We start from the raw sequence: 54359 nt of genomic DNA on the forward strand, positions 1-54359 counted from the left end.
GTCGTCGCCGAACATGGTGTCGTTGCCGGCCGAACCGAACATCACGTCGACATTGGTGCCGCCGAGCAGCAGGTCGTTGCCGTTCTCGCCGTCGATGTAGTCGCAGCCGGTGCCGCCATCGATGCAGTCGTCGCCATCCTGCGTGGTGTTCGTACCGTCGCCGCCGAAGAGCCAGTCGTTGCCCTCGTCGCCGGTGATGATGTCGCGGCCGAGGCGGCCCTCGATGTAGTCGTGGCCCTCGTCGCCCTGAAGCCGGTTGCCGTTCTCGTTGCCGTAAAGCGCGTCGTCGCCGTGACGGCCGCGGGCGTTGTCGGCCGCCTGGTGGTCGTTCAGGTCGATGACGTTGCCGCCGTTGTCGGACGCTTCCCAGATACCGTCGTTGAAGTTCGGGGCGTCGCGATCATGGTCCTGGTAAACGATGTCGCAGGTCGGGTCACAGACCTCCCACGGCTCGTTGAAGCTGATCTCGGGCATTGTCTTCCTCCAAATCAAACAGGACAGCCAGCCACAGCGGCCCACTCGTCCCGGGTTCGCATGGCCCGCCGATCACGTCCGGCAGGCCGACAAGGCGATCTCCGCCTGTGCTTTACTCAAGCTCGGAGGCCGTTTCGGAACTGCCCCCATTTGGGGACAAAATCGCCATAATTTTGCCTTGAACCGGCGTCGCGGCGACGGCCGCCGCCTGCGCCCCGTCGCGGATCGGCTGGTGCAGGGCGGCGCCCAGCGCCACCCCCAAGCCGAGCAGGACCGCGACGCGAAGCGTGGCGCGCACCGGGCGTCGTTTCGGCCGGTTCTGTTCGGCGACCACATCGCGCAACGCGGCCCGCAGCACCGGTTCGAACTCGATCCTCAGCGCGCCTTCCATGCGGTTGACCGCGTCTTCCATCACCTCGAGGCGTTCGGTGATCGCCGCGCGATCGTCCGCCGCCTTGCGGGCCTGCGCCTCGCCCAGCCCCTCGTTCAGCGTCTCGAAGAGCTTCACGAAGCGGTTGTGCAATTCGACCAGATCGCCGCGCCGCGCCAGCGGCGCGTTGCTGTCGGACACGAGCGCGCGATAGAGCAGTTCCGCATCCGCCCTGGTCAGGCGGGCCGTTTCGGCCTGCGCCGCGTCGGCCCCGGCCTGCCCGGCGGGGTTGGGCTGCCCCGGCGCGAGCGGCGCCGGCGGGCCCGTCGAGGCGCCAGCCCCCTCGGCGGGTCGGACCACGCCCTGACCGGACGGGCCGCGGGCTTCGGACGCCGCCTCGTATGTCTTTTGCGAATACGTGGTCATCAGGCTCTCCCCATCCCGGCCTGCCATGTGAGCATGTGGGCCATCTCGGCCCGGCTGCTCATGTTGAGCTTCGCCAGAACGCGCTTGGCATATGTATTGAACGTCTGCTCCTTGACCCCGGCGATGTAAGCCGCCTGCCGGTTCGGGATGCCGAGCTGCATGAGCGCGGCGACCCGGGCCTCGACAGGGGTCAGCCCCATCTTCTGCGCGATCATCTCGACACGCTTCGGGTCGGGCTCCCGGGCAATGAGCGCCACGACGAGATCCTCGCCGGGGTAGCTCGACAACGAGACCGGCAGCCGGCCACAGTCCCCGTCACGCTCGAGGAACAGGATCATCTCGGTGTCCGCGCCTTGTGTCAGACACTCCTTCAAGGCATGGCGCAGCGCGCGGGTCTCGTTCGGCGTCGGGCAGTGCAGCCCGTCGGCCGCCTCGCGCAGAAGCCGCCCCTCGCGCAGGATCTCTGCGCCCGCGGCGTTGGCGCGGACGACCCGCCCGCGCTCGTCCAGCACGAGCACGCCGGCCTGAATCCTCTTCGAAATCATCCAGAGCAGGGCATCGGCGGCCGCGGCCTCCTTCCGGCCCGACAATTCCTCGAGGCAGTCCTCGCGGAGCATTGGCCAGATCGCCGCGATGATGCCGTCGCAATGAGGGTCGTGGGCGCCGCCCTCGAGCCGCAGCGCGATGGCATCCACGCCTCCCGACGCGAATCGGATTTCGTAAGCGGCCCATGCCGCGTCAGCAACGTCGGCACCGTGAAACCAGCCCCGCAAACGCGAGGGCCGGACGCGCGCGACGTCCACGACGGTACCCGGCGAGATGTCCGAACGTTCCACGAGGCATGGCGCGCGGGGGCGCGATACATCGGCGAATTGCTCGTCGGAACTGATGCAGACGCCGCCCCTGACGTCGAGCCTTGCGAATGCTGTGCCGGAAAGTGCGGAAATCCCTCGCCTGAACACCTTGGAATAATGGTAAAGACCCGCCTGAACGGCAGGGAACTCAGACAACCACATACGATCTTCCCCCCGGTCGTACCGTTACGTGAGGTAAGGTTAACACGAGACGGCCCGCGCTAGAGGACGCGCAAGAGTATTAACACTTTCGTAGGGAAGTCTTGCGTCAGCGGAAGTTCGCGACGGGAGATGGCGAAGGCTTACCCCTAAAGGTCAGCGCGGTCACCACACGACACAACCTTAAACTGAATCCACTTGCCTGGCACTATCTTTTCGCGCACTTTCCGTAACGGAAACACAGTGTTTCAGCGCGAAAGGACGCGTCAGCACGGCCCAACAGCATCGAAAAATAGGGAAGATTGCACCTGTTTACAATTCATTAACCGAGAACTGCCGCGACAACAGCTCGGCTTGGCGCGGAATTGAGATTCTCCAGAACGTTCGAAGAATCTATCGTGAAAGGACGATCTACCGCCATATTGAATACAGGTTTCTGTATTTACTTTTTCGCCAGGCCCCGCGCCGGCCGGCCACGCTTCGGAGCGACGGCCACCCCGGCGCACAGCCCAGGTTAGATCGGGACGTGTCCGCATGAAGGTTTACGTCGTTTGCAGGGAAAAACTCGTCGCGAGCTTGCTACGCGGCTGTCTCGAGCAGGCCGGCCTCGGGCCGATAGAGATTCGCGAGAGCCTGACCGAGTTTGCCGATGACAGGGCCGATGCGACAGTGGTGGTGCACGACAACCAGCCGGGCGACGCTCTTATCGAAGACTTGCACGCCCACACCACCCGCGCCCCGCAACACCGGCTCATCCTGGTCACATGCGAACCGCTTCCTGATGATACCGCCTCCCGCCTTGCGAACATGTTAAGCGCGATGCTGACGAACGATTGCACATCGGAAGCCCTGCTGGGCGCGGTCTCGGTAGTCCGAGCAGGCTTCAGCGTCAGCCGCGGGATGCATCCTGCCGCTGCTGCTTCCTCCCCGCTCCGGGAACGGCCCGGCATGGCGGACGGTCCTCCGGTGCCCGATCTCGAAAACAGGATGGCACCGGCCACGCTGCGGCTGTCCGTACGCGAACTCGCGATCCTGCGGAAACTCACGGGTGGGGTATCGAACAAGGATATCGCCAAGGACCTCGGGATCTGCGAATCCACGGTCAAGGTGCATCTGCGGACCTGCTATCGAAAGATCGGCGCGCGCAATCGCACGCAGGCCGCGATGTGGGCGTCCGAGCATCTCAAGGACAGCCCCTGCTGAGCCTGCGAGCGAAAAAGATCAGGAGTCGAGGGGCGTTTGCGCCGGGGGAACCATCGCAGCCGGGGCGTTGCGCGACAGCCAGTCGTTGGTTTTCGGATAGGCGTTGAGATACCAGTAATTTCCCGGCTCCATACGCACCGCCACGACGCGGTCTGAATCGTCGGTCAGCTTTTTCAGAGTTTCGACGACCTGGCGCGGATTCTCGGTATTCAGGTTCACCATGCAGGCGCCTTCCAGCACGCGGTGGGCGCCGAGCCTTGAGAGTTCGGCCCAGAACGCGTGGTAATACTCATGGCCGGCCTCGTTCCTGAGATCGTAGGAGAGCAGAAAAACCGCCATGTCGTCCCTCCGATAAAACCCGGACTTCATGACGGTAGTCCACGCTCGAACGCATGTAAACGCGCAATGGCCACGGTCCGGAAAAGCGGCATGGCACCGGCCGCCACGTATCATCGGGAACGAACTCGACCGGCTGAACCCGGAAATTCTCGAATCGTCCGCGAGGGCCACCGGCGACCGGGGCGACGGGTCCGGGTCGAATTCGGCCGCGACACCCGACAAGCGGGATTGCAGGTGTCATGTGGCGCAGTCTACCCTATCGACATCGGGACGAATGCCGCCTTGGGGTTGTGTTCCCAACGGGAGGTGCCAATGTCGGCCACACACGGCGAAGCAGGGGGCATGACGGGGTGAAAACCGCTTTCATCACAGGGATCACCGGTCAGGACGGAGCGTATCTGGCCCGGCTGCTGCTGGAAAAGGGATACAGGGTGCATGGCGGCGTGCGCCGGATCTCGCACCCCGAAACCCAACGCCTCGAACAGCTCGGCATTCTTGGCGACCTCACGCTTCACGAGTTCGATCTCGCGGAGATGAACAACATCTATCGCACGATCCGCGACGTCCCGGTGGACGAATTCTACAATCTCGCCGCCCAGAGCTTCGTGGGAGCATCCTGGGATCTGCCGATCTATTCCTCCGACACGAATGCCATGGGCGTCGTTCGTGTCCTGGACACGCTGCGGACGATGCAGCCGGAGACGCGCTTCTACCAGGCCTCGGCCTCGGAGATGTTCGGGCTCGTTCAGGAGGTGCCGCAAAGCGAGACGACGCGGTTCCATCCGCGCTCGCCCTATGGCGTGGCCAAGGTCTACGGCCACTACATCACCGTGAATTACCGCGAATCCTTCGGGATGCACGCCTCGAGCGGCATCCTCTTCAATCACGAAAGCCCCCTGCGCGGACTGGAATTCGTGACCCGCAAGATCACCCGGGGCCTTGCCACGATCGCGCGGGGCGGGAAGGGCCCGGTCGTCCTCGGCAATCTCGAGGCGCAGCGCGACTGGGGCTTCGCCGGCGACTACGTCGAAGGCATGTGGCGCATGCTCCAGCAGGACGCGGCCGACGATTACGTGCTCGCCACCGGGGCGACCACGAAGATCCGGGATTTCGTGACCTACGCGGCCGAGGCGCTGGGGGGGGACCTCGACTGGCAGGGCACGGGCGTCCAGGAGACAGCCACGGACCGCAAGACCGGCGCGCGCATCGTCGAGGTCAGCGAGAAGTTCTTCCGCCCGGCGGAGGTGGACCTGCTGATCGGCGACGCGAGCAAGGCGCGGGAAAAGCTCGGCTGGACGCCGCGGGTGGGCATCCGGGAGCTCGCGGAGATGATGGCGAAGGCGGACTACGATGCCCTGGGCTGAGGACGACAGGGGCCTCGCGGGCGTCCCGTTCGAAGGCCATGTGGACGGGCTCGCCGGCGACAGGCTGAACGGCTGGGTCGTGCGCGCCGACACGCGCGAGGGTGGCCTGCGCGTCGGGCTATACGCGGGCGACCGCCCGCTCGCCACCACCGTGGCCGATCTGTACCGGGCCGACGTCGAGAAGGCCGGCATGGGCGACGGAAAGTCGGGATTCGCCTTCGCGATCACCGAGCGCATGCGGCGAACGCTCGGCAATCGGGGAGAAACGCTCGAGATCCGCCCGGTCGGATCGGAGGCCGTGATCGGCCGCTACGAGTTTCCGGGCGAAGACGCGCTTCGTCTGGTGCTAACCGAAGTTCAGGAAGAACGGATGCGCGGTTGGCTGGCAGATCCGCTCTATCTGTTGGAAACAATTCTTTACGGACTTCATAAAGGCATGAGCGAGCCGGAGCCTTTGAAACTCACTTTCAGAAACACGCTTTGCCGACCACCAAAGAACATTCCAAAGACGTCCGACAATTCACTGTCAGCATATCTAACGTTTTGCAAGTACCGCCACAGAGTAGAGAAAGAATACGATACCGAATTTTCCCCTCCGGACCGCGATCACTACCTGGATTGGTATATTCGCAGCTATGGCGCAGCGCGTGCGCCACAGCGAGTTCCGCTTGGGAAAGCGGAGATTGAATACCTCAATGCGCCAATTGTCATGGGCGGACAGCGGCGCACACTTACACGCGCAATGTGGTGGGCGGTTTCGAACGACCCAAAGCTTCTACAAGCTGCGCATCCCTCCACTGACGACGGTTATTTGGAGCTCATCTATTGGTGGGCGTGCCAAGTTGCGCCCGCTATGAAAGTGGAAGATTGTCTTGTTACAGACCGTCTAGCCAACATTCTTCGGTCAGTGCATGTTACACGCAAAGACCAAGTAGTTCCGGTATCAGCCTTCATGGACCGGCTGCATCGTGATAAAGAGATTTATCACTGTTTTGATATGAGTCTGGAAACAGAGCGAACAGCTTTCACGCTTGCCCTTCTCGTGAGCGCCGTTGAAGAACCACATATCCTTCGCTACATCCCGCACCGCTCGCTCAGCGCCCTGCTCGCGCCCCGCGACGGCGCGCCCTCGCTCTTGCACGAGTTCTGCGTGACCCTCGGCATGCCCGAGCCCGAGGCCCCGCTCGATGCCGAACGCTACGCGGCCGTGCTCCGGCTGCAGGGCTACGACCTGCCCAGCCACAGCTTTCTCACCCGCACCGAGGCGGGCGACCGGCTGCACGCCGCCGCGCTGCCCCGGCCGAAGGGCGAGCCGGTGGACGTGCAGGTGATCGGCCCCTTCGCCAAGGCCTCCGGGCTCGGCCAGGCCACCCGGCTCTCCGCCCGCATCCTCGAGCACACCGGCCTCTCGCTCAACTGCGTGGATTTCGGCCTCGACACCCCCGCGCCCGAGGGCTTCTCCTCGGCGAGCGCGGTCGCCGATTACCGCCCGGCCCGGGGGAACCTCAGCCACCTCAACGCCGAATCGATCCCGCTCGTCTACGCCTACGGGCCGGACGTGTTCTCGGGCGCCTACAACATCGGCTACTTCTTCTGGGAGCTCGACAGCCCGGCGCTCTGCCACTACCTCGCGCTCGATCTGCTGGACGAGATCTGGGTCTCCACCGAGTACGGCGTCTCGATCTACCAGCCCGAGACCGAGAAGCCCGTTCGCAACGTCCGCATGTGCTACGAGGAGCTGGGCGAGATCGACCGGGCGGCGGCGCGCCGCTTCATCGACCGCCGCTTCCGCTTCCGCGGCGACGAGTTCGTCGTCCTCGTGACCTTCGACAGCTTCTCCTTCGTGCAGCGCAAGAACCCGGTGGGCGTGTTGGAGGCCTTCCGCCGCGCCTTCCCCGACGACCCGGACGTGCGGCTGATCGTCAAGACGCAGAACCGCGACTTCATGGCATATTTTCCAAACGAGGCTCGGATCTGGAAGCGGGTGGACGCGATCCTGGCCGAGGATCCGCGGATCCTGCTGATGAACGAGACCCTCCCCTACGACCAGCTTCTCGAGCTCAAGGCGGGCTCGGACGCCTATGTCTCGCTCCACCGCTCCGAGGGCTGGGGCTTCGGCATGATCGAGGCGATGAACCTGAAGGTGCCCGTGCTCTGCACGGGCTATTCGGGGAACATGGAGTTCTGCTCGGAAGAGACCGCCTGGCTCGTGGACCACGAGGAGGTGACGCTGGCGCCCGACGACTACATCTTCGTGCGCCCGGGCCAGAAATGGGCCGAGCCCGACATCGCCGACGCCGCCGCCAAGCTCCGCGCTCTGCGTGACGACCCCGCCGCGCGCGAACAAAAAGCCGAGGCCGCCTTCCGCAACGTGCGCGAGACCTTCTCCGCCGAGGCCGTCGCCCAACGCTACGGCGCGCGGCTGCGGGAGATTTTGGGAAGCGATTGACCCATGGCCACGATCCCAAAAGGCGAAAACTTGTCTGAATCATTGTCTATATTTTTCCGGACCTTTTTCGCGCAAACTGCACGTATCGCTCAAGCCTCCACGCGAAGGTTGATAAATGACGGTTCCAACTGAGATAGTTGATCGCGCTTACCGCTACTTTCTTGGACGAGGCGCCCGCAAAGATCAGCCTCCAAAATTCCAAAACTATGGCGAGCTTGTCGAAACACTCCTGGGTTCCGCGGAGTTCAAGGCATCTCCCCGGTCCAAAAAATTTGCCCATGGCTGGCCGATCGCCCAAGTCTTCTTAAGCAAAGATGCGCGGGTCATCTATTGCCCAATTGGTAAGAACGCATGCACCTTTCTCAAGCGTCAGATAGCCCGTATCTCCAGTGTTGAGTTCCAAGATTTCCTGCTTCCGGATATCCATCGACTTACAGACCGCACAAACACCGGACTGCAGCTAAGCGATTATCCCCGTGAAGAGATTGAATCTCTCATCAGAGATCCACAGTATTTCCGCTTTGCAGTCCTCCGCCACCCGGAAGACCGATTATTAAGCGCCTACACGGATAAATTCATCAAGAACCGCGAAAACCCGGCTCACATCCAGCACACACGGTCGGTCGTGAAGCCTGTCCAGCTAAGCGAAGGTTTACCTGAGCCAGACTACCGGCGAGGCATCACGTTCCGGGCGTTCATCGAATTTATCACGTCTCAAGACCCCGGCACACTCGATCCGCACTGGAAGCCGCAAAAACTTTATCTCACGGGTATCTCCTGGGACTATCTTTACATGATGGACGAGATCAACGCGTTAGTCTCGGATTTAGAGCGACGCACCGGCAAAAAGTTGCCACGTCGATCTGAAAACACGACTGCCAGTGGTCACGGCGATGCCCATCCGGGAGCGATGGATCTACTGCCGACGGAGATTGAGGCGCTACCGGCCATTGGCAAAGCCTCCTTTTGGGATGATCACCTGCAAGGCCTTGTCCGAGAGTTCTTTGCAGAGGATTATTCGCTGTGCGCTCGGACATCGGGAGGTTCCACCCCATGATCACTCCCATCCTCCTCTGCGGCGGGTCCGGGACGCGGCTCTGGCCGCTCTCGCGCAAGAGCTATCCCAAGCAGTTCGCCGACATCCTGGGCGAGGAAAGCCTCTTCCAGGCCTCCGCCCGGCGCTTCACGGGCGCGGGTTTCGGCGATCCGGTGGTGATCACCGGCGAGCCCTTCCGCTTCATCGTGGGCGAGCAGCTCGCCGAGGTGGGCGTCGCGCCGGCCGCCGTGGTGATCGAGCCCGAGGGGCGCAACACCGCCCCCGCCGCCGCCGCCGCCGCGCTCATCGCCCATCGCGCCGATCCGGAGGCCGTGATCCTGCTCGTTCCCTCCGACCACGCCGTGGCCGATCCGGAGGCGTTCCGCGCGGCGGTGGCGCGCGGCCTGCCGGCGGCCGAGGCGGGGCGGATCGTCACCTTCGGCATCGCCCCCACCCGGCCCGAGACGGGCTATGGCTGGCTGGAGATCGGCGCCGAGGAGACCCATCCGGGCGTCGCCGCCCTCGCCCGCTTCGTGGAAAAGCCCGACGCCGCCACCGCCGCGGGTCTCTTGGCGGACGGGCGGCATCTCTGGAACGCCGGCGTCTTCCTCGCCCGCGCCGACGCCCTCATCGAGGGGTTCCGCGCCCATGCCTCCGAGATCCTCGCCGCCGTGGAGCCCGCCCTCGACGCGGCCGAGCGCGACCTCGGCTTCACCCGCATCGACGCCGCGCTCTGGGCCGGCGTGCCCGAGCAGTCCATCGACTACGCGGTGATGGAGAAGGCCGCGAACATGAGCGTCGTGCGCTTCGACGGGCACTGGAGCGATCTGGGAAGCTGGGAGTCGGTCTGGCAGGAAAGCGGGCGGGACGGGTCCGGCAACGCGCTCTCCGGGCCGGCCACCGCGCTCGACTGCGAGAACACGCTCCTGCGCTCCGAGAGCGCCGACATCGAGGTGGTGGGCATCGGCCTGCGCGACGTGGTGGCCGTGGCCATGCGCGACGCGGTGATGGTGGCCGACATGTCCCGCGTGCAGGACGTGAAGGCGGCCGTGGGCCGGCTCAAGGCGCGCGGCGCGGCGCAGGCCGTGCAGCTGCCCGTGGACTACCGCCCCTGGGGCTGGTTCGAGACGCTGGTGCGCGGCGACCGCTTCCAGGTGAAGCGCATCCACGTGAACCCCGGCGCAACGCTATCGCTGCAGAGCCACGTGCACCGCTCCGAACACTGGATCGTGGTGCAGGGCACCGCCAGGGTCACCGTGAACGGCGAGGAGCGGCTGCTTGGCGAGAACCAGTCCGTCTATGTGCCGCTCGGGGCCGTGCACAGGATGGAAAATCCCGGCAAGGTGCCGATGGTGCTCATCGAGGTGCAGACCGGAAGCTATCTCGGCGAGGACGATATCGTCCGCTACGAGGACGCCTACGCGCGAAAGTAGAGAGTCGGCCGCGGGCCGGCGTTGGCGTGTCGGCGCGCAGACCCGAGCCACGCCCTCGGGCGCGGGACGGTCTTCGCATGAAGCGGGCGGTGTCGTCATCTCCGGTCCGGGAACACGGACCTGCGGCAGGCGATGCCCGCGAAAAGGCCGAAAGGGTTCGGGCGCCGGAAGCGCGGGCTGGCCTCAGCGGTTCCTGAGCGCGATCCCCGTGCCCGCCTGCACCGGCCTTTCGAGCCCGGCGTGGGCGGCCGAGACGGCGCCGAGCCTGCGGGCGACAACGGGCCGCCAGCTTCCGGCCCGTCGCGCGTCGAGGTCGAAGGCCAGGCATTTCACCTCGTTCGTCGCGGCGCGCGTCCCGCTCGTGCTCTTCCATACCTCGTGGAAAAGCAGGAAACGCCGCGCATCGTGCGCGAGAAGCCGGGTGGTGACGTGGATCGGCGTGTCCAGCGCAAGCTCGTCGAGGTAATGCACATGGGTCTCGACGATCACGTATTCCTGGCCGCCGCGCGCCTCGATCGTGGCCTCGGGGGCATTGATCCAGTTCCAGAAGGCCCAGTTCGCATGGTCGCAGATCGTGACGTAATGGGCGGTGTTGACGTGGTCGTACTCGTCCAGCCACTCGGGCCGGACGCGCGTCCGGAACAAAGTGAGCGGCGCGGCGATCTCGCCCGTCCAGGGCAGCGGCGGGTCGTAGGTCTCGGCCACTGTCAGCGTCCCTTCCAGACGGGCGCGCGCTTCTCGGCGAAGGCGGCCATGCCTTCGGCGGCGTCCTCGCTCGCGTAGAGGCCGCGATAGGCCGGCAGATCCGCGTCGCGCATGATCCCGAACGCCGCGCGTTCGGTGGCGCCTTCGGTGGCGCGCACGATCTGCTTGATCGCCCGAAGCGAAAGCGGTGCGGCCGCGGCCACCCGGTCCGCCAACGCGTGCGCGGCCGCCATGAGATCCGCGCCGGGAACGACCTCGTTGACGAGGCCCCATCGCGCGAGTTCCGGTGCGCCGACGCGCCGGCCGGTCATCATCATCTCCATGGCCACGGCGCGGGGAAGGCGCCGGGGCAGCCGGATCGCGCCGCCGGAGTCCGCCACGATCCCGAGCGCGGCTTCCGTCAGCGCGACCTCCGCGTGCTCCGCCGCCACGATCATGTCGGCCGCGAGCGCCAGTTCGAAACCGCCTCCCAGCGCGAGCCCGTTCAGCGCCGCGATCACCGGCTTGTCGAGATCCCAGTATTCGGTCAGCCCCGCGAAGCCGCCCACGCCCTGATCGGCGTCGGCCGCCTCCCCCGCCGCCGCGGCCTTGAGGTCCCATCCGGCCGAAAAGAACCGCTCTCCCGCGCCGGTCACGATTCCGACCGACAATGCATCATTCTCGGCCAGCTCGCGGAACGCCTCGCCCAGGGCGCGGCTCGTGGCGGCATCTATGGCGTTGGCCTTCGGCCGGTCCAGCGTGACCTCCAGCACCCGGCCCCGCCGTTCGGTCCTGACCCCTGTCATCCTCGATCTCCCTCCCGTCGGATCGTCATGGCCGGGATGATAAGGCGGGGAGCACCGGTTTTCCCAGCCCCGTGCGATGCTTGTCCTCGCGAGGCGGAGCGCGCAAGCAGGGGGCCGCGCGCCTCGTCCAAAGAGAGGGAGGGTCATCCGCAAGTCTTGAAACGCTCGCCTCGGCGCCAAGGGCCATGCGGCAACGGGCAAAGGCGCGGAAAGTCCGCCTTTGCGCGGATTACTCCACGGTGATGGTGATCGGCTCGGACATGACCGGCGGGTCATGGGGCATGTGGAACGCATCGCCCAGAAGGATCCAGACCTCGTGCGTGCCGGCGGGCAGGTCCTTGGTCACCTCCGTCTGGCCGCCGCCGAAATGGACGTGCCGGTCATCGGCCGGAACGGGCTGGCTGAAGTCGTAACTCGCCGGATCGACGTTGATGAGAAGATGGTGATGCCCGGCTCCCTCCACCTCGGTTCCGGCCGGCGCGACGCCCACCCCGTCGAGGCCGAACCGGATCGTGACCGGGTTTGACACCGTCGCGCCGTCGCCGGGCGAGATGATGTAGGCGCGCGCGTCCTCCGGCGCGGGCGTGCGGTCCTGCGCGAGCGCCGGAACCGCCAGAATGAACACCGCCGCGAGGCCGCGGCCGACAGATGCAAGAAACATGGTCTCCTCCCTGTTCTTTCTTACGTAGGGTAAGGTAGACTGAGGAACCGTGCGTTCAACGTGCCCGGAAGGTTTAGTCCGCGTGACACAGATCCGCGGCCGTTCCGCCCCGCAGGCGCGCGACGCACGCCGCGATCTCGGGTGCGATGGCAAGCACCTCGAGGCCGGCCGTTTTGCGCAGCCCGTAATCCAGCGGCGCCGCGGTATCGGTCACCACCACCTCCCGCGCGCCTTCCGCGATCAGCCCGTCCAGGGTTTCGGCATCGAAAAGCGCATGCGTCGCGGCGAGGCGCACCTCGGACGCGCCGGCCTCGAGGCTCGCGCGGATCGCCCGGCGCATCGTGCCCCCGCCCACGATCATGTCGTCGAGAATCCAGACCGGGCGGTCCCTGACGTCGCCCGCGAAGAACCCGCCTGACACCACGCCCCCGGACCGGCGTTTCTCGCAAAGCCCCAGCGACAGGCGCGCGCGCTCCGCCTCGTCGAAGCTCTCGGCCAGAAGCTGCACGCGCTTGAACCCGCCGATGTCGGGAGAGACGAGCGCGAAGGGCGCATCGCCCGCGCGGGCCCGGACATGGCGCATGAAAAGCCGCCGCGCGTCGAGGTGCAGGGCGGGGATACGGAACGCGTTGTCGAACGCCGCGGGGTTGTGGGCCTCCACGGTGACGACGGCGCTCGTGCCCACCGCTTCCAGCAGCTGGGCGACGTAGCGCGCGCCGAGCGGATCGTGGGGCTTGGTCCGCCGGTCCTTCCGCGCGTAAGGCAGAAGCGGGCAGATCGCCGTCACCGAAGCGGCGCCGTGATCGCGGCACGCGCCGATGAAGAAGAGCGTCCGGATCAGCCGGTCGTTGGTCGATAACGCTCCGCTCCCGCGCAGCCCGGCCAGCACGAACACGTCCTCGCCCTGCACGTCGACCAGCGGGCGGCCCTTGTGCTCGCCCTCCTCGAAATCGCGGATTTCATGGGGATCGATGGCAAAGCCGCCCGCATCCGCCACGGCCTGTGCAAGGCTGTCTTCCGTGTCGAGGGCGAAGAATCGCATGGCGAGAGCCAACCGCGCCCGTGGAGGGCACGCATTGACCCCGGTCAATGTCCGTGCCACCGCCGCCCCGCAAGGTCCCGCGCGAACGGAGGCAGGCGCGATGAGGCGAACCGGAGACCCGACACCTTGCGCGCACGTCACGGCGCGCAGCCCGGCGTGAGCGCGGGCGCGCTGATGCCAGATCAGGCCCGGGCGCTCCACGACCTGACGCGGGCCGCGCTGGAGCGCGAGCTGGCCCCGGAACGGGTGGTCGAGACCCATGCCGCCCTCGTGTTCCTGACCGCCGACCGCGCGTTCAAGCTGAAAAAGCCGGTCACCCGCAGCCACCTGGACTTCTCGACCGCGCCGCGGCGGCTCGTGGCCTGCCTGTCGGAACTGCGGCTCAACCGCCCCCTCGCGGCAGAGACCTATCTGGGCGTCGCGCCGGTGCGCCGGGCGCCGTCCGGTCGGATCGGGCTCGACACCCCCGGAGAGGTGATCGACAGGGTGGTCGTCATGCGCCGCCTGCCCGAGGCGCGAAATCTCGAGACCATCCTGAAATCCGGGCGCCCCTGCCCGCCCCTGTGGCGCGATGCGCTGGGCGAGCGCATCGCGCAATTCCTTCGCGCGGCGCCGCCCCTTCCGCCGGGACGGGCCGCGCGGCACTGGTCCTTCATGTTCGCCGAGGCGCGGCGCAGCCGCGACGCGCTCGCCCGGTGGGGCGCCGATCTCGGCCCCGAGGCGGCGGAGGTGGGCCGCGGCGCCGTCGCCGCGCTTGCCTATCGCCGGCGCGAGGTGATGGGGCGCGTCGCCGATCGCCTCGTCGTGGAGGGTCACGGCGATCTCAGGCCAGAGCATGTGTGCTTCACCGATCCGGTCACCGTTTTCGACCGCGTGGAATTCTGCATAGACCTGCGCATCGTCGATCCCTTCGACGAGGCCGCCTATCTCGGCCTCGAAAGCGAGATCCTCGGCGACGCGGATCTCGGACCGGCGCTGACCGCGCGTCTCGAGAAGGAGGGCATCGCCCCGCCATCGCCGGGCCTGGCCGCGCTTTACCGCGTGCTGCGCTGCCTGACGCGGGCGCGGCTTTCGATGGACCATCTGCTCGACCCGGACCCGCGCACGCCCGGAAAATGGGCGCCGGCGGCGCGCCGGTACCTCGCCCTGGCCCGGCAGGCGCTGCGCGCAGCCGAGGATTGACGGGCGTCATTGCGGCCCCGGCGCGGGACGCCACAGTGGCGGCATGACCGGCCCTCGCGATATCGAACTGGACATCCCCGTCTCGTCCGGCCGCGGCCGCCTGGAGGGCGACCTCGCCCTGCCCGATGCGCCGCGCGGGCTTGTCGTCTTCGCCCATGGCAGCGGCAGCAGCCGGTTCAGCCCGCGCAACCGTGCGGTGGCGGAGTGGCTCGGAGGGCGGGGCTACGCCACGCTCCTCTTCGACCTTCTGACCCCCGGCGAGGCGCGGGATCGCTCCCACGTCTTCGACATTCCCCTGCTCGCGGGCCGGGTGGGCGACGCGCTTTCCTGCCTCGGCCAGGAACCTGCCGTGCGCGGATTGAGGATCGGTCTCTTCGGCGCGAGCACCGGGGCCGCCGCGGCGCTGGTGGCGGCGGCGGAGCGGCCGGAGGCCGTATCGGCCGTGGTCTCGCGCGGGGGGCGGCCCGACCTGGCCGGGGCGTCGCTTCAGCGCGTGCATGCGCCCACTCTGCTGGTCGTCGGCGGGCGCGACACGGATGTCATCGCGTTGAACGAGGAGGCGCTGACCGAACTGCCCTGCGAAAAGCGGCTCGCGATCGTGCCGGGCGCCACGCATCTCTTCGAGGAGCCGGGCACGCTTCGGACCGTGATGGAAAAGACCGCGTCGTGGTTCGACCGTCACCTCGCCGGGTCGCCCGCCTCGCCGCATGGGTGAGCCCGAAACGGCCGCGGCATCGACACGCGCGCCCCCGCCGGCAAAGTTGACGCAGGTTATTGCCCATGCGGCACCGCCGCGCGAGACTTCCCGGCAGCAAAATCTTTCCCGTAAGAAAGGAGCCCGACCGATGACGCCGGCAGACCGCGAAACGCCCCCGCCGCAGAGCCCGGGAGAGGACATCGAGATTTCGGTCCCGCTCGATACCGTCTGTTTCATCGTGGCGAAACTGCACGAGCGGCGGGCGAAGCAGGGATCGACCGACCCGTCCGCCTCACGGCTCGACGACGACGATATCGAAGCCGCGGTGCTCGAGGACCGGCCTTCCGACCCGGTGGAGCAGGAGCTTACATCGATCCTGTCCGATCTTCCGTTCGAACAGCAGGTCGACATCGTGACGCTGATGTGGTTCGGCCGCGACGGCGGCGACTGGGCGGACTTGCGCCGCACGGCCGTCACGGAGCACACGGACGAGACGCCGGGCTACATCTGCGGCACGCCGCTCGCCGCGGATTATCTCGTGGCGGGGTTGGACGCGCTCGGACTCGATTGCAAGGAGTTCCTGCGCGGGCACGGCTGACGCAGCGCATGTGCCCGCCCCCGGGTACGGCACGCCATATGGTGACGGACCCCGCCCGACAGGCGGGCCCGCCCGGTCGCCGAGGGCGGGCGTTCAGGGCGCACAAGTTTCGTCGCGCACGACGTCCCCACCGCGCGGATGCGGGATGCCATGGGCGCGCGGTGAGTGTATCCGTACTACCCCGGGGCTGTCCGGCTCAGAAGTCGAACAGCTCTTCCAGGAAGCCGCCGCGCCGTTTCTTGCGGCCTTTCGCCCGGTCGTAATCGTCTTCGTCGAAACCGCGGTCCCGGTCACCGGCGCCCATCGGCGCGGCGGCGGGCGCGCTGCGCTCGACGATCTTGTCGAGTTCGCCACGGTCGAGCCAGACGCCGCGGCATTGCGGGCAGTAGTCTATCTCGACGCCGGCGCGTTCGGTCATCACGAGCTGGGTTCCATCGATCGGGCATTGCATGGTCGGGCACCTCCTGTTGCTTCCGGCAGGAGATGGGGCGCCGCAGGATGCGGCGCAAGCCCGATCCCGGCGCCTCAGCTCTCGCCGCCTGCGACCGTCAGTCCCAGCAGACGCCATGTCTGCATCCCGCCGCGGTAGTAGTGGATCCGCTCGGCCGGGAAGCCCGCCTCGATCATTCGCCGGATCGCCGCGGGCGACTGTCCGCACCACAGCCCGTTGCAGAAGAGCGCCACGGGCTGCGCCTCTTCGCAGTTCCAGCCATCGAAATCGATCTCGCAGCCCAGTTCGCCCAGCCGATCGACGGCCTCGGTGTAGGGGATGTTCACCGCGCCCGGGATCGTGCCGCCGGCATACCAGTCGGGCGTCCGGCTATCGACGACGATGACCTCGGGATCCTGCAGCAGATCCAGAAGCTCAAGCTCGCCGATGGTGGTCACGCCGGGGGCGGGCTGGTTCGGCTGGATGCAGAATTCCGGGCAGGGCCGCGAGGTGCGCGCCCAGTCGCCCTCGAGCTTGTTCTGCGGATCCTGGGCGCGCCGGATCTCTACCGGGCCCGAACGCGTCTCAACCGTCACGGACCCCATCTCCGGCGTGATGTTCACGGGGGCCTCCTCGCCAAGGGCCGTGGTCGCGGCCAGCGCCGCAGCAAGTGCGAATGCGTATCTCATGTCGTTTCCTCCCTATATGGCCCGGTTCATCGTATCACGTGAACCGAGCATTTCGCATGGCGCACCACCTGCGTGGCGGTGCTTCCGAGAAGCATGTCCTGCATCCCCGGCCGGTGCGATGCGATGACGATGCAATCGACATCGTTCTCCTCCGCCCAGTCGAGGATCGTCCGCCCGGCATGACCCTCCACGACCATGGCCCCGGCGCCGGGCAGGTCTTCGGCCATGTTCGCCAGTTCCTCCTCGATCGCCGCGCGCGCCGAGGCGACGTAGTCCTGCGGCAGGTAATTGATGGCATAGGATGGCACGCGCTCCATCACGTGGAAGAGCGTGACCTTGCTTTCCGCGCCCGCGAGCACGCGGGCGACGTGCACCGCCCCCGCGGCGTCGCGGTCTTCGTCAAAGGAGATGGGCACGAGGATATGGGAATACATGTCTGGCAGTTCCTGTCCGTTTTTCGTGTTTCGCTCGGGCACTTTCCGACATCCTGCGCCGGCCCGTCATTGACCGGGGTCAGTCGAAGGTCGCCGCCACCTCGTACATCACCGGCTCGAAGCTGCGGCAGAGATCGTTGATCTTGCGGTTGCGCGCGCGCATCTCGTCCGAGCGGAGCATGGCGAGGAAATCCTCGCGCCGCTCCCATTGCGAGTAGTTGGCGATCCGTGTCTGCGCGTCATTGACGTGAAGCCCGGCCGCGATGAAGCCCGGCTGCTTCGAAATGAAGCTGCGGTAGGCGTCGGTCAGCGCGTCCAGCACGTCCTGGCAGGTTCCGGGCGTCGTTTCGAACGTGGTGATGACCGTCTGCCCGGGCGCATCGCTCGCGATGGTGAGCATAAGCTCTCCCTCCCTTGTGTCCGCGGGACTATCGCACGAACCCGGCACCGGACCCAAGCCCCGTCGCTCAGACGTTCGGTTCACCCTCCAGCCCGAGGAGGCGGCGCACGGCCGTCCACTCGCCCGGAAGGCGCGGCGGCCGCGCGAGGCCTTCGGCGATCTCGTCGGCCCAGCGCGGCATGGCGCGCGGCGCGAAGCGCCGGCCCCAGTCCAGGATGGCCTCCGCATCCGCGGGGCGCAGCCGGCAGGCCGAGCCCACGAGCCCGACCAGCGTCTCGGCGGGCGAATACCACTCGTCCTGGATCGCCGTGATGCGGCGCTGCACGAGCGGCCCGGCCCAGCGCATCAGGCGGCTTTCCGAGAACTGGAGAAGCAGCCTGCCCATCTCCTCGCGCGAGCAGTGGATCAGCGGGGGAAAGGTGTCGAAGAAGACGGCCTCGCCGTCGCGCGCCGCGAAATTGCGGATCGACGGGTGAAAGCCGATCCGCGTGTCGAACCGGTCCGCCGCGTTCCAGAACCGCGCGATCACCGCGCCGGCCGACTCCAGCAGCGCGAGCGCCTCCTCGCGCGGGACGTCCCGGAGCTTCGGGCGCATCATGGTTTCGGCCGGCAGCGCCTCCTGCACGATGACGGGCCGAAGCGCCGCGCCCGTCCGCACGAGGCGGAACTCCGTCTCCGGCAGCGGCACGCCGGTTGCCGTCAGCGCCGCAACGTAGGCGTCATGCGCCGCCGCCAGCCGGTCGAGCGCGGCGTTATCGGAGAGCGCGCGGTAGACCTTGATGACGCGATCGGCGTAGGGGCCGCTTTCGGGACGGAAGGGTGCGCAGAAATAGCCGAGCCGCGAGACGGTCTGCCCGCGGCGCGCGCCGTCGGCGCGCAGGAGGTCGGCAAGCGGGTCGGCAGTGGTCATCGCGGGATCCTCATCCATCGTCACCGCGTCTACCGCGCTTGTCCGCTCCGCGCCACCGCCATGCGACGGATCAGAGCAGCCGATCGACCTCCGCGGCGAGGCGCTCCAGCTCGTCGCGGGCGGCCGAGCGCCCGGCCTCCGCCGCGCCGAGGCCCTGGCCCAGGGTCTGCGCGTAAACGACCCGGTTCGCGATCGGCGTTTCGGCCAGCGTCGCCTCGAGCGCCGCCGCGGCCTCGGCGACCTCGGCGCCGCGGCGCGTGTTGGCCCGGGCCCGCGTCATCACCACGAGCGCCGGGCGATCCTCGCGCCGGGCCAGATCGAGGACACCCTCGGTCGCCCAGAGATCGACATGGCTCGATGCGACCGGCACCAGCACGAGGTCTGCCGCGCGCAGGCTGGGGCGCAGGTCGCTGTCGGCCTTGGGCGGCGTGTCGACGATGACGATGTCATGGCTGTCGGCGTATTTCCGGCACTCGTAGCCCACGCCCCAGGCCGAGGCGGTGGCGAATTCCAGCCCCGGAGGATCCAACCGTTCCAGCCGCGTCATGAACCAGCGCCCGAGGCTGCCTTGCGGATCGGTGTCGATCAGCGCCACGCGCCGCCCGGCGCGCGCCCAGGTCACGGCGAGATTGGCCGCTAGCGTGGTCTTGCCCGCGCCGCCCTTCTGCTGCGCGACGGTGATGATGCGGCCCCTTGCCATGCGTCCCCCTTGCCCCTCGATCATGCTGCACCGCAGCATACCACGTCCCGGCCACGGGATACCATGCCCTTGCGGCAAGCCGGGGCTGCTGCGTCACGTAATTGATACATGCTCGACGCGCGGATCCCTCGAAAATCGTTCGGCAGGGCGGACCTTCCGGCGCGTTTCGCTACCCCGGGCGCGGCGTCGAAGCTATACCGGGGCCATGACCGATCCGTTCCGCCCCGCCGACGACGAGGCCCGCGCGCTCGCGCGGCACCTTGTCGATACCGCGCAACACGGTTCGCTCGGCGTCGTCGATCCCGAAACCGGCGCGCCGATGGTCAGCCGCGTGGCGGTCGCCACCGACGCGAGCGGCCGTCCGGTAAGCCTCGTCTCCGACCTCTCGCACCACACGCGCGCCCTTGCCGCGAACCCGGCCTGTTCGCTGCTTCTGGGCGAACCCGGGCCGAAGGGCGACCCGCTCACGCATCCGCGGATCACCCTGATCGCGCAGGCGCGGTTCCTGCGCCACGGCGAAGCCGGGCACCCGGAGATGGCCCAGCGATATCTGGAGCTGCGCCCGAAGGCGCAACTCTACATCGGCTTCGCCGACTTCTCGTTCCTTCTTTACGAGATCACCGCCGCGCATCTGAACGGCGGCTTCGGAAAAGCCTTCCTGCTCCGCCCCGAAGACCTGGCCCGGGGCTGAAACCGCTCAGGTTTCGTTGTCCATCCGCATCAGGAGCGTGACCGCCCCCTGCACCGGCTCCGGCCAGCCAAGGCGAACCTGATCGCGACTCGGCCCCTCCTCCACCTCGACATGCGGCAGGGCGAAGACCTCGCCGCCCAATGCGTTCGTGATGGAACCGCGCGGGATCACGGACTCCACGGCACGCGCCCAGCCGCCGAAGGGCAGGCGCGGCGCGCCGTCGATTGTCCAGGTGTCCGAGGCGCTGTTCTCCGCATGGGTAAGGCGCAGCGGATTCTCGATCGCCACGTCCACGTTGTTGAAGGCATTGGCGGCCACGGTGACGTTACGCATCCGCCCCATGTCCATCTCCGCGAAACTCGTGTCGATCCGGTCCACCCGATCGATCCGCCCGTTGAGCGAGCGGAAGAGGTTGCCGGTGACGTTGAGACCATGGACGAAGTGCCCCGGCCCGTGCGGCCGGAGCACCAGGTAGGAAAACCAGGGCGCCACGTCTCCCGACAAGAAGATGTTGTTAGTGACGCTGAGCGCGGAGAAGCCGAAGCCCCCAGTGAAGGCGGGCTCCGGGTCGCGCTCGTTGGTCCACTCGATGAAGCAGTTGTCCACGTAGTTGCCCACGATCGTCGTGGTGCCGTTCGGCCGCAACAGAGCGAGCCCCGCCATCCGCAGCCCGCCCGAGACCGAAGCACCCTGGAAGAAATGGTTGCCGGAGATGACGTTGTTGGCCCCGGCGAGCACCGCGAAATGGCGAAACTGCGTCGAGCGGTTGTTGCGAAGCTTCACGTCGTTGGCGTTGGCGTTGAGCGCGATCGACACGCGGTCCTGCGCGGGCCTGTCGTTCTCGTCCGTCAGGAACTGGCAGCGATCCACCAGCATCCCCTGGCAGCCCTGCCCGGCAGAGGTGATGCCGCGGTGCTTCGGGCGCGTGAAGAAGCAGTTCTCGAGCCGGAACCCCACCCCCGTCGGCGCCAGCAGGATCCCGCTCGCCACGCCGTTGCACTGGAATTCGATGTCGGTCATCCCGAACTTGTCGAGCCGGCCGAACCCGCTGAAATCGAGCAGGTAGCGGAAGCGGCGGAAGGTGTAGGTCTGCGTTCCGGCCGCGCCCCAGAGCGGATCGGTGATCGTGAGCTCCTGCGCCGCCACGTTCTTCGAGACCACGTAGATCTCGCGCCCCACGCCCGCGCCCTCCACCAGCGCGCCCACGGGCACGTTGGCGGCGTTCGTCACGCCGGTAAGCCGCCGCGGGTCGGCGGGATCGTAGCTCGCCTGCGCGGTGACCGCCTCGGTCTCCCAGGCCGCCTCGCCCTCGGCGTAGAACTGCCCGTTCCGGATCTCGCGGCGCTGGGCGTAGCTTTCCCGATTGGGCACCGCGGCGGCGAGGTCGATCGGCCCCGTCACCGAAACGCGCCGCCCGCCCATGTCGAGCGATTCGTGGTCGGCGTTGTTCAGAAGCGCCTGGAACGCCTTGCGGAAGCCGCGTTCCTCGTCGCCGAAGGCGTCGATATAGAGCGGCAGGTCGAACCGCGCAGTGAGCGACAGGATCGCATCGTCGGGCATCGACAGCGTGCCCTCGAAATCCACGCGCGAGGCCAGGGTCAGCGACCGCGCCAGCCGATAGGTCCCGGCGGGCACGAGCAGCCGCCGCCCCGCCGCCGCGGCGTCGGCCGCCTCGAACGCGTCGGTGTCGTCCGTCGCGCCGTCGCCCCGTGCGCCATAATCGCGCACGTCCACCACGCTCAGCATGTCCCGCAGGAAGACGGAGGTGACGTCCTCGATCTCTATGTCGTCGATGCGCACAACCCCGCCCGTGGGCCCCGTGAGGTCGAGCCCGAAATGGCCGTAGGCGGGCGCGCGTCCCCAGACCATGTCCACGCCGCCCCGCGCGCCGGGGCCCACGATCGCCGAGACCGTGACCACCTGGCCGTAGCTTTCGAGCGCCACCTCCGGCCCCGTCACGACCAGCCCCGGCACCGGCGCGCCGAAGGCGTCGCCTGGCCAGCCCGCGATGCGCACCGAGGGAAGCGGGCCCGAAACCGCCTTCACCCGCGCCCGCACGCGGAGGTAAGTGCCATCGAGCAGCGGCGTCTGCCCCATGTAGCGCAGCTTCTGCGTGGCCGTTGCCTTTACCAGTTCGAGGCAGCCCGCGAAATCCTGGTCGGCGGCAACGAACGCCGCGCCCGGATCGTTCGCGTAGCTGTCGGCCCCCGGTGTCCCGTCTCCGGACGACCAGCTTTCCAGCCCGGCCTCGAAAGATGGCGGCATCAGAGCCGCGCCTTCGGTAATCGCCTTGTTCATGATCTGCCCCGTCTCGCATCCGCCGGTCCGCTCCGGCGCGCGGGGTGGTAGCGGGGCAGGCTTAACGCCGGGCGAGACCAGCGTTACGGTGGTGACCGAGGCAGGCAACGGAGAGACGGGCAGAATGGCGTTCCGGTTCAAACCCAGCGCGCGCGATCTCGGCGCTGAACTGAGAAGGGTTGCCGCGGATCAGGTGCGCCGCGCACGGCGCGCGGCGTCCGATGACGCATCCGATCCGCACGAGGCGGTCCACGATCTGCGCAAGCGGTGCAAGAAACTGCGCGGCCTGATCCGCCTCGTCCGGCCCGGGTTCACGGATTACGGGCAGGAGAACGCCGCGATCCGGGATTTCGCGCGATCGCTGTCGGGCCTGCGCGACCTGGAGGCGCTGGTGGAGACGCATGACGCGCTGATGCGCGACGTGGGCGACGAGAAGCACCGCTTCGCCCCGGTCCGCGCGCAGCTCACCCGTGCCAGGTCGGCCGTGGATGTGCGGATCGGCGACACCCACCGCGCCCAGCTCGAGGCGCTCGCGACGCGGATCGCTGACTGGCGCGTCGAGGGCGATCCGGCGAAGGTCCTGGAAAAGGGCCTTGCCCTGACCTGGAAGCGGGCGGCACGCGCCCACGAAAAGGCCCTTGCGGCGCCGACGGTCGCCGTGATGCACGAATGGCGCAAGCGCGCGAAGTATCACTGGCACCATTGCTGCCTGCTCGAACGGGGCTGGCCCGCGCAGATGGCGCCCAGGGCAGCGGCGGCGAAGCGCCTGTCCGACCTCCTGGGCGATCACCACGATCTCGCCCTCTACATGGAGTATCTGGGCTCCGGGAATGCACCGCGCCTCGAACCCGAGGCATCGCGCGCCCTGTCCGCTCACGTCGACCGGCGGATCGGCATGCTGGAGCGCGAGGCCTTCGCGCTCGGCGCGCGGTTCTTCGCGGAGAAGCCCGCAGCGGCGGCGAAACGGATCGTGGCGTGGTGGGAGATCGCCCGCCGCGAAGGGTGAAGGCTCAGACCGACAGGTCGGGCGCGCGCAGGATCCGCACGCCGTCGATGCGCCAGTTGCCCGCCTCGTCGGACTCCATCCGGTAGTCGAGCAGATGCGTCGCGCCCTCGGCGTCCTCGATCAGCACTTTCTGCCACAGCGCGCCCGAAATCTCGCGCAGGTCCAGAAAGCGCACGCTCTCGGGCCGCCAGACCATCGGGTAGCCGTCGCGAACCATGCGCCCGAAGTTCTCCGGCGTCCGGAAGATCCCCTGGATGCCGGGACTCGCGAAGGTGAAGGCGCGTTCGAAATCATCCGCGAGGAAGGCGTCGATCTGGCTCTGGATGGTGCCCTGCACCGCCGGCGCCGCGCTTTCGTCGGCGGGGGCAGCGGTGGCGAGGCAAAGCGTGGTCGCGAGAGCGGCGAGAAGCTGGCGCATCGGATCCTCCTTCTTTACCCAAAGTTAAACCGGAGCGTGCGCCGATCAACGCGGCGGGCGCGCTCAGACGCCTTGCGCGAGATCGCCCGCGAGCGCCCTGTCGATCAGCGCCGCCGTCTCGTCCACGCCGTAGAGCGCGATGAACCCCCCGAACCGCGGACCCTGGCTTGCCCCGAGAAGCACCTCGTAGAGCGCCTTGAACCAGCCGCGCAGCGGATCGAACCGGTCCCGCCCCACCGCGAAGACCAGGCTCTGCAGCTCCTCCGGGTCGGCCCCGCCCTGCCAGGCCTTCAGGCCGTCGCGCAACTCTTCCAGCGCCTCGCGCTCGAGCTCCGTGGGCAGGCGGTAGACCTTCGAGGGCTTCACGAAATCGTTGTAGTAGCGCACGGCGTAGCCCGCGGCTGCGTCGAGGTCCGGGTGGCTCTCGGGACTGGCCTCGGGGGCGTAGCGGCGGATGAAACCCCAGAGGGTCTCCTTGTCATCGGCGGCCGAGACGGAGGCGAGGTTGAGAAGCATCGAGAAGGGCACCACCATCCCGCTTTCGGGCACCTGGCCGCCATGGATGTGGAAGACGGGGTTGGCGAGCCGCTGCTCGGCCGCCTGGTCCGGGTAGGCGCGGAGCTGCTGGTGATACTCGTCCACCGCGCGCGGGATCACGTCGAAGAAGAGCCGCTTCGCCGTCTTCGGCTTCTGGTACATGAAGTAGCTGAGCGACTCCGTGGAGGCGTAGGTCAGCCACTCGTCGATCGTGAGCCCGTTGCCCTTCGACTTCGAGATCTTCTCGCCGTTCTCGTCGAGGAAGAGTTCGTAGGTGAAATGCTCGGGCTTCCGGCCGCCGAGGATCTCGCAGATGCGATCGTAGACCGGCGTGTTGGTCGAATGATCCTTGCCGTACATCTCGAAATCGACGTCGAGCGCGGCCCAGCGCGCGCCGAAATCTGGCTTCCACTGCAGCTTCACGTTCCCGCCGGTCACCGGCACGGTCCACTCGCGGCCCGACTCGTCGTCGAAGGTGACGGTGCCGTTCTTCGCGTCCACATGGCGGATCGGCACGTAAAGCACGCGCCCCGTCTCGGGGTGGAGCGGCAGGAAGATCGAGTAGGTCTGACGGCGCTCGTCCCGGAGCGTCTTGAGCATCACGGCCATCAGGTCGTCGTAACGCTCCGCGGCGCGCAACAGGATGTCGTCGAACCGGCCCGACCGGTAGAACTCGGTCGCGGAGTAGAACTCGTACTCGAAGCCGAAGGCGTCGAGAAAGCGGCGCAGCATCGCGTTGTTGTGGTGCCCGAAGCTCTCATGCGTGCCGAAAGGGTCCGGCACGTCGGTGAGCGGCTTTTGCAGATGCTCCCGCAGCTGGTCCGGGTCGGGCACGTTGTCCGGCACCTTCCGCATCCCGTCCATGTCGTCCGAGAAACAGATGAGCCGCGTGGGAATGTCCGAGATCACCTCGAAGGCGCGGCGGATCATCGTGGTGCGCGCGACCTCGCCGAAGGTGCCGATATGCGGCAGGCCCGAGGGGCCGTATCCCGTCTCGAACAGGACATGGCCCTTTTCCGGCGGCGCGTCGCCATATCGCTGAAGCAGCCGGCGTGCCTCCTCGAACGGCCAGGCCTTCGCTTTCATCGCGGCGTCGCGCATCTCGTCCATGGGGGATCTCCGGCTGGGGGCCGCGCAACGGCACGGACGGCCGGTTCCTATTGCCGCCCCGCGGAGAGGTCAATAATCTCGCCGCGACGCAGCCTCGAAGGACAAGAGATGACCAACGCCGCGCCCCACCCCATCAGCCCGCAGGACTGCCTCGTGGCGCTCATGATCGCGGTCTCGGCCAGCGACGAGGACATCCGCACCGCGGAACTCGTGAAGATCCAGACCGCCGTCAACAACCTGCCCGTCTTCGCGGCCTACGACATCGACCGGATGAACGCGGTCGCCCAGCTCGTCTTCGACCTGTTCGAACAGGAGGACGGGCTCGACGCGCTCTTCGGGCTGGTGCGCGAGAACCTGCCGGAGCGCCTTTTCGAAACCGCCTACGCGCTCGCCTGCGACGTGGGCGCGGCGGACGGGCTGCTGCACGAGCCCGAGTTGCGCCTTCTCGAAGAGATCCGTTACGAGCTCGACATCGACCGACTGCACGCGGCCGCGATCGAACGGGGGGCGCGGGCCCGGCACATGCCGGCATGAGCGCCGGCCGCCACGCGCGGCGCGTCGCGGCGGCGCTTGCGCTGCTGGCCGCACCCGGCTGGCTGGCCGCTGCCGAGCTTTCCGTCCTGATCGACCTCTCCGACCAGAGGATGGAGGTACGGCGCGCGGGTGTCGGCATCGCCGACTGGCCCGTGTCCACGGCGCGCAGCGGCAAGGTCACGCCGACGGGGCTGTTCGTGCCGCAGACGCTCGTCAGGGATCACCGGTCCACCCTTTACGACGGGGCGCCGATGCCCTGGTCGATCTTCTTCAGCGGCAATTACGCGATACACGGAACGACGCAGGTCGGTGCGCTGGGCGCGCCCGCGTCGGCCGGGTGCGTCCGGCTGCACCCTGACAACGCGCGCCAGCTTTTCGAGCTGGTGAAGGAGGTCGGCAAAAGCGAAACGCTGATCGAGATCCGGCCCTAGCGCTCCCTATGAGGCTCAGGCCGCGTAAACCGTGCCCCAGCGCTCGATCAGCGCCTGTTGCAGCCGCCGGGAGCGCCCGTTCCACCCCCGCGCCCCCTCTGGCCGCTCGAGCTGCGCACGCGTCAGCCCCGCGCGCCGCTCGGTGTCGGCGGTGAAGATCGCGAAGGCAAGCTCTCGTCCCCCGGGCGCGCTGACATACCCCGCAAGCGCGCTGACGAAATGAAGCGTGCCGGTCTTCGCCCGCACGGTGAGCGCCGCGCTCCGCACCGGACGGCCCTGCGCGTCGCGCAGCGTGACCTCCTTCAGGATCGGCTTCAGCGTCTCGGCCCGGCCCGCCGCCGCCAGCGCGGCCACCATCTCGGCCGCGCTCACGCGGGAGGCATCGCCAAGCCCCGAATGGTCCACGAAGCGCGCGCGCGTCATGCCGAGACGCTGGCCGGCCCAGCGGCTCATCTCGCGGGCGGACACCGCGAGCGACGGGACAGATCCGCCGCGCGCCGCCGTGGCCGCCATGCCCACCACCTCCGCGGTGAGATTGGTGGAGTAGCGCAGCATGTCGGCCACGATCTCGCCGAGCGGCGCGCTCTCCCAGGCCGCGAGCTCGGCGGCGTCCGGCGGCACCGCGCGAACGGGTTCGGGCGCGCCGAGGCGGATGCCGTGGGCGCCCGCGAAGGTCTGGAACACCTCGCCCGCGTAGAGCTCGGGCTTTCGGACCGGCAACCAGCGCGCGCCGCCATTGCCCAAAGCGCCGCGCGCCACGGTCCAGTTGTCGCGCCCGTCGCTGTCCTCGTAGGTGTAGACGGGCCCGTCGCGCACCGTCCCGGCCATGCGCGCCACCTGCACCTCGGGGCGATAGAGCGCCGATCGCGCATCCATCGTCACCCGGTAGCTGCCCCCCGACGGGCGCCACTCGAAATGGACCCGGTTGAAATTGAGGTTGAGCCCGGAAACGGCCGGGTTGTAGCCGACATGATCCGGCTGGCCGGGATCGATGGCCTGCTCGAAGGGCAGCGCGCCGCCCCAGACGCGGAAGCCTCCGCGCACCTCGCGCACCCCGGCGGATTTCAGCCGCTTTGCAAGCTCGGCGAGGGCATCCGTGTCGAGCGTCGGGTCGCCGCCACCGGCGAGCACAAGGTCGCCGTCGATCACGCCGTCGCGCAGTTCGCCCGTGGCAAGCAGGCGCGTGGTGAACCGGTGCGCGGCACCGAGCGCGTCGAGGACGTAAAGCGCCGTCACGGCCTTGGCGACGCTCGCGGGCGGAAGGGCCGTCTCCTCCCCCCGCGCTTCCAGAAGCTCGCCGCTCGCAAGGTCCGCCACGGCGAACGCGACGCGCCCGCCCAGTTTCGCATCGCCGACGAGGGTCTCCGCCTCGGGGACCGCAAGCGCCCGAAGGTTCGTGCCGCGCGCGACGGGGCGCAGCGATGCCGCGGGGGGCGACGCCAGCGCCGCCCCTGCCGTTCCGGAGAGCAACCCGCCGAGAAAGATCCGTCGTGAAACCCGCGCCGACATCGTCCTGCGCTTCAATGACACCCGATGTCCCATGGTTATCCTCTCTGGTCTCCGCCGGGCAAGCCTCGTGACGACACCGTCACGGCCGCGCGTTCCAGCCGCCCCCGGCGCGGATCGCGCTCGAACTCACATCGAGCATCGGGACGTTGATGAAACACCAGGCCGGGGCCTGCGCGGAGGCGAGGCGCCGGCTTTCCGACGCCGGGATCCGCGCCTGCCGGTAGACCCGCGCGGCCACCGACGTCCGGGCCGGGATCCGGAGCCCCGGTCGCGCCAGCACCCCCACGGGCACGGTGTCCATGATCCGGCGCCAGCTTTCCCAGCGGTGGAACTGAACGAGGTTGTCCGCGCCCATCAGCCAGACGAAACGCACGCCCGGGCAGGCATTTTGCAGCTTCATCAGCGTCTCGGCGGTGTAGCGCGTGCCGACCCGCGCCTCGAAATCGCTCACCGCGACCCGCGGATCGTCCAGAAGCGCCCGCGCCGCGGCCATGCGCGCGCCGAGCGGCGAGGGCCCGTGCGCCTTGAGCGGGTTGCCGGGGCTCACGAGCCACCACACCCGATCGAGCGCGAAACGCTTGAGCGCCTCCCGCGAGATGTGCCTGTGGCCCGCATGCGGCGGGTCGAAGGAGCCGCCCAGAAGGCCCACCCGTTGCCCGGCCGCCGCGGACGGCAGCCCCAGCTCGGCCCGCATCATCGCCCTTTCCCCCCGTGGTCCGCGGCAGCGAAGACGAGTGTCCCGCCCTTGTCAACGGCCGCACATCGCATTGCCCCGCCGCCCGCGCTTGGCTATCAAGGCGGGAACATCCCTGATTTCGCGAAGGAAAGGCAGCCGATGGCCAGCTACCAGTACGTCTACCACATGGACGGCGTCTCCAAGACCTATCCGGGCGGCAAGAAGACCTTCGAGAACATCCGCCTGAACTTCCTGCCCGGCGTGAAGATCGGCGTGGTGGGCGTGAACGGCGCGGGCAAGTCGACGCTCCTGCGCATCATGGCGGGCATCGACACGGACTTCACCGGCGAGGCCTGGGCGACCGAGGGCGCGACCGTGGGCTACCTGCCCCAGGAACCCGACCTCGATCCGGATCTCAACGTGCGCGGCAACGTCATGGAGGGGGTGAAGGCCAAGCAGGCCAAGCTCGAGCGCTTCAACGAGCTCGCCATGAACTACTCAGACGAGACCGCAGACGAGATGGCGCAACTGCAGGACGAGATCGACAGCGAGAACCTCTGGGATCTCGACAGCCAGGTGGACGTGGCGATGGAGGCGCTGCGCTGCCCGCCCGACGACGCCATGCCCGACACGCTGTCGGGCGGCGAGAAGCGCCGCGTCGCACTCTGCCGGCTGCTGCTGGAGCAGCCCGACATGCTGCTTCTCGACGAGCCCACGAACCACCTCGACGCCGAGACGATCGCCTGGCTGCAAAGCCACCTCATCGCCTACAAGGGCACGATCCTGATCGTCACCCACGACCGTTACTTCCTCGACGACATCACCGGCTGGATCCTCGAGCTCGACCGCGGCCGCGGCATCCCCTACGAGGGCAACTATTCCAGCTGGCTGGAGCAGAAGGCCAAGCGGCTGGAGCAGGAGGCGCGCGAGGACAAGGCCAAGCAGAAGACGCTCGCCCGGGAACTCGAATGGATACGGCAGGGCGCGAAGGCGCGTCAGGCCAAGTCGAAGGCCCGCATCCAGGCCTACGAGCAGCTCGCCGGCCAGTCCGAGCGCGAGCGCGTGGGCCGCGCGCAGATCGTGATCCCGAACGGGCCGCGCCTCGGCGGAAAGGTCATCGAGGTCGAGCAGCTGCGCAAGGCGCATGGCGACAAGCTGCTGATCGAGGATCTGTCCTTCTCGCTCCCGCCGGGGGGCATCGTGGGCGTCATCGGCCCGAACGGCGCGGGCAAGACAACGCTGTTCCGCATGCTCACCGGGCAGGAGCAGCCCGACGCGGGCCTGATCGACTACGGCGACACGGTGAAGCTCGCCTATGTCGACCAGAGCCGCGACGCGCTCGATCCCGACCACACCGTTTGGGAGGCGATCAGCGGCGGGGCCGAGGTCATCCACCTGGGCGACGCGGAGATCAACTCCCGCGCCTATTGCGGGGCCTTCAACTTCAAGGGCGGCGACCAGCAGAAGAAGGTGGGGCTCCTCTCAGGGGGCGAGCGCAACCGCGTGCACATGGCGAAGCTCCTGAAGGAGGGGGGCAACGTGCTCCTGCTCGACGAGCCCACCAACGACCTCGACGTGGAGACGCTCCGCGCCCTCGAGGACGCCATCGCCGATTTCGCCGGCTGCGCCGTGGTGATCTCCCACGACCGCTTCTTCCTCGACCGCATCTGCACCCATATCCTCGCCTTCGAGGGCGAGGCGCATGTCGAATGGTTCGAGGGCAATTTCGAGGCCTACGAGGAAGACAAGAAGCGCAGGCTCGGCCCCGACGCGGTCGAGCCGAAGCGGATCAAGTACAAGAAGTTTGCGAGGTGACTATGTGGGAAGCTTTTGGCTTTAGCCAAAACCCTTATGATCATCTTCCCGTTTCGGCAAACGCAGCCGGCGAGAGGCTCTTAGTCGGACGCGAAGAAGAACTTCAGAGACTGTCCCTTCGGATTAAGGGGCAGAACTCAATTCCGACGGTCGAAGGCGACATTGGCGTTGGCAAAACAAGCATCATAGCGGTTTCCGCCTATAAGCTCCAAAGAGATTTTTTTGACACAGGCGGGCCGTGCTACCTTTCTTTGGAACGACCATTCCAACTCGACTCTAGCGAGACAGTCGACAGTTTTTCCGCAAGAGTTTACCAAGAAGTTCTCCTGGCCCTTCATGGAAAGAGAGAGGAGCTTGTCGCCGCAGGCAGAAATATTGGAGAAACCAAGAAGCTTTTCGATTGGCTGACTTCTGAGCAGTACTCCAGCGTATCTGGCAACTTGGGGCCAGTCGGTGGCGGGCTCTCCACACAACCTAGTACGACTGATGGATTTACATCTTTAGGCTTTCAGACGAAAGTTGATCAACTCTTGAGGGCAATGTTTCCCAACCAAAAAAGAGGAGGCATAATTTGTGTCATTGACAATCTTGAGTTGCTTCAAAAATCTACCAAGGCCAAAGCCACGATGGAGGCAATGCGCGATAAGCTTCTTACTGCTCACGGTCTTATTTGGGTCATTTGCGGCGCTAGAGGCATAGTCCGCGGCGTTGCTTCTTCGTCCCGCCTGCAAGGCTACCTAGCGAAACCAATGAAGGTTGAACCTCTTCCTGTTAACAAGCTAGACGGCTTGATAGAGAGGAGGGTACGTGAGTATGAATTGAAGCTTGGGAGCGGAAACCCGCCCGTCGAACAAGATGGCTTCATTCATATATTTCGAGTTTGCAATGACAACCTACGGATTGCGCTGAAATTTTGCTCAGACTTTTCCGAATGGCTACTTGATAGCGGACAAGCCAATGCGGACTCAACCGATAAATTTCAGCTCCTTGAGGTTTGGCTGGCGGAAGAAGCTCAAGAATTTCTTGAAGATACGAAACTGACACCCAAGCCTTGGGAAGTCTTCGACAAGATCGTCGCGATGGGCGGCTCGATAGCGCCCAGCGATCATGAAACGTTCGGCTATGAGACGCCCATGGCCATGAGGCCACAAATTAAGACGTTAGAAGATGCTGGCTTGGTCGAGAGCACAATTGATGAAACCGATCAACGGCGAAGAACAATTGCGCTTACGCCGAAAGGCTGGCTGATTAACTACAGCCGATCTGGTTATCCTGAACGACTGGGCGATAGCCAAGCATAGGGTGGAAGCTTCTCATACCGGCTCCCAGCTTGCCGCCCCGCTCAGCCGCACTTCCCGGCCGGTTTCGCCGGCGTCTCGGGCTTGGGCGTCGGGGGCGGACGGGGTCTTTCTGGCGTCCAAGAAATCGTTTTAGCCCATGGGGCGTCCTTCCTTGCCGCGGCGGGATGCGCCGGTGCCCTGCGATGACAGAGTTGACGCTGCGTCGCGATCGCCCGCGTGCAGGGCCAACGCCGATTTCCCTTGCCACCCCGCCCCGGACCTGTCACACGCCGGTGTGCAAATGTTATCCACCTCGACCAGCTGTCTCCCTTAACACCGGCGCTCAGTACTCGATACGGAAAGACTGACGCCAAGCTGCCGCATCCTGCGGGCAGCGTTAAGTACAGGAGACCACGGACATGGCCAATGGCACCGTGAAATGGTTCAACGCCACCAAAGGCTTCGGCTTCATCCAGCCCGCTTCGGGCGGCAAGGACGTTTTCGTCCACATCTCGGCCGTCGAGCGTGCGGGCCTCACCGGCCTCGCCGATGACCAGAAGGTGACCTATGATGTGGAATCCGGCCGCGACGGCCGCGAGTCCGCATCGAACCTCGCCCTCGCCTGAGCCGGCGACCGATCCGGCAAGAGGGCGCGGCGGAGCGATCCGCCGCGCCCTTTTTCATTCGCCCCTCCGGCCTGCGCGCACCCTAGCGCCGCCGCGAGAGGCCGCGCGTCCGGCGCCGGATGGCCCCTTGCCCCTTGCAATTCCGGCGGCGACATGCCAAATATTTCACTGCTTCGCTATCCCTACTCGACCACTGTCTCGCTTCACGGCCGTCAGTCTCGATCAGGACAGACAGGCCAGGCTGCCGCACTACCGCGGGCAGCACATGAAGAAGGAGACCACGGTATGGCTACTGGCACCGTGAAATGGTTCAACACCACCAAAGGCTACGGCTTCATCGCGCCCGATACGGGTGGCAAGGACGTGTTCGTCCACATCTCGGCCGTCGAGCGTTCGGGCCTTACCGGCCTCGCAGACGACCAGAAAGTGACCTACGATGTCGAATCCGGCCGCGACGGCCGCGAGTCGGCGACGAACCTGTCCCTCGCCTGATCGGCGACCGACCGGACCGCAAGGGGCGCGGCGGAGGGATCCGCCGCGTCCTTTTTCGTGCGCATCCGCCACTTGACGCGCCCGCGCCCGCTTCGGACACTAGGCGCCATGCCGATGCTCGCCATGCTCACCAACTGCCCTGACGAAGCGACCGCGGACCTCATCGCGGAGGGGCTCATCCTGGCGCGGTTCGCGGCCTGTGCGAACCGGTATGCACCTATCACTTCCCTCTACCGCTGGGAGGGCGCGGTGGAGCGGACCGTCGAGATCCCGCTGCTTCTGAAGACCCGGCCAGAACTGGCCGAGCGCGCGGAGGCGGAGATACGCCGCCTTCACCCCTACGACTGCCCGCCGATCCTGCGCGTGCCGCTGGAGGCCAACGCCGACTTCCTGGCCTGGATCGCCGACGAGACGCCCGTCTAGCGCCGCCCGCGACGTCCCGCGCGCCGCGGTCGCAGAGGACGTTCGAACCTCGCCGCGACGGACCGTTCCCGACAGATCCGATGCAGAAACGGGCCATTCGGGCAACAGCGCCGCGCGGATGGCCAAATTATGACCCGTTCATGACACGAAATCGCCGTCTCTCAGGTTGATAAAATCTGTCGGCCGGGCACACTGACCGCATGGGTCTGCTGCCAAACGAAGAGTGATGGAAATGCTTACGCGCCGTTCATTCCTTGCCACCAGCGCCGCCGCCGCGACGCTGCCCGCCGCTGCCTTTGCCCAGGATGTCCAGCTCGCCCCGCGCCTTCTTCCGCAGGAGGTCCGCATCCGCGCGGACATCGCACCGGGCCAGATCCTCATCCTGCCGAAGAGCCACTTCCTCTACTACGTCACGGCGCCGCGGACGGCGCTGCGCTACGGCGTGGGCGTCGGGCGCGCGGGGCTGGAATTCACCGGCACCGCGACGATCGACGTCAAGAAGGAGTGGCCGACATGGCGCCCGACCGACGAGATGATCGAGCGCGACCCCCGCGCCTATGGCCGCTTCAAGGACAACGATTACGTCCAGCCCGGCGGGCCGGCGAACCCGCTCGGGGCAAGAGCCCTCTACCTCTTCCAGAACGGGCGGGACACCTTCTACCGCATCCACGGGACCAACGCGCCACGAACCATCGGCACGTCGGTTTCGAATGGCTGCATCCGAATGCTGAACACGCATGTGATCGACCTGTATGAGCGCGTTCCGATCGGAACGAAGGTCACCGTGCTGCTTTGACGGAAGCGGGATCCACGCATGCGAACCGTAGTGAGAGTGGTGTTAACCTTACGTAAAGAGCTCTTGTGCCACCTTGACCACGATCGATGATGGAGTGTCCCACATGGCCTTGGCTGCCCTGATGATCGGAAGCCTCGCCGGCCTTTTCCTTGGCGCCGCGGCCGTGGCCTTCGGGGCGGGATGGCTGGCGGCTGTCGCGATCTATGCTCTCGGAGGCGCAGCAGCGACCGTGCTGCTCCTGGCCCGTCCCTTCTGTCGTGACGATTACACCGCCGAAAGCACGGATGCGATGAAGGCTTCACAACCGTCCTGCGACAACGCGGCGGTCCATCGAACGGGCCAGTGATCGGTTGACGGCACGGAACGTGACGCAGAGCGCGGCCGCGAGCGACGCGCGCCCGGTTGAACACTATGACATCCTGGTCATGGGCGCGGGGCCCGCAGGGGCGGCGGCCGCACTCACCGCGGCCCGTCAAGGGATGTCCGTCGCCCTGATCGACCGGCGCCGCTTCCCACGCGACAAGCTTTGCGGGGGCGGGATCACCGGCCGATGCGCCGCCGCCCTCGAGAGGTTGCTCGGCCACCCCCTGCCCGGACACCTTGCCGAAGAGCGCGGCACGTTCGAATTCCATGCCCATGGCGCCTCTCTCGGGACGGTCGATGGCGTGCCGCCGATCCACCTTACCACGCGGCGGGCCTTCGACACCTATCTTCAAAGCACGGCGATCGCCGCAGGCGCAGATGACCGGAGCGGGCAGAAACCTGCCGGCATCGACCCCGGCACATGCCGGGTCACACTGGACAGCGGCGCGACGCTGGAGGGGCGCATCCTCATCGGCGCGGACGGGGTCGCGAGCACCACTGCCCGGTCGCTCTTCGGCCGCGCCTACGACCCGCACCAGGTCGGCTTCGCGATGGAGGTCGAGGCCCCGCCAGAGCAGGACACGCCCGACCGGGTCCGCATCGACTTCGGCGCGGCGGAATGGGGCTATGGCTGGCACTTCCCGAAATCGGGCAGCGCGACGATCGGCGTGGGGGGACTGCACGGGCGGAACCCCGAGATGCGCGCGGCCCTCGAGACCTACCTGCGCGGCCTTGGCGTCGATCCCTCCATGCAGAAGGTGAAAGGGGCGTTCCTGCCCTTCGGCGCTTTTCGGCGCATACCGGGGCACGGTCGGGTGCTGCTTGCAGGCGATGCCGCCGGGCTCGTCGATCCGATAACGGGGGAGGGTCTCGCCCACGCGATCGATAGCGGACGGATGGCGGCCGAGGCCGCAACGGCAGCCCTGGCCGAGGACCGGCCGGAGACAGCGCTGCCGCTTTACCGGAAATCGCTCGGCCCGATACACGGCGCCCTTCGCCACGCGCGGGCGCTGCGCCTCGTCATCTACGCGCCGCCCCTCAAAGCGGGCTTCATCCGCGCCTTCCGTGACTCCCGGACATTGCGCCACGACTATCTGCGCATGCTGGGCGGGCAGCGTGAGTATGCCGACATCATGGCCGCCCTCTTGCGACGCTTGCCCCGGCATCTCTCACGCAGCCTGCTGGTCCCGGACCGGGCGCATTAGGCCAGTTCGCGCACCCAGCCGGTGATGGCCTCCGCACGCTGCACGCCGGCCTGCCGCCCGCGCTCCCGCCCGCCCGAGAAGGCCGCGAGCATGGGAATACCGCGTATGTTGTAGCGGGCGCTCGCCTCCGGATGGTCCTGGGTGTTGAGCTTGGCGAAACGCGCACTGCCGTTGAGCGTCTCGGCCGCCTTCGCGAATTCGGGCGCCATCATGCGGCATGGCCCGCACCAGGGCGCCCAGAAATCGACGACAAGCGGAACCTCGTCGGCGCGCGCCGCCTTGGCGAGGATCTTCGCGTCGATCTCTGCCGGTTTCTTCGGAAACAGCCGGGCACCGCAGGTGCCGCATTTCGCGGCCGCCACCGGACGCTCCGCCGTGACCCGGTTGAACTGGCCGCAGGCGAGGCAGGTAAGCTTGCGCGTGGACATGGAACGGGCTCCTCGTATTCCATTTTCGATATACTTAGAGATCCGAACGGCGATTTGAAGACCGGGCCCGAACGGACAGATATCAGACAGGAACGGCCCGCCGCATAAGAATACTCTGCAACCGCACATGGAACGTCGCTCAGGCGTGGCTTCCCCGGAATTCTTTACATTTTCCGATATTTCCACAGGCACTCCCAAGGAAGCACGGCTCCACCCGCGCCGCGCAATCCACAATACCGCACGCGATGGAGTTGCGCCCCTCAAGGCCTTGTCCGCAATAAATTTTTCGCGCCGTGGCGCATGGGATGCCGCTTGCGCCGTCAGCCCTCCGCCGCGGCGTCGGCCTGTTCCGCGAGCATCAGGACACGCGGACCAAGCGCCTCGACAATGCGCGCCACCCCTTCGGCATTCGGGTGGATGCCGTCGGGCTGAAGGAAACGCCGCGCCGCGGAGGGGTCGCCGTCTTCCAGGATGGGCGCGAGGAAGCTTTCGACGTAGAGCGTGTCGTATGTCCTTGCGAGATCGGGATACATCGCGTCGAAGGCCGCCTTGTAGTCGGGCCCGTAATTCCCGGACGCCTCGAGGCCCACCAGAAGCACTGGCAGCTCGCGCGCCCGCGCAGCCGAGATGATCCCATCGAGGTTCTTCCGGCTCACCGCAGGGTCGATGCCGCGCAGGAGATCGTTGCCGCCGAGCGCGACGATCATGCCGTCCACCTCGGGCGTGAGCGTCCACTCGACACGGGCGAGCCCGCCCGCCGTGGTGTCGCCCGAGACGCCCGCATTCACGAGCCGGACATCGGCGTCCCGCGCATCCAGCCAGTCCTGCATCCGCGGCACGAAGCCGGCCTCCTGCGGCAACCCGTACCCCTGCGTAAGGCTGTCGCCAAGCGCGACGATCACAGTTTCGGCCATCGCGGCGAACGGCGCCGCGATGCAGAACAGTGTCACCGCGGCCGCCTTGCTCGCCCGGTGAAGAACCCCATATCGATAGGCTGGCAGCATGAAATGGACCCTTGCGCATGACTGAGTCGGTTCTCGACCTCCAAGATGTGACCTTGAGGCTCGCGGGCAATGCCGGGCCGGTGGAAATCCTCCACGGAATCACCCTCGACGTGGCGCGGGGCGAAACCCTCGGCCTCGCCGGTCCCTCCGGATCGGGCAAGTCGTCGCTCCTGATGCTGATGGGCGGCCTCGAGCGGGCCACCGGCGGTCGCGTCACGGCGCTGGGGCGCGACCTCACCACGATGGACGAGGACCAGCTGGCCCGGTTCCGGCGCGATCACATGGGTGTGGTCTTCCAGTCCTTTCACCTGATCCCCACCATGACCGCGCTCGAGAACGTCGCGACGCCCCTCGAACTCGCCGGCGCGAAAGACGCCTTCGACAGGGCGCGCGACGAACTGGTCTCGGTCGGGCTCGGCCACCGCACCGATCATTACCCCTCCCAGCTTTCGGGGGGCGAGCAGCAGCGCGTGGCTCTGGCCCGCGCCGCGGCGCCACGTCCCGAGATCCTGCTTGCCGACGAGCCCACGGGCAACCTCGACAGCGCCAACGGGGAGGCGATCATCGACATGCTTTTCGCCCTGCGCGACCGGCACGGCGCCACGCTCGTGCTCGTGACCCACGCGGAAGAGCTTGCCGCGCGCTGCGACCGGATGGTGCATCTTGCCGACGGGCGTGTGGCCGACGCCGCCCGCGCCCGGGCCGCGGAATGAGCTGGCCGGTCGCGGCACGCCTTGCCCGGCGCGAACTGCGCGGGGGCTTGCGCGGTTTCAGGATCTTCCTCGCCTGTCTCGCGCTCGGGGTCGCGGCGATCGCGGCCGTCGGCAGCGTGCGCGCGGCGATCGAGGCGGGGCTCGCGGCAGAGGGCGCGGTGCTTCTGGGCGGCGATGCCGAGGCCGAGTTCACCTACCGGTTCGCGACCGAGGAGGAGCGGGCCTGGATGGAGGGCGTGGCCCGGCAGATTTCCGAGGTCACCGATTTCCGCTCCATGGCGGTCGTCGAGCGCGGGGCGGAAACGGAGCGCGCCCTGACGCAGGTGAAATCCGTCGATGACGCCTACCCGCTGGTCGGCAGCGTCGCGCTGTCGCCCGACATGTCCCTCGACGCCGCGCTCGCGGGCGACGGCGCGCGCCCCGGCGCGGTCATGGAGCGTGTGCTCGCCGACCGGCTGGGCCTTGCGCCGGGCGATGTCTTCCGCCTCGGCACGCAGGACTTCGTGCTTTCCGCCCTGCTCGAACGCGAACCCGACGCGGCCGCCGACGGGTTCGGTCTCGGCCCGCGCACGCTGGTGCGCACGGGGGCGCTGGCGGACTCGCAGCTTCTGTCCGCGGGCACGCTGTTTTCCACGAAGTACCGCCTGGATCTGCCGGACGAGGCCGATCTCGACGCCATTGCCGCCGATGCGCGATCGCGCTTCGAGGAGAGCGGGCTGCGCTGGCGCGACGCCCGGAACGGCGCGCCGGGAATCGCGGCCTTCGTGGACCGTCTCGGCGCCTTCCTCGTGCTCGTGGGGCTGTCGGGCCTCGCCGTGGGCGGGATCGGGGTCTCGGCGGCGGTGCGCGCCTATCTCGCCGGCAAGACCGGGGTGATCGCTACGCTGCGCACGCTCGGCGCCGACCGGGCGACGGTTTTCCGCGTCTACTTCCTGCAGATCGGCGCGCTGGCCCTTCTCGGTATCCTCATCGGCCTCGCGCTCGGCGGGCTTCTTCCGCTCGCCCTCGCGCCGCTGATCGAGGCCCGGCTTCCGGTGCCTGCACGGTTCACGATCTTTCCCGCTCCGCTGGCCGAGGCCGCGCTTTACGGCGCGCTGACCGCGCTCATCTTCACGCTTTGGCCGCTCGCGCGGACGGAGGAGGTGCGCGCCGCCACGCTTTTCCGAGACGCGCTGGAGGGCGCGCGGCTGTTGCCGGCGTGGCGCTATGTGGGGATCACGGTGACGTTGGTGGCGCTCCTCGTCGGGCTTGCGGCGTGGTTCTCCGAGGCCACGGCGCTCACCCTCTGGTCCGCCGCGGGGCTGGCCGGCGCGCTCGCGCTTCTGGCCCTCTCGGCGCTCGCGATCCGCTGGATCGCGCGCCGCGCCGCGCCGCTTGCGCGGGGACGGCCGGCGCTGCGCTGGGCGCTAGGGGCGATCGGCGGCCCACGCGCCGCCGCGACGCCGGTCGTGCTGTCGCTGGGGCTCGGCCTGTCCGTGCTCGCGGCGGTGGGGCAGATCGACGGCAATCTGCGCGCCGCGATCTCCCGCGACCTGCCCGAGGTGGCGCCGAGCTACTTCTTCGTGGACATCCAGAAGGACCAGATGCCCGCCTTCCAGGAGCGGCTCGAAGGCGACCCGGCGGTGAGCGCGGTGGAAAGCGCGCCGATGCTCCGCGGTATCATCACCCGGATCGAGGGCCAGCCGGCACGGGAGGTCGCGGGCGATCACTGGGTGATCCAGGGCGACCGCGGCGTGACCTACTCCGCCACGCCGCCCGAGGGCACCGTGATCACCGCCGGGGCGTGGTGGCCCGAGGAGTACGCGGGGCCCCCGCTCGTGAGCTTCGCCGCCGAGGAGGCGGAAGAGATCGGCCTCGCCGTGGGCGACAGCATCACGGTGAACATCCTCGGCCGCGACATCACCGCCGAAGTGGCCAACCTGCGCGTCGTGGATTTCTCGACCGCCGGCATCGGCTTCATCATGTCGATGAACCCCGCCGCGCTCGAGGCCGCGCCGCACAGCTTCATCGCCACGGTCTACGCCGAGCCCGACGCCGAGGCCGCGATCCTGCGCGATCTTGCCGGGCAGTTCCCCAACATCACGGCGATCCGGGTGCGCGACGCGATCGACCGGGTCTCGGACCTGCTTGCGGGGATCGCGGCGGCCACGGCCTGGGGCGCCTCCGCCACGCTGCTCACGGGCTTTCTCGTCCTGATCGGCGCGGCGGCCGCGGGCGAAGGCGCGCGCACCTACGAGGCGGCGGTTCTCAAGACGCTGGGCGCCGGCCGCGCGCGCATCCTGCAAAGTTTTGCGCTGCGCGCCGCGCTGCTGGGCGCGGCGGCGGCGGGCGTGGCGCTTGCGGCCGGGATCGGCGGCGGCTGGGCCGTCAGCCATTTCGTGATGGAGACGCGCTTCGCGGTGATCTGGCCCTCGGCCATCGGGATCGTCGCCGGCGGGGTTCTGGCGACGCTTCTGGCGACGCTGGCCTTCGCGTGGAGGCCGCTGGCAACCCGACCCGCCCAGGTGTTGCGGGCGCGCGAATAGATGGTGCCGGCGTCCGGGCTGGCTGGCGACAGCATGCCGGTGCCGTGCCGCACAGCCACCCGAGGCGCTTCATGCACCTCTCCCCGGCAGGGCAGCCCTTGCCGATCAACCTCGTGCGTCGCGCCGCGCGCGCGGATATCCTGCCGCGCTTCCTCCGCCTGTCCGAAGCCGACATCGGGACCAAGTCCGGCCCGCAGGATCTCGTGACCCATGCCGGTACCGCTGCCGCGGCGCTGATCGTTGAGATGTCGGGGGTCATCCCCCCCTAACCGTCCCCAAGAAGCTCCGCCGCGAGGCCGCGGCGCTTTACCCGGGCCTCCGTCGCGCCGCGTCTCTGCGCGGCTACGCGACCGTTTCGACATGCTGGCGGGCCGAGGCCGCCTCCGCGCGCCGCTACTCCGCGGCCTCCGCGTAGTCCGAGACCGGCGGGCAGGTGCAGACGAGATGCCGGTCGCCCCAGACATTGTCCACGCGGTTGACCGGCGGCCAGTACTTGTCGACCCGGAAGGCGCCCGACGGAAAACAGCCCTGCTCGCGGCTGTAGGGCCGCTCCCACACGCCTACGAGATCCTCCACCGTGTGGGGCGCTTGCTTGAGCGGGTTGTTCTCCCGGTCGACGCGGCCATCCTCGATCGCGCGGATCTCCTCCCGGATGCCCAGCATCGCGTCGCAGAACCGGTCGAGCTCCGCCTTGGTCTCGCTTTCCGTGGGCTCGACCATGAGCGTGCCCGCCACCGGCCAGCTCATGGTGGGGGCGTGGAAGCCGCAATCCACGAGGCGCTTGGCGATGTCGTCCACCGTGACGCCGGCGCTGTCGGCGAAGGGGCGCACGTCGAGAATGCACTCATGCGCGATGCGCCCCGACGGGCCCTTGTAAAGCACGTCGAAGGCGCCTTCGAGCCGCCTGGCGATGTAGTTGGCGTTCAGGATCGCCACGCGGGTGGCCTGGGTGAGCCCCTCGCCCCCCATCATCAGGCAGTAGGCCCAGCTGATCGGCAGGAGCGACGGAGAGCCGTAGGGCGCCGCGGCTACCGCGCCCTCGCCCGACACCGGGTCGCCGGGCAGGAAGGGCACGAGGTGCGCCTTCACGCCGATCGGCCCCATGCCGGGGCCGCCACCGCCATGGGGGATGCAGAAGGTCTTGTGCAGGGTCAGATGGCTCACATCGCCGCCCAGATCGCCCGGCCGCGAGAGCCCGACCGTGGCGTTCATGTTCGCACCGTCGATGTAGACCTGCCCGCCATGCGCGTGGGTGATCCGGCAGACCTCGGTCACCGTCTCCTCGAACACGCCGTGGGTCGAGGGGTAGGTGATCATGCAGCCAGCCAGATTTTCCGCGTGTTTTTCAGCTTTTGCGCGGAAATCCTCAAGATCGATGTCGCCATTCGCCGCGGTGGCGACCGTCACCACCTCCCAGCCGACCATATGCGCGCTCGCCGGGTTCGTGCCGTGGGCGGAGAGCGGAATGAGGCAGACGTTCCGGTGCCCTTCGCCGCGCGACCGATGCCAGCCCGCGATCGTCAGCAGCCCGGCATACTCGCCCTGGGCACCGGAGTTCGGCTGCATCGAAATCGCGTCGTAACCCGTTATCTTGCAGAGCTTTTCGGAAAGATCCCCAATCAGGTGTGTATAACCTTCGGCCTGGTCCCTCGGCGCGTAGGGATGCAGCAGCGAGAATTCGCGCCAGCTGACCGGCATCATCTCGGCCGCGGCGTTGAGCTTCATCGTGCAGGACCCGAGCGGAATCATCGCCCTGTCGAGCGCGAGATCGCGGTCGGCGAGCCGGCGCATGTAGCGCACCATCTCCGTCTCGGCGCGGTTCATGTGAAAGACCGGGTGATCGAGATAGGAGCTCGTGCGGGTCAGGCCCTCCGGCAGGCGATACTCCGGCCGCGCCGGATCGTCGGCCCGCTCGATCCCGAACGCGCGCCAGACCGCCTCGATGATGTCGGAGGTCGTGCGCTCGTCGAGGGTGATGCCCACGCGCGTTTCGCCCACGGGCCGCAGGTTCACGCCCTCGTCCACCGCCGATTTCATCACCGCCCGCTGCAGCGCCCCAACCTCGACCGTGATCGTGTCGAAGAAGGTTTCGGGTGCGACGGAAAAGCCCGCGGCCTTGAGCCCCTTTGCGAGCCGCACGGTCTTGCGGTGGATGCGCTGCGCGATCGCCTTCAGCCCCTCCGGCCCATGGAACACCGCGTAGAAACCCGCCATGACGGCAAGCAGCGCCTGCGCGGTGCAGACGTTCGAGGTCGCCTTCTCGCGGCGGATGTGCTGCTCGCGGGTCTGGAGCGCGAGCCGGTAGGCGCGATTGCCGTGCGCGTCCACCGACACGCCCACCAGCCGGCCCGGCAGCGCGCGCTTGTAGGCGTCGCGGGTGGCGATATAGGCCGCGTGCGGCCCGCCATAGCCCACCGGCACGCCGAAGCGCTGGGTGGAGCCCACGGCGATGTCCGCGCCCATCGCACCCGGTTCCTTCAGAAGGGTAAGCGCCAGCGGATCGGCGGAGACGACGCCGATCGCCTTCGCCTCGTGCAGCGCGGCGATTTCGGGCCCGAAATCGCGAAGATGGCCGTAGGTGCCGGGATACTGGAAGATGGCGCCGAAGACCGCCTCTGGGTCCAGCGCCTCGGGCGGACCGACCACGATCTCGATGCCGAGGGGCGCGGCGCGCGTCTTCATCACGTTGATGTTCTGCGGGTGGCAGTTCTCGTCCACGAAGAAGGCCGTCGCCTTCGACTTGGCCACGCGCTGGGCCATCGTCATCGCCTCGGCGCAGGCGGTGGCCTCGTCGAGCAGCGAGGCGTTGGCGATCTCGAGGCCGGTGAGGTCGCTCACCATGGTCTGGAAGTTCAGCAGCGCCTCGAGCCGTCCCTGGCTGATCTCGGGCTGGTAGGGCGTGTAGGCGGTGTACCAGGCGGGGTTTTCCAGGATGTTGCGCTGGATCGCGGGCGGCGTCACCGTGCCGTGATAACCCATGCCGATCAGCGAGGTCAGCACCCTGTTCCTCGAGGCGACCTGCCGCATGTGGTGAAGCAGTTCACGCTCCGACATGGCCCGGCCGAAATCGAGCGGTTCCGCCTGCCGTATCGCGGCGGGCAGCGTCTCTTCCATGAGCGCATCGAGGCTGTCGGCCTTCAGGATGCCGAGCATCTCCTGCATCTCGGCGGGAGACGGGCCGATATGGCGGCGATTGGCGAAATCGTAGGGAAGGTAATCGGTCGGTTCGAACGGCATGCGATCCTCCTTGCCGGAACGCGGCGGTCCCGGACATCATGTTGCCAAAGCGTCTGCCGGGGCCATGCGCCTGCGGGCCCGTCCCCGGATCTGGTCAACTCAGCCGATCAGGTCCTTGTAGGCGGCTTCGTCCATGTAGTCGTCGAGCTGCGAGGTATCGCTCGGCGCGATCTTGAAGAACCACCCCTCGCCGGCCGGGTCCTCGTTGACGAGGGCGGGGTTGTCGACGATCGCGGCGTTCACCTCGACGATCTCCCCGTCGAGCGGCGCGAGGATGTCCGAGGCGGCCTTCACGCTTTCGATCACCACGACCTCGTCGTCCTTCGAGACGGTCGTCCCCTCCTCGGGCAGTTCGACGAAGACGATGTCGCCGAGCTGCGTTGCGGCGTGTTGGGTGATGCCCACCACGATCACGTCCTCCTCGGGGCGCAGCCACTCGTGTTCCTCGGTATATTTCATGGTCGTCACGCGTCGTTCTCCTCGCTTGTCTCAGCGCTTGTATCCGGGTTTCACGAAAGGCAGGTCGCTCACGGCCACGGGCATGCGGCGTCCGCGCACCTCTCCCCAGAGAGGCTGGCCCTGCCGCGCCAGCCGGTCGGGCACGTAGCCCATGGCGACCGGCGCGCCCACCGTGGGGCCGAAGCCGCCGGACGTCACGGCGCCGACGGGGTCGCCGCCGGCTTCCGCCTCGTAGAGCGCGACGCCCGCGCGCATGGGCGCGCGGCCTTCGGGGCGCAGCCCGACCCGCGCCCGCGCCGCGCCGTCGCGCAGTTCCGCGAGGATGCGCGCCGCGCCCGGGAAACCGCCCGCCCGCGCGCCGCCCTCGCGGCGGGCGGGCTGGATCGCCCAGCCGAGCCCCGCCTCCACAGGCGTCGTCGCGGCGTCGATGTCCTGGCCGTAAAGGCACAGCCCCGCTTCGAGGCGGAGCGAATCGCGCGCACCGAGCCCCGCCGGCGCGACGTCGGGGTGATCGAGCAGCGCCCGGGCGAGCGGTTCCGCGGCGCCCGCGGGCACCGAGATCTCGTAGCCGTCCTCGCCGGTATAGCCCGAGCGCGAGACCCACGCCTCGGCGCCGGCCAGATCGAGCGTGGCCGTTTCCATGAAGCGCATTTCTCCGGCGCGCGGATCGAGCGTGGCCAGCGCGGCCTGCGCGCACGGGCCCTGAAGGGCGAGAAGCGCCCGGTCAGAAAGAAGCGTCACCTTGACCCCCGCGGGTTCCAGCCCGGCCCGCAGGATCGCCTCGTCCTCGGTCCGGCGGGACGCGTTCACCACAAGGAAGAGCACGTCGCCGCGCCGGGCGATCATCAGGTCGTCCTCGATCCCGCCGGTGTCGTTGGTGAAGAAACCGTAGCGCTGGCGGCCGTCGCGCAGGCCCAGAACGTCCTGCGGCACGAGGCCCTCGAGCGCGCGCGCCGCCGCGTCGACATCCGCCGCGCGCACGAGCACCTGGCCCATGTGGCTTACATCGAAGAGCGCGGCGCGCTCGCGCGCCTGCGTGTGCTCGGCCATGATGCCGGCATACTGCAACGGCATCGAGAAGCCTGCGAAATCCACCATCCGCGCACCGAGTTCCCGGTGCAGCGAATCAAGCGTCAGGCGCTGAGCCTCGGCCATGGCCCGCCTCTCCTATTACGCCAGGTGGTCGGTTGCGACACGCGCCCGGCATCCCGATCGCGCAGGACCAGCGCCTGCGCCGCGATGCCCCCTCTGTCCTTTCGCCTGAGATCGCTATCCCTTCGGCGGATGCGGCCTGCGCATCTCTCTCCAGAGTGTCGTTGCCGGATCGGGCCTTTCGGCCTGAGAGTTTCCGGGGCGGTTGCTCCTTCGGCACCGGCGAAGAGCCGGTTCTCCCGATCCGTCGAGGGCAAGATAGCGAAGCCCCTCACGCCGGGCAAGCCCGCCGTCGCGCGTCAGCCGCGACACCCCGCGGGCGCGAGCAACGCCTCGAGCGCGGGATTGTTGCAGACAAGCGCCTCGAGCGTGATGTCGTCCAGATGCGCGAAGAATGTCTCCACCGCATCGTTGAGCGCGATGCGAAGCCGGCAGCCCGCCACGAGCGGGCAGGTGTTGTCGGCGTCGGCGAAACACTCGGCGATGGGCACGGGCGCCTCGAGCGCGCGAAAGACCGATCCGATGCAGATCTCGCCGGCCGGCCGCGCGAGCGCCACGCCGCCGTTCCGGCCGCGCTGGGTGCGCAGATAGCCAAGCTGCGCAAGCTGGTTGATCACCTGCGCGAGGTGATTCTCGGACGCGTTGCAGCGCGTGGCGATCTCGTACTTTGTGACCAGCCGGCCGTCATGGGTGGCGCAGTACATGAGCACGCGAACGGCGATGTTGGTGCGTTTCGTGACGCGCAAGCGGTCGCTCCCCGGACAAGATGTTTAGCAGACCGTGCCACAGAGCCGTGGCGCGGGGTTTGACATGCATCAATCGTACATCAATCTTTGCGGCCATGCAGGATGCGCCGCATTTTTTCGGCTACGGAAGCCTCGTCAACCGGGCGACCCACGCCTACCCGTCAGCGCACCGGGCGCGGGTGCAAGGATGGCGGCGGGTCTGGCGGCACGCACGGCTGCGCCCGGTCGCCTTCCTGTCGGTGGAGCCCGCTCCCGGCGCGGAAATCGAGGGGCTGATCGCGGCCGTCCCGCGCGGCGACTGGGCGGCCCTCGACGCCCGCGAGGCCGCCTCCCGCCGCGAACGCGTGACGACCGGCATCCGGCACGAGGCGCCGCACAGGCCGGAGGTCGCGCTTTACCGCCTGCCCGATGGCGGCCACGCCGCGCCCAGCGCGGCGCATCCGATCCTGCTCAGCTACGTCGATGTCGTGGTCCAGGGATATCTGCGCGAATTCGGGCAGGCCGGGGCAGAGCGGTTTTTCGAGACGACAGCGGGATGGGAGGCGCCGATCCTCGACGTCCGCGCCGCGCCGCGCTCCCCGCGCCACCAGGGGCTGGGAGCCGACGAACGCGCCTTCGTGGATGCCATGCTGCGCGGCCTTTCGGCGCGGATACTGCCCGCGACGGCCTGAATCGCGAGAGGGCGGAGCGCCGCGCCAGGAGGTGCCCCCGGGCGGCGCGCGCAGGGTTCCGGGCGCGCGATCAGGGCTTGCCCCGGACCGTCTGCAGAAGCGGCATCAGGTCGGACATCTCGGGGCCGCGCGCCCGCCCGGTCAGCGCCTTGCGCAGCGGCATGAAAAGCGCCTTGCCCTTGCGCCCCGTCTTCTCCTTCACCGCGGCCGTCCACGCGCCCCAGCTTTCGGCGGTGTAGGGCGGCGGCGGCAGAAGCTCCATGGCCTCGGCGACGAACTCCGCGTCCTCGGGCGCGATGTCGGGCTCCGCGCCGTCCCGGCACAGCGCCCACCAGTCGGCCAGTTCCTTGCGGGTGGAAATGTTCTCGCGCGCGACCGCCCAGAACTGCTCGGCCAGGTCGTCCGGCACACCGAGCGCCGCGATCTCCTCGCGCACGGTCTCGAATGGCAGCCCGTGCAGGTATCGTGCGGTGAGCGGGTAAAGATCCTCGACATCGAACTTCGTCGGCGCGGCGCCGAAGCGCGAGATGTCGAAGCCGGCCGCGATGGCGTCGAGAGCGCCGCGCAGTTCCACCGCATCGGCGGAACCGAGCCGCGCCAGCAGGCTCAGAAGCGCCGCGGGCTCCACCCCCGCCGCGCGCAGGTCGCGCAGCGCCAGCGTGCCCAGCCGCTTGGACAGCGCCTCGCCCTGCGTGCCGGTGAGCAGCGAGTGATGCGCGAAACGGGGCACCTGCCCGCCCAGCGCCTCCATGATCTGGATCTGGGTCGCGGTGTTGGTGACATGGTCGGAGCCGCGCACCACGTCCGTGACGCCCATCTCGGTGTCGTCCACCACCGAGGCGAGCGTGTAGAGGACCTGCCCGTCGCCCCGGATCAGAACCGGGTCCGAGACGCTGGCCGCGTCGATGGAAAGCGGGCCCAGGATGCCGTCCTCCCACTCGATCCGCTCGTGCAGGAGCTTGAAGCGCCAGTGCCCGGCGCCGCGCTCGGCCCGCAGCCTGGCCTTCTCCTCTTCGGAGAGCGCGAGCGCCGCGCGGTCGTAGACCGGCGGGCGGCCCATGTTGAGTTGCTTCTTGCGCTTGAGGTCGAGCTCCGTGGGCGTCTCGAAGCACTCGTAGAGGCGGCCCATCCCGCGCAGCCGCTCGGCGGCGGCCTCGTAGCGGTCGAGACGCGCCGATTGCCGTTCCAGCCGATCCCAGTCCAGCCCGAGCCAGGAAAGATCCTCCTTGATCGCCTCGACATACTCTTCCTTCGACCGTTCGGGATCGGTGTCGTCGATGCGCAGGATGAAGGTGCCCCCGGCCTTGCGGGCGATCAGGTGGTTCATCAGCGCCGTGCGAAGGTTGCCCACATGCAGGTAGCCCGTGGGCGACGGGGCGAAACGGGTTGTGGTCATGACGGCTCTCCTGTCGGGCGTGTCCTGTGTCACAGGGCCGGAAACTTGTCCAGCTTGCGGGGCTCCGCGCGGCTCTCCACAAGGCCTGCGCGAACTTGCACAGCGTGCGGGGCCGAATATCCTCTAGGTTCACCAGCGCCAAACCGGAGGACCCGACGATGACCGACCGTACCCTCACCCGCCGCCAGGCCCTCGCGGGCGCCGCGGCGCTGCCCCTCGCCACCGCCTCGGCCGGCCCGGCGCGCGCCTCGGCCCCGATGATGGGCGACGACCTGCCCGCCTTCAACCGCGTCAGGCTGGGCGAGTTCGAGGTGACGACGATCCTCGCCGGCACGCGCGCGGTGCCCGAACCGCAGGGCATCTTCGGCATGAACGTGTCGGCCGACCGCTTCGCCGAGGTCTCCCGGGCCGCGAACATCCCCACCGACGCGGCGCAGTTCTTCTTCACGCCCACGGTGGTCAACACGGGCGGCGAGCTCATCCTGTTCGACACCGGCCTCGCGCCCGCCGGCACCGTGGCCGCATTGGCGGCCGCGGGCTACGCGCCCGAGCAGGTGGATACGGTGGTCCTGACCCACATGCACGGCGACCATATCGGCGGGTTGATGGAGGGCGGCGTCGAGACCTTCCCGAACGCGCGCTACCTCGCCGGCGCGGTCGAGTTCGACGCATGGGACATGTCGGGCGACGAGGGGTTCGAGGCCAAGGTGCGCCCCCTCGCCGAGGCCGGAAGGATCGCGTTTCTCGACGACGGCGCGGCGGTGGCGTCCGGCGTCACCGCCATGGCGGCCTTCGGTCACACGCCCGGACACATGACCTTCATGCTGGAAAGCGCAGGCCAGCGGCTGCTGATCGCGGCGGATTTCGCCAACCACTACGTCTGGTCGCTCGCCCATCCCGACTGGGAGGTGCTTTTCGATCGCGACAAGGAGGCGGCCGCCGCCACGCGCCGGCGCATCCTCGACATGCTGGCCACGGACAGGATTCCCTTCATCGGGTATCACATGCCCTGGCCGGGCCTCGGCTATGTCGAGACGCGGGGCGAGGGCTTCGCCTACGTTCCGCACTCCTACCAGCTGCTGCTCTGAACCGCGGGCCGCGCGGCGCACGGCCGAGCCGAAAGGCCGGGCCGGGCGCCCCCGGTGTAAACGATACCCGGCGCCCGCGTGTCACGGGCGTCGCCCGGTGCAGCACGCAGGCAGGGATCGCGGCGGACCCCCGCGGCCGGCCCGTTTCCGGTGTCGGCATGCCGGTCGAAATGCCCGCCCGCCCCGGCGCTGCAGGCCGCAGCCCTGCGCGCCCCGCCGCAGCGCGCCCGTTCCACCGCGACCCGGCTGTCGCAATTTACGCAAGCCGGGACACCGGGCGCGCTTGCGCCGGGCAAGGCGCCGGGCGATTGTCGCGGTCATGGATCACGTCGCCCCCTCCGCCGAGGACATCGAACGCCTCGCCCGCGCCGCCCTCGACGCGCTGCCCGAGGCGTTCCGCCCGGCCGCGCGGCAGGTGGCCCTGCGGGTCGATGAGTTCGCGCCGGACTGGATGCTTTCCGAGATGGCGATCGAGGACCCGTTCGAGCTTACCGGGCTCTACGACGGCATCCCGATGACCGAGAAATCGGTGGGCGACCCGCCGCACGGCCCCGATACCGTCTGGCTCTTCCGCCGCCCGATCCTCGACGAGTGGGCGGACCGCGGCGATGTCACCCTCGGCGCGCTCGTGGCGCATGTCCTGGTGCATGAGCTGGCCCACCATTTCGGCTGGTCCGACGCCGACATCGCGACGATCGACCGCTGGTGGGAATGATCGTCCGCCCCGGTCAGTCCTCGCGGCGCGCAGCGTCGCGCCAGCGGTTGACGATCGGGTAGCGGCGGTCGAGCCAGAAGGCGCGGTTCGAAAGCCGCGCGCCCGGCGCGGACTGGAAGCGTTTGTATTCCGAAAGATAGACGAGGTGTTCGACCCGCGCGGCCTCTGCGCGGTCGTGGCCCGCCGCCACGCAATCCTCGATGGAGCCGTCCCGGTCCACCAGGATCTGGAGGAGCCCGTCGAGCCGCTCGTAGGGCGGCAGCGAATCGCTGTCCTTCTGATCCTCGGCAAGCTCGGCCGAGGGGGGCTTGGCGATCACGCGCTCGGGGATGACGGTGCCGCCCGGGCCCTTCATCCACGGGCGATGGTGGGCGTTCCGCCAGCGGCACAGATCGAAGACCCGCGTCTTGTAGAGATCCTTGATCGGATTGTAGCCGCCCGCCATGTCCCCGTAGATCGTGGCGTAGCCGACCGCGACCTCGGACTTGTTTCCGGTGGTCAGCAGCATCTCCCCGCACTTGTTCGACAGCGCCATCAGCAGCAGACCGCGCAGCCGCGACTGCACGTTCTCCTCGGTCACGTCCGGCGCGAGACCCTCGAACAGGGGCGCGAGCGCCTCGGTCACCGCGGCCCGCGGCCCCGAGATCGGCACCTCGTCGAGCCGCGCGCCGAGGTGCCGCGCCACGGCGGCCGCGTCCTCCAGCGACAGCGCCGAGGTGTATTCGGACGGCAGCATCACGCAGCGGACGTTCTCCGCGCCCACCGCGTCGGCCGCGATCACCGCGACGATGGCGCTGTCCACGCCGCCCGAGAGACCGAGCAGAACCTTCGAGAAGCCGCTTTTCGCCAGGTAATCGCGCAGCGCCAGCACGCAGGCGTGATAGTCCTGCTCCATCGCGTCGGGAATGTGGGTGCGTCCGCCCTCTTCCGCCTCCCAGCCGTTTTCGCCGCGGCGGAAATCCACCTGCGCGATCGCCTCCTCCATCACCGGCATCTGCACCGCGAGGCGGCCGCCGGGATTGAGGACGAAGCTGCCGCCGTCGAAGACCTGGTCGTCCTGCCCGCCCACGAGGTTGAGGTAGACGAGCGGCAGCCCCGTCTCCACCACCCGCGCCACCATGTGATTGAGCCGCACGTCGCGCTTGTCGCGGTAATAGGGCGAGCCGTTCGGCACGAGCAGGATCTCCGCGCCCGTCTCGGCCAGCGTCTCGGCCACGTCCGGGGACCACGCGTCCTCGCAGACGGGGCTGCCGAGCCGCACCGGCCCCACCGCGTAGGGTCCGGAAATCGGGCCGGGGCGGAACGTGCGCATCTCGTCGAAGACGAGGTAGTGCGGCAGATGGTGCTTGAGCGCGACCGCCGCGATCCGGCCTTCCTTCAGCACGAACCAGGCGTTGTGCAGTTCCGCACCCTCCAGCCAGAGCCCGCCCACGCCGAGCGCGGGCCCCTCGGCGCACTCCCGCGCGAGACGCTGCACGGTCTCGATCGCCGCGGCCTGGAACGCCGGGCGCAGGACGAGGTCCTGGGGGTTGTAGCCCGGAATGAACATCTCGGGCAGCGCCACCATGTCGGCGCCCGCGGCCTTGCCGGTCTTCCACGCCTCGCGCGCCCGCGCGGCGTTTCCGTCGAGGTCGCCGAGCGTGGGGTTGAACTGAGCGAGCGTCAGGCGGAACCTGTCGGCCATGGGTCTGTCCCCGGAATTGACGTGTCGGCCCTCACTTAGCAGATGCCGGGGCGAGGGGAAGCGGGTTGCGGCAAAAGGCGTTGTCACCCCCGGGAGGCTCCTTTACCCTCTCACCGACCGGTCGAAATCCGGAACGACAGGGCGGACACTTCTTATGGCAGGCAAGTCAGGCAGCAGACGCGCGCCGCTCGCCGGGGCGTTTGCCGCGGCGCTTCTGACCGCGGCGTGGGCCCCGGCGCTCCAGGCGCAGGACGGCGACGTCCGCACGAAGCAGTACGAGGACGGCGGCGTCTACGAGGGCACCTTCAAGGACGGCTTGCAGCACGGCCGCGGCACCTACCGCCTGCCGAACGGCTACGAATACACCGGCGAATGGGTCGAGGGCGAGATCCGCGGCGAGGGCGTGGCGCGCTTTCCCAACGGCTCGGTCTACGAAGGCACCTTCGCCCGGGGCAAGCCCGACGGGGTGGGCAAGATCACCTTCGCCGACGGGTCCACCTACGAGGGCACCTGGGTGGACGGGCAGATCACCGGCCAGGGCATCGCGGTCTACGCCAACGGCACCCGCTACGAAGGCGGCTTCCGCAACGCCATGCACCATGGCCGCGGAACGATGTCGAGCCCCAACGGCTACGTCTACGAGGGCGACTGGGTGAACGGCGTCAAGGAGGGCCAGGGCACGATCACCTACCCCGACGGCTCGGTCTACCAGGGCTCCATCGTGCGCGGCTCCCGGGAGGGGGTGGGCACGCTCACCACGCCCGCGGGGCTGATCTACGAAGGGCTCTGGAAAGACGGCCAGATCAACGGCGAGGGCACGCTGACCCAACCCAACGGCGACATCTACGAAGGCCAGCTGGTGAATGGCCGCCGGGAAGGCATGGGCAAGGTGACCTACGCCAACGGCGACGTCTACGAGGGCGCGTTCCAGAACGACCAGCGCCACGGCCAGGGCACCTTCACCGGCACCGACGGCTACGTCTACGAAGGCTCCTGGGTCGCGGGCCGGATCGAGGGCGAGGGCAAGGTCACCTACCCGGACGGATCGGTCTACACGGGCGACTTCCGCGAGGGGCTCGCCAATGGCGAGGGCCGCATCACCTACCCCGACGGCTCCACCTACGAGGGCGACTGGGTGGACGGCGTGATCGAGGGGGCGGGCCGCGCGACCTATCCCAACGGGCTGGTCTACGAGGGCGAATTCCAGAACGCCCGCAACCACGGCGAGGGCGTCATGACCTATGCCGACGGCTACCGCTACGAGGGCGAGTGGCGGGACGGTCAGCGCCACGGCCAGGGCACCGCGACCTATCCCGACGGGACCGTCTACGTCGGTCAGTTCGCGGATGGGCAGCGCCACGGCGAGGGCCGGATCGAGATGCCCGACGGCTTCACCTACGAGGGCAGCTGGTCGCGGGGCGAGATCGAGGGCATGGGCACCGCGCGCTATCCCCGCCGCAACGACGCGGGCGAGATCGTGGGCCACGACGTCTACGAGGGCCAGTTCGTCGACGGACGCCGCCAAGGCGAGGGAACGATGCGCTACGCCTCCGGTGAAGAGGAAAGCGGCACCTGGGTGAACGGCGCCCTGACCGACGGGGACGACACGCAATAGCGCGCCCGCGAAACGACGCGTCGCCGCGTCGAACCTGCGAGGGACATGCCATGCGAGGCTTCGGGATCTGGCTTGTGGCGGTGGCCCTCGTCATACTGGCGGGGATCGTCGTCCCCTACGGCATTCTGAGCGGGGGCGCCCCGTCGCTCGTGATCTTCGTCTTCTGGTGCGTCTTCGGCGCGGCCGTCATCGGCCTGATCGCCGCCGGTGTCGCCCGCTGGAAGCTCTGAGATGATCCCGGCCGTCGTCATCTGGTTGACCGTCGCCGCCTTCGCCGTCCTGGGCGGCGCGATCGCCTTTGCCGCCATGCGCGGAAACACCGGAACGGCCGCCGACTACTATCTCGGCGGCCGCCATTTCGGCGGCATGGTGTCGGGCCTGTCCTACGCCGCGACCACCTACTCGGCATTCATGCTGGTCGTGCTCACCGGGCTGACCTATCGCGGCGGGGTCGGCGCGCTGGGCTTCGAGCTGATCTATTTCTCGGGGCTCACGCTTCTCGTGGTCTTCGGCCCGCGCTTCTGGCTCGCGGCGCGGCGCTGGGGCTTCATCACGCCGGCCGAGATGCTCGGCGCGCGCTACGGCGACCGCAAAGTGGCGCGGCTGGCGGCGGTGCTGAGCCTGCTTTTCCTGATGCCCTACTGCACGACGCAGATGGCGGGCATCGGCCTTCTGCTGTCGGGCGTCACGGGGGGCGCGATCACGCTCTTGCAGGCGATCGCGGTGGGCGCGGCGCTCGCGATCTTCTGGACGCTGGTCGCCGGGCTGCGCTCGGTCGCCTGGACCGACGCGGTGCAGGCGGCGGTGATGCTCGTCTCGGCGCTCCTCGCCGTGGGCTTCGTCGTCGCGTCGATCGGTGGCGTGGGCGTCTTCGTCGCGCGGGTCGCCGCGGAACACGGGCCCTGGCTCGACGTGCCGGGGCCGGGGTTGTGGAGCCTCGGCACCTTCCTCGCGCTTTCGATCCCGTGGTTCTTCTTTCCGCTCTCCAACCCGCAGGTCAGCCAGCGCCTCTTCGTCACCGAGGACATGCGCGCGCTGCGGCGCATGATCTTCTGGGTGCTGGGCTTCGGGCTCGTCTTCACGCTGATCGCGGTGATCTGGGGCTTCGCGGCGCTGGTGCTGGAACCGGGGCTCGACAACCCCGCCGGGGCGACCCCGGCGCTGCTGGGCTCGGGCGTGGTGCCGCTGCCGGTCAGCCTGCTGCTGATCGTCGGCATCCTCTCGGCCGCGGTCTCGACGCTCGATTCCATCGCGCTGACGCTTGGATCAATGGTGGCGCGCGACCTCATGCGCCAGGGCGAGGGACGCGATGCGCGGCAGATCCTGATCGGCCGCGTGGTCGTGGTGCTGGTGGTGCTTTTCGCGGCCGTCTTCGC

At 68.2% G+C, this 54359-nt stretch carries 56 protein-coding genes and 1 riboswitch (2 of these 57 running past the window's edge); of the genes, 29 read left to right on the forward strand and 27 right to left on the reverse strand.

What is annotated here, in order from left to right:
- The 3 genes from AB6A65_RS05250 to AB6A65_RS05260 form a co-directional block, all read right to left on the reverse strand.
- Window positions 1-474: the 5' portion of a calcium-binding protein gene (locus tag AB6A65_RS05250; RefSeq protein WP_371037312.1), read on the reverse strand. The gene continues 1950 nt to the left of window position 1, outside the view; the window shows 474 of its 2424 coding nt (coding positions 1-474); the start codon lies at window positions 472-474; its stop codon lies beyond the left edge, outside the window.
- Window positions 475-586: 112 nt separating this feature from the next.
- A complete protein-coding gene (locus AB6A65_RS05255; protein ID WP_371037313.1) occupies window positions 587-1270 on the reverse strand; it encodes a hypothetical protein in 684 nt (227 codons plus the stop codon).
- Window positions 1270-1965 carry a LuxR C-terminal-related transcriptional regulator gene (locus AB6A65_RS05260; RefSeq protein WP_371037314.1) on the reverse strand — a complete coding sequence of 232 codons (696 nt, stop codon included), beginning with the start codon at window positions 1963-1965 and terminating at the stop codon, window positions 1270-1272. The genes AB6A65_RS05255 and AB6A65_RS05260 overlap by 1 nt, the downstream gene beginning before the upstream one ends.
- 852 nt (window positions 1966-2817) lie before the next feature.
- Here AB6A65_RS05260 and AB6A65_RS05265 point away from each other — a divergent pair.
- The gene (locus AB6A65_RS05265; RefSeq protein WP_371037315.1) at window positions 2818-3486 is read left to right on the forward strand and encodes a LuxR C-terminal-related transcriptional regulator; all 669 of its coding nucleotides are present in this window, start codon (window positions 2818-2820) and stop codon (window positions 3484-3486) included.
- A gap of 18 nt (window positions 3487-3504) precedes the next feature.
- Here the strand turns inward: AB6A65_RS05265 and AB6A65_RS05270 are convergent, their stop codons facing one another.
- Window positions 3505-3825: a hypothetical protein gene (locus tag AB6A65_RS05270; protein ID WP_371037316.1), complete on the reverse strand. Its 321-nt coding sequence runs from the start codon at window positions 3823-3825 to the stop codon at window positions 3505-3507.
- A gap of 350 nt (window positions 3826-4175) precedes the next feature.
- Here AB6A65_RS05270 and gmd point away from each other — a divergent pair, with 350 nt between their 5' ends.
- The 4 genes from gmd to AB6A65_RS05290 all read left to right on the forward strand — a co-directional run bounded on the left by gmd (window position 4176) and on the right by AB6A65_RS05290 (window position 10107).
- Complete coding sequence (gene gmd / locus AB6A65_RS05275; RefSeq protein WP_371037317.1) at window positions 4176-5189, forward strand: GDP-mannose 4,6-dehydratase; 1014 nt, start codon at window positions 4176-4178, stop codon at window positions 5187-5189.
- A 1042-nt stretch (window positions 5190-6231) separates the two neighbouring features.
- A complete protein-coding gene (locus AB6A65_RS05280) occupies window positions 6232-7638 on the forward strand; it encodes a glycosyltransferase family 4 protein (RefSeq protein WP_371037318.1) in 1407 nt (468 codons plus the stop codon).
- A 115-nt stretch (window positions 7639-7753) separates the two neighbouring features.
- On the forward strand, window positions 7754-8695 hold the full coding sequence (locus tag AB6A65_RS05285) for a sulfotransferase family 2 domain-containing protein (RefSeq protein WP_371037319.1): 942 nt from the start codon (window positions 7754-7756) through the stop codon (window positions 8693-8695).
- The gene (locus AB6A65_RS05290) at window positions 8692-10107 is read left to right on the forward strand and encodes a mannose-1-phosphate guanylyltransferase/mannose-6-phosphate isomerase (protein WP_371037320.1); all 1416 of its coding nucleotides are present in this window, start codon (window positions 8692-8694) and stop codon (window positions 10105-10107) included. The genes AB6A65_RS05285 and AB6A65_RS05290 overlap by 4 nt, the downstream gene beginning before the upstream one ends.
- Before the next feature lie 183 nt (window positions 10108-10290).
- Here AB6A65_RS05290 and AB6A65_RS05295 read toward each other — a convergent pair whose 3' ends face one another.
- The 4 genes from AB6A65_RS05295 to AB6A65_RS05310 form a co-directional block, all read right to left on the reverse strand.
- On the reverse strand, window positions 10291-10812 hold the full coding sequence (locus AB6A65_RS05295; RefSeq protein ID WP_371037321.1) for a thioesterase family protein: 522 nt from the start codon (window positions 10810-10812) through the stop codon (window positions 10291-10293).
- 2 nt (window positions 10813-10814) lie between these two features.
- On the reverse strand, window positions 10815-11597 hold the full coding sequence (locus AB6A65_RS05300; RefSeq protein WP_371037322.1) for an enoyl-CoA hydratase-related protein: 783 nt from the start codon (window positions 11595-11597) through the stop codon (window positions 10815-10817).
- 229 nt (window positions 11598-11826) lie between these two features.
- Window positions 11827-12258, reverse strand: coding sequence for a DUF4399 domain-containing protein (locus tag AB6A65_RS05305; protein WP_371037323.1), 432 nt, complete (start codon window positions 12256-12258; stop codon window positions 11827-11829).
- Window positions 12259-12331: 73 nt separating this feature from the next.
- Window positions 12332-13300: a ribose-phosphate diphosphokinase gene (locus tag AB6A65_RS05310; protein WP_371037324.1), complete on the reverse strand. Its 969-nt coding sequence runs from the start codon at window positions 13298-13300 to the stop codon at window positions 12332-12334.
- A gap of 174 nt (window positions 13301-13474) precedes the next feature.
- Here AB6A65_RS05310 and AB6A65_RS05315 point away from each other — a divergent pair, with 174 nt between their 5' ends.
- The 3 genes from AB6A65_RS05315 to AB6A65_RS05325 all read left to right on the forward strand — a co-directional run bounded on the left by AB6A65_RS05315 (window position 13475) and on the right by AB6A65_RS05325 (window position 15777).
- A complete protein-coding gene (locus AB6A65_RS05315) occupies window positions 13475-14482 on the forward strand; it encodes a hypothetical protein (protein ID WP_371037325.1) in 1008 nt (335 codons plus the stop codon).
- A 43-nt stretch (window positions 14483-14525) separates the two neighbouring features.
- The gene (locus AB6A65_RS05320) at window positions 14526-15197 is read left to right on the forward strand and encodes a dienelactone hydrolase family protein (protein ID WP_371037326.1); all 672 of its coding nucleotides are present in this window, start codon (window positions 14526-14528) and stop codon (window positions 15195-15197) included.
- A gap of 130 nt (window positions 15198-15327) precedes the next feature.
- Entirely contained in the window at window positions 15328-15777 is a 450-nt protein-coding gene (locus AB6A65_RS05325) for a DUF3775 domain-containing protein (RefSeq protein ID WP_371037327.1), read from the forward strand.
- A 196-nt stretch (window positions 15778-15973) separates the two neighbouring features.
- On the opposite strand, the gene AB6A65_RS05330 is transcribed toward AB6A65_RS05325, so the two are convergent.
- From AB6A65_RS05330 to parA, 6 genes are all read right to left on the reverse strand, one after another.
- Window positions 15974-16228, reverse strand: a complete 255-nt coding sequence (locus AB6A65_RS05330; protein WP_371037328.1) for a zf-TFIIB domain-containing protein — start codon at window positions 16226-16228, stop codon at window positions 15974-15976.
- Between the two features lie 74 nt (window positions 16229-16302).
- Window positions 16303-16896, reverse strand: coding sequence for a rhodanese-like domain-containing protein (locus AB6A65_RS05335; RefSeq protein WP_371037329.1), 594 nt, complete (start codon window positions 16894-16896; stop codon window positions 16303-16305).
- 26 nt (window positions 16897-16922) lie between these two features.
- Window positions 16923-17330, reverse strand: a complete 408-nt coding sequence (locus AB6A65_RS05340; RefSeq protein WP_371037330.1) for a universal stress protein — start codon at window positions 17328-17330, stop codon at window positions 16923-16925.
- 79 nt (window positions 17331-17409) lie between these two features.
- Entirely contained in the window at window positions 17410-17730 is a 321-nt protein-coding gene (locus tag AB6A65_RS05345) for an antibiotic biosynthesis monooxygenase (protein WP_371037331.1), read from the reverse strand.
- A 67-nt stretch (window positions 17731-17797) separates the two neighbouring features.
- Window positions 17798-18640, reverse strand: coding sequence for a DUF6206 family protein (locus tag AB6A65_RS05350; RefSeq protein ID WP_371037332.1), 843 nt, complete (start codon window positions 18638-18640; stop codon window positions 17798-17800).
- Window positions 18641-18710: 70 nt separating this feature from the next.
- The gene (parA, locus tag AB6A65_RS05355) at window positions 18711-19340 is read right to left on the reverse strand and encodes a ParA family partition ATPase (RefSeq protein ID WP_371037333.1); all 630 of its coding nucleotides are present in this window, start codon (window positions 19338-19340) and stop codon (window positions 18711-18713) included.
- 205 nt (window positions 19341-19545) lie between these two features.
- On the opposite strand from parA, the gene AB6A65_RS05360 reads away from it, so the two are divergent.
- Window positions 19546-20031, forward strand: a complete 486-nt coding sequence (locus tag AB6A65_RS05360) for a HugZ family protein (protein WP_371037334.1) — start codon at window positions 19546-19548, stop codon at window positions 20029-20031.
- A 6-nt stretch (window positions 20032-20037) separates the two neighbouring features.
- Here AB6A65_RS05360 and AB6A65_RS05365 read toward each other — a convergent pair whose 3' ends face one another.
- Complete coding sequence (locus AB6A65_RS05365) at window positions 20038-22329, reverse strand: glycosyl hydrolase family 28-related protein (protein WP_371037335.1); 2292 nt, start codon at window positions 22327-22329, stop codon at window positions 20038-20040.
- Between the two features lie 124 nt (window positions 22330-22453).
- Between AB6A65_RS05365 and AB6A65_RS05370 the strand changes: the two genes are divergently transcribed.
- Complete coding sequence (locus AB6A65_RS05370) at window positions 22454-23335, forward strand: CHAD domain-containing protein (protein WP_371037336.1); 882 nt, start codon at window positions 22454-22456, stop codon at window positions 23333-23335.
- 4 nt (window positions 23336-23339) lie between these two features.
- Here AB6A65_RS05370 and AB6A65_RS05375 read toward each other — a convergent pair whose 3' ends face one another.
- Complete coding sequence (locus AB6A65_RS05375; protein WP_371037337.1) at window positions 23340-23753, reverse strand: DUF4864 domain-containing protein; 414 nt, start codon at window positions 23751-23753, stop codon at window positions 23340-23342.
- A gap of 63 nt (window positions 23754-23816) precedes the next feature.
- Window positions 23817-25400 carry a lysine--tRNA ligase gene (locus AB6A65_RS05380; protein WP_371037338.1) on the reverse strand — a complete coding sequence of 528 codons (1584 nt, stop codon included), beginning with the start codon at window positions 25398-25400 and terminating at the stop codon, window positions 23817-23819.
- Window positions 25401-25508: 108 nt separating this feature from the next.
- Here AB6A65_RS05380 and AB6A65_RS05385 point away from each other — a divergent pair, with 108 nt between their 5' ends.
- A complete protein-coding gene (locus AB6A65_RS05385) occupies window positions 25509-25934 on the forward strand; it encodes a tellurite resistance TerB family protein (protein ID WP_371037339.1) in 426 nt (141 codons plus the stop codon).
- Window positions 25931-26365 (forward strand): L,D-transpeptidase, encoded by a 435-nt coding sequence (locus AB6A65_RS05390; protein ID WP_371037340.1) that lies wholly within the window; start codon window positions 25931-25933, stop codon window positions 26363-26365. Before AB6A65_RS05385 ends, AB6A65_RS05390 begins: the two co-directional genes overlap by 4 nt.
- A gap of 15 nt (window positions 26366-26380) precedes the next feature.
- Here the strand turns inward: AB6A65_RS05390 and dacB are convergent, their stop codons facing one another.
- Window positions 26381-27874: a D-alanyl-D-alanine carboxypeptidase/D-alanyl-D-alanine-endopeptidase gene (gene dacB, locus AB6A65_RS05395; protein ID WP_371037641.1), complete on the reverse strand. Its 1494-nt coding sequence runs from the start codon at window positions 27872-27874 to the stop codon at window positions 26381-26383.
- 79 nt (window positions 27875-27953) lie between these two features.
- A complete protein-coding gene (locus AB6A65_RS05400; protein ID WP_371037341.1) occupies window positions 27954-28571 on the reverse strand; it encodes a nicotinate-nucleotide adenylyltransferase in 618 nt (205 codons plus the stop codon).
- 138 nt (window positions 28572-28709) lie between these two features.
- Between AB6A65_RS05400 and ettA the strand changes: the two genes are divergently transcribed.
- The 8 genes from ettA to AB6A65_RS05440 all read left to right on the forward strand — a co-directional run bounded on the left by ettA (window position 28710) and on the right by AB6A65_RS05440 (window position 35550).
- Window positions 28710-30365 (forward strand): energy-dependent translational throttle protein EttA, encoded by a 1656-nt coding sequence (gene ettA, locus AB6A65_RS05405; RefSeq protein ID WP_371037342.1) that lies wholly within the window; start codon window positions 28710-28712, stop codon window positions 30363-30365.
- On the forward strand, window positions 30362-31666 hold the full coding sequence (locus AB6A65_RS05410) for a hypothetical protein (RefSeq protein ID WP_371037343.1): 1305 nt from the start codon (window positions 30362-30364) through the stop codon (window positions 31664-31666). The genes ettA and AB6A65_RS05410 overlap by 4 nt, the downstream gene beginning before the upstream one ends.
- Before the next feature lie 398 nt (window positions 31667-32064).
- Entirely contained in the window at window positions 32065-32271 is a 207-nt protein-coding gene (locus AB6A65_RS05415; protein ID WP_371037344.1) for a cold-shock protein, read from the forward strand.
- A gap of 285 nt (window positions 32272-32556) precedes the next feature.
- Window positions 32557-32763, forward strand: a complete 207-nt coding sequence (locus tag AB6A65_RS05420; RefSeq protein ID WP_371037345.1) for a cold-shock protein — start codon at window positions 32557-32559, stop codon at window positions 32761-32763.
- A 108-nt stretch (window positions 32764-32871) separates the two neighbouring features.
- Entirely contained in the window at window positions 32872-33186 is a 315-nt protein-coding gene (gene cutA / locus AB6A65_RS05425) for a divalent-cation tolerance protein CutA (protein WP_371037346.1), read from the forward strand.
- A gap of 232 nt (window positions 33187-33418) precedes the next feature.
- Entirely contained in the window at window positions 33419-33982 is a 564-nt protein-coding gene (locus tag AB6A65_RS05430) for a L,D-transpeptidase (protein WP_371037642.1), read from the forward strand.
- 103 nt (window positions 33983-34085) lie between these two features.
- Window positions 34086-34328 carry a hypothetical protein gene (locus AB6A65_RS05435; protein ID WP_371037347.1) on the forward strand — a complete coding sequence of 81 codons (243 nt, stop codon included), beginning with the start codon at window positions 34086-34088 and terminating at the stop codon, window positions 34326-34328.
- 19 nt (window positions 34329-34347) lie between these two features.
- A complete protein-coding gene (locus tag AB6A65_RS05440; protein ID WP_371037348.1) occupies window positions 34348-35550 on the forward strand; it encodes a geranylgeranyl reductase family protein in 1203 nt (400 codons plus the stop codon).
- Here AB6A65_RS05440 and AB6A65_RS05445 read toward each other — a convergent pair.
- Window positions 35547-35978 carry a thioredoxin family protein gene (locus tag AB6A65_RS05445; RefSeq protein ID WP_371037349.1) on the reverse strand — a complete coding sequence of 144 codons (432 nt, stop codon included), beginning with the start codon at window positions 35976-35978 and terminating at the stop codon, window positions 35547-35549. The two genes, AB6A65_RS05440 and AB6A65_RS05445, sit on opposite strands and share 4 nt — an antisense overlap.
- A 320-nt stretch (window positions 35979-36298) precedes the next feature.
- Window positions 36299-36982, reverse strand: a complete 684-nt coding sequence (locus AB6A65_RS05450) for an arylesterase (RefSeq protein ID WP_371037350.1) — start codon at window positions 36980-36982, stop codon at window positions 36299-36301.
- A 17-nt stretch (window positions 36983-36999) separates the two neighbouring features.
- On the opposite strand from AB6A65_RS05450, the gene AB6A65_RS05455 reads away from it, so the two are divergent.
- The 3 genes from AB6A65_RS05455 to AB6A65_RS05465 all read left to right on the forward strand — a co-directional run bounded on the left by AB6A65_RS05455 (window position 37000) and on the right by AB6A65_RS05465 (window position 40489).
- Window positions 37000-37695, forward strand: coding sequence for an ABC transporter ATP-binding protein (locus AB6A65_RS05455; protein ID WP_371037351.1), 696 nt, complete (start codon window positions 37000-37002; stop codon window positions 37693-37695).
- Entirely contained in the window at window positions 37692-40220 is a 2529-nt protein-coding gene (locus tag AB6A65_RS05460) for an ABC transporter permease (protein ID WP_371037352.1), read from the forward strand. Before AB6A65_RS05455 ends, AB6A65_RS05460 begins: the two co-directional genes overlap by 4 nt.
- 71 nt (window positions 40221-40291) lie before the next feature.
- The gene (locus tag AB6A65_RS05465) at window positions 40292-40489 is read left to right on the forward strand and encodes a hypothetical protein (protein ID WP_371037353.1); all 198 of its coding nucleotides are present in this window, start codon (window positions 40292-40294) and stop codon (window positions 40487-40489) included.
- 124 nt (window positions 40490-40613) lie between these two features.
- Here AB6A65_RS05465 and gcvP read toward each other — a convergent pair whose 3' ends face one another.
- The 4 genes from gcvP to AB6A65_RS05485 form a co-directional block, all read right to left on the reverse strand.
- Window positions 40614-43457, reverse strand: coding sequence for an aminomethyl-transferring glycine dehydrogenase (gene gcvP / locus AB6A65_RS05470; RefSeq protein ID WP_371037354.1), 2844 nt, complete (start codon window positions 43455-43457; stop codon window positions 40614-40616).
- Window positions 43458-43556: 99 nt separating this feature from the next.
- The gene (gene gcvH, locus AB6A65_RS05475; protein ID WP_371037643.1) at window positions 43557-43916 is read right to left on the reverse strand and encodes a glycine cleavage system protein GcvH; all 360 of its coding nucleotides are present in this window, start codon (window positions 43914-43916) and stop codon (window positions 43557-43559) included.
- Between the two features lie 30 nt (window positions 43917-43946).
- Window positions 43947-45071, reverse strand: a complete 1125-nt coding sequence (gene gcvT, locus AB6A65_RS05480; RefSeq protein WP_371037355.1) for a glycine cleavage system aminomethyltransferase GcvT — start codon at window positions 45069-45071, stop codon at window positions 43947-43949.
- A 160-nt stretch (window positions 45072-45231) separates the two neighbouring features.
- Window positions 45232-45320: riboswitch (glycine riboswitch) on the reverse strand.
- Between the two features lie 47 nt (window positions 45321-45367).
- A complete protein-coding gene (locus AB6A65_RS05485) occupies window positions 45368-45814 on the reverse strand; it encodes an Rrf2 family transcriptional regulator (protein ID WP_371037356.1) in 447 nt (148 codons plus the stop codon).
- 95 nt (window positions 45815-45909) lie between these two features.
- Between AB6A65_RS05485 and AB6A65_RS05490 the strand changes: the two genes are divergently transcribed.
- Window positions 45910-46485 (forward strand): gamma-glutamylcyclotransferase family protein, encoded by a 576-nt coding sequence (locus AB6A65_RS05490; RefSeq protein WP_371037357.1) that lies wholly within the window; start codon window positions 45910-45912, stop codon window positions 46483-46485.
- A 70-nt stretch (window positions 46486-46555) separates the two neighbouring features.
- On the opposite strand, the gene gltX is transcribed toward AB6A65_RS05490, so the two are convergent.
- Entirely contained in the window at window positions 46556-47881 is a 1326-nt protein-coding gene (gene gltX / locus AB6A65_RS05495; protein ID WP_371037358.1) for a glutamate--tRNA ligase, read from the reverse strand.
- A 158-nt stretch (window positions 47882-48039) separates the two neighbouring features.
- Between gltX and AB6A65_RS05500 the strand changes: the two genes are divergently transcribed.
- Together AB6A65_RS05500 and AB6A65_RS05505 are read left to right on the forward strand one after the other, a co-directional pair.
- Window positions 48040-48969 carry an MBL fold metallo-hydrolase gene (locus AB6A65_RS05500; RefSeq protein WP_371037359.1) on the forward strand — a complete coding sequence of 310 codons (930 nt, stop codon included), beginning with the start codon at window positions 48040-48042 and terminating at the stop codon, window positions 48967-48969.
- Between the two features lie 319 nt (window positions 48970-49288).
- Window positions 49289-49684, forward strand: a complete 396-nt coding sequence (locus AB6A65_RS05505) for a metallopeptidase family protein (RefSeq protein ID WP_371037360.1) — start codon at window positions 49289-49291, stop codon at window positions 49682-49684.
- A gap of 13 nt (window positions 49685-49697) precedes the next feature.
- Here the strand turns inward: AB6A65_RS05505 and AB6A65_RS05510 are convergent, their stop codons facing one another.
- Window positions 49698-51368, reverse strand: coding sequence for an NAD+ synthase (locus tag AB6A65_RS05510; protein ID WP_371037361.1), 1671 nt, complete (start codon window positions 51366-51368; stop codon window positions 49698-49700).
- A gap of 154 nt (window positions 51369-51522) precedes the next feature.
- On the opposite strand from AB6A65_RS05510, the gene AB6A65_RS05515 reads away from it, so the two are divergent.
- The 3 genes in view from AB6A65_RS05515 to AB6A65_RS05525 are tightly spaced (at most 50 nt apart) and all read left to right on the forward strand, a layout consistent with a single transcriptional unit that may run on beyond the window.
- On the forward strand, window positions 51523-52983 hold the full coding sequence (locus AB6A65_RS05515) for a 2-isopropylmalate synthase (protein WP_371037362.1): 1461 nt from the start codon (window positions 51523-51525) through the stop codon (window positions 52981-52983).
- Between the two features lie 50 nt (window positions 52984-53033).
- Window positions 53034-53213 (forward strand): hypothetical protein, encoded by a 180-nt coding sequence (locus AB6A65_RS05520; protein WP_371037363.1) that lies wholly within the window; start codon window positions 53034-53036, stop codon window positions 53211-53213.
- A 1-nt stretch (window position 53214) separates the two neighbouring features.
- Window positions 53215-54359 carry the 5' portion of a sodium:solute symporter gene (locus AB6A65_RS05525; protein ID WP_371037364.1) on the forward strand. Its footprint extends 328 nt past the window's final position, so 1145 of the gene's 1473 nt are visible here — the first part of the coding sequence; its start codon is at window positions 53215-53217; its stop codon lies beyond the right edge, outside the window.

The organism is Rhodosalinus sp. FB01, assembly GCF_041365715.1.
Lineage (GTDB): Bacteria > Pseudomonadota > Alphaproteobacteria > Rhodobacterales > Rhodobacteraceae > Rhodosalinus.

Excerpts from the sequence above, each read along its gene's own strand:
- AB6A65_RS05400 (WP_371037341.1), bottom strand. The coding sequence starts at position 28,571 with ATGATGCGGGCCGAGCTGGGGCTGCCGTCCGCGGCGGCCGGGCAACGG.
- AB6A65_RS05365 (WP_371037335.1), bottom strand. The coding sequence starts at position 22,329 with ATGAACAAGGCGATTACCGAAGGCGCGGCTCTGATGCCGCCATCTTTC.
- AB6A65_RS05315 (WP_371037325.1), top strand. The coding sequence starts at position 13,475 with ATGCCAGATCAGGCCCGGGCGCTCCACGACCTGACGCGGGCCGCGCTG.
- AB6A65_RS05455 (WP_371037351.1), top strand. The coding sequence starts at position 37,000 with ATGACTGAGTCGGTTCTCGACCTCCAAGATGTGACCTTGAGGCTCGCG.
- AB6A65_RS05305 (WP_371037323.1), bottom strand. The coding sequence starts at position 12,258 with ATGTTTCTTGCATCTGTCGGCCGCGGCCTCGCGGCGGTGTTCATTCTG.
- AB6A65_RS05385 (WP_371037339.1), top strand. The coding sequence starts at position 25,509 with ATGACCAACGCCGCGCCCCACCCCATCAGCCCGCAGGACTGCCTCGTG.
- AB6A65_RS05375 (WP_371037337.1), bottom strand. The coding sequence starts at position 23,753 with ATGCGCCAGCTTCTCGCCGCTCTCGCGACCACGCTTTGCCTCGCCACC.
- AB6A65_RS05325 (WP_371037327.1), top strand. The coding sequence starts at position 15,328 with ATGACGCCGGCAGACCGCGAAACGCCCCCGCCGCAGAGCCCGGGAGAG.
- AB6A65_RS05415 (WP_371037344.1), top strand. The coding sequence starts at position 32,065 with ATGGCCAATGGCACCGTGAAATGGTTCAACGCCACCAAAGGCTTCGGC.
- AB6A65_RS05445 (WP_371037349.1), bottom strand. The coding sequence starts at position 35,978 with ATGTCCACGCGCAAGCTTACCTGCCTCGCCTGCGGCCAGTTCAACCGG.
- gcvH (WP_371037643.1), bottom strand. The coding sequence starts at position 43,916 with ATGAAATATACCGAGGAACACGAGTGGCTGCGCCCCGAGGAGGACGTG.
- AB6A65_RS05350 (WP_371037332.1), bottom strand. The coding sequence starts at position 18,640 with ATGACCACTGCCGACCCGCTTGCCGACCTCCTGCGCGCCGACGGCGCG.
- AB6A65_RS05490 (WP_371037357.1), top strand. The coding sequence starts at position 45,910 with ATGCAGGATGCGCCGCATTTTTTCGGCTACGGAAGCCTCGTCAACCGG.
- parA (WP_371037333.1), bottom strand. The coding sequence starts at position 19,340 with ATGGCAAGGGGCCGCATCATCACCGTCGCGCAGCAGAAGGGCGGCGCG.
- AB6A65_RS05335 (WP_371037329.1), bottom strand. The coding sequence starts at position 16,896 with ATGAGATACGCATTCGCACTTGCTGCGGCGCTGGCCGCGACCACGGCC.
- AB6A65_RS05320 (WP_371037326.1), top strand. The coding sequence starts at position 14,526 with ATGACCGGCCCTCGCGATATCGAACTGGACATCCCCGTCTCGTCCGGC.
- AB6A65_RS05430 (WP_371037642.1), top strand. The coding sequence starts at position 33,419 with ATGCTTACGCGCCGTTCATTCCTTGCCACCAGCGCCGCCGCCGCGACG.
- AB6A65_RS05450 (WP_371037350.1), bottom strand. The coding sequence starts at position 36,982 with ATGCTGCCAGCCTATCGATATGGGGTTCTTCACCGGGCGAGCAAGGCG.
- AB6A65_RS05360 (WP_371037334.1), top strand. The coding sequence starts at position 19,546 with ATGACCGATCCGTTCCGCCCCGCCGACGACGAGGCCCGCGCGCTCGCG.
- AB6A65_RS05390 (WP_371037340.1), top strand. The coding sequence starts at position 25,931 with ATGAGCGCCGGCCGCCACGCGCGGCGCGTCGCGGCGGCGCTTGCGCTG.
- AB6A65_RS05500 (WP_371037359.1), top strand. The coding sequence starts at position 48,040 with ATGACCGACCGTACCCTCACCCGCCGCCAGGCCCTCGCGGGCGCCGCG.
- AB6A65_RS05520 (WP_371037363.1), top strand. The coding sequence starts at position 53,034 with ATGCGAGGCTTCGGGATCTGGCTTGTGGCGGTGGCCCTCGTCATACTG.
- dacB (WP_371037641.1), bottom strand. The coding sequence starts at position 27,874 with ATGTCGGCGCGGGTTTCACGACGGATCTTTCTCGGCGGGTTGCTCTCC.
- AB6A65_RS05300 (WP_371037322.1), bottom strand. The coding sequence starts at position 11,597 with ATGACAGGGGTCAGGACCGAACGGCGGGGCCGGGTGCTGGAGGTCACG.
- AB6A65_RS05460 (WP_371037352.1), top strand. The coding sequence starts at position 37,692 with ATGAGCTGGCCGGTCGCGGCACGCCTTGCCCGGCGCGAACTGCGCGGG.
- AB6A65_RS05370 (WP_371037336.1), top strand. The coding sequence starts at position 22,454 with ATGGCGTTCCGGTTCAAACCCAGCGCGCGCGATCTCGGCGCTGAACTG.
- ettA (WP_371037342.1), top strand. The coding sequence starts at position 28,710 with ATGGCCAGCTACCAGTACGTCTACCACATGGACGGCGTCTCCAAGACC.
- AB6A65_RS05265 (WP_371037315.1), top strand. The coding sequence starts at position 2,818 with ATGAAGGTTTACGTCGTTTGCAGGGAAAAACTCGTCGCGAGCTTGCTA.
- AB6A65_RS05510 (WP_371037361.1), bottom strand. The coding sequence starts at position 51,368 with ATGGCCGACAGGTTCCGCCTGACGCTCGCTCAGTTCAACCCCACGCTC.
- gltX (WP_371037358.1), bottom strand. The coding sequence starts at position 47,881 with ATGACCACAACCCGTTTCGCCCCGTCGCCCACGGGCTACCTGCATGTG.
- AB6A65_RS05340 (WP_371037330.1), bottom strand. The coding sequence starts at position 17,330 with ATGTATTCCCATATCCTCGTGCCCATCTCCTTTGACGAAGACCGCGAC.
- gcvT (WP_371037355.1), bottom strand. The coding sequence starts at position 45,071 with ATGGCCGAGGCTCAGCGCCTGACGCTTGATTCGCTGCACCGGGAACTC.
- cutA (WP_371037346.1), top strand. The coding sequence starts at position 32,872 with ATGCCGATGCTCGCCATGCTCACCAACTGCCCTGACGAAGCGACCGCG.
- AB6A65_RS05465 (WP_371037353.1), top strand. The coding sequence starts at position 40,292 with ATGCACCTCTCCCCGGCAGGGCAGCCCTTGCCGATCAACCTCGTGCGT.
- AB6A65_RS05270 (WP_371037316.1), bottom strand. The coding sequence starts at position 3,825 with ATGGCGGTTTTTCTGCTCTCCTACGATCTCAGGAACGAGGCCGGCCAT.
- AB6A65_RS05435 (WP_371037347.1), top strand. The coding sequence starts at position 34,086 with ATGGCCTTGGCTGCCCTGATGATCGGAAGCCTCGCCGGCCTTTTCCTT.
- AB6A65_RS05255 (WP_371037313.1), bottom strand. The coding sequence starts at position 1,270 with ATGACCACGTATTCGCAAAAGACATACGAGGCGGCGTCCGAAGCCCGC.
- AB6A65_RS05505 (WP_371037360.1), top strand. The coding sequence starts at position 49,289 with ATGGATCACGTCGCCCCCTCCGCCGAGGACATCGAACGCCTCGCCCGC.
- AB6A65_RS05290 (WP_371037320.1), top strand. The coding sequence starts at position 8,692 with ATGATCACTCCCATCCTCCTCTGCGGCGGGTCCGGGACGCGGCTCTGG.
- AB6A65_RS05515 (WP_371037362.1), top strand. The coding sequence starts at position 51,523 with ATGGCAGGCAAGTCAGGCAGCAGACGCGCGCCGCTCGCCGGGGCGTTT.
- AB6A65_RS05310 (WP_371037324.1), bottom strand. The coding sequence starts at position 13,300 with ATGCGATTCTTCGCCCTCGACACGGAAGACAGCCTTGCACAGGCCGTG.
- AB6A65_RS05345 (WP_371037331.1), bottom strand. The coding sequence starts at position 17,730 with ATGCTCACCATCGCGAGCGATGCGCCCGGGCAGACGGTCATCACCACG.
- AB6A65_RS05330 (WP_371037328.1), bottom strand. The coding sequence starts at position 16,228 with ATGCAATGCCCGATCGATGGAACCCAGCTCGTGATGACCGAACGCGCC.
- AB6A65_RS05380 (WP_371037338.1), bottom strand. The coding sequence starts at position 25,400 with ATGGACGAGATGCGCGACGCCGCGATGAAAGCGAAGGCCTGGCCGTTC.
- gcvP (WP_371037354.1), bottom strand. The coding sequence starts at position 43,457 with ATGCCGTTCGAACCGACCGATTACCTTCCCTACGATTTCGCCAATCGC.
- AB6A65_RS05420 (WP_371037345.1), top strand. The coding sequence starts at position 32,557 with ATGGCTACTGGCACCGTGAAATGGTTCAACACCACCAAAGGCTACGGC.
- AB6A65_RS05285 (WP_371037319.1), top strand. The coding sequence starts at position 7,754 with ATGACGGTTCCAACTGAGATAGTTGATCGCGCTTACCGCTACTTTCTT.